The 57,671-nt window shown below is 57.9% G+C and carries 50 protein-coding genes (1 of these 50 running past the window's edge); 17 read left to right on the top strand and 33 right to left on the bottom strand.

Annotated features, from left to right (window positions below; all coding sequences use genetic code 11):
- On the top strand, nt 1-1,261 hold the 3' portion of the coding sequence (locus VN577_22325; GenBank protein HWR17582.1) for a potassium transporter Kup. 605 nt of this gene lie to the left of the window's left edge; 1,261 of the gene's 1,866 nt are visible here — the last part of the coding sequence; the start codon falls outside the window, past its left edge; its stop codon occupies nt 1,259-1,261.
- A 40-nt stretch (nt 1,262-1,301) separates the two neighbouring features.
- Here the strand turns inward: VN577_22325 and VN577_22320 are convergent, their stop codons facing one another.
- A complete protein-coding gene (locus tag VN577_22320; protein ID HWR17581.1) occupies nt 1,302-1,898 on the bottom strand; it encodes a hypothetical protein in 597 nt (198 codons plus the stop codon).
- Between the two features lie 681 nt (nt 1,899-2,579).
- Here VN577_22320 and VN577_22315 point away from each other — a divergent pair.
- The 6 genes from VN577_22315 to VN577_22290 all read left to right on the top strand — a co-directional run bounded on the left by VN577_22315 (nt 2,580) and on the right by VN577_22290 (nt 9,985).
- A complete protein-coding gene (locus VN577_22315) occupies nt 2,580-2,870 on the top strand; it encodes a GNAT family N-acetyltransferase (GenBank protein HWR17580.1) in 291 nt (96 codons plus the stop codon).
- A 183-nt stretch (nt 2,871-3,053) separates the two neighbouring features.
- A complete protein-coding gene (locus VN577_22310) occupies nt 3,054-5,054 on the top strand; it encodes a TonB family protein (GenBank protein HWR17579.1) in 2,001 nt (666 codons plus the stop codon).
- Between the two features lie 66 nt (nt 5,055-5,120).
- The gene (locus tag VN577_22305; protein ID HWR17578.1) at nt 5,121-5,486 is read left to right on the top strand and encodes a helix-hairpin-helix domain-containing protein; all 366 of its coding nucleotides are present in this window, start codon (nt 5,121-5,123) and stop codon (nt 5,484-5,486) included.
- A 158-nt stretch (nt 5,487-5,644) separates the two neighbouring features.
- Nucleotides 5,645-6,565, top strand: a complete 921-nt coding sequence (locus VN577_22300) for a serine protease (GenBank protein HWR17577.1) — start codon at nt 5,645-5,647, stop codon at nt 6,563-6,565.
- Between the two features lie 46 nt (nt 6,566-6,611).
- Nucleotides 6,612-7,784: a lipid-A-disaccharide synthase gene (gene lpxB / locus VN577_22295; GenBank protein HWR17576.1), complete on the top strand. Its 1,173-nt coding sequence runs from the start codon at nt 6,612-6,614 to the stop codon at nt 7,782-7,784.
- A 71-nt stretch (nt 7,785-7,855) separates the two neighbouring features.
- On the top strand, nt 7,856-9,985 hold the full coding sequence (locus VN577_22290) for a M1 family aminopeptidase (GenBank protein ID HWR17575.1): 2,130 nt from the start codon (nt 7,856-7,858) through the stop codon (nt 9,983-9,985).
- A gap of 1 nt (nt 9,986) precedes the next feature.
- On the opposite strand, the gene VN577_22285 is transcribed toward VN577_22290, so the two are convergent.
- From VN577_22285 to VN577_22270, 4 genes are all read right to left on the bottom strand, one after another.
- Nucleotides 9,987-11,132 carry an SAM-dependent methyltransferase gene (locus tag VN577_22285; protein ID HWR17574.1) on the bottom strand — a complete coding sequence of 382 codons (1,146 nt, stop codon included), beginning with the start codon at nt 11,130-11,132 and terminating at the stop codon, nt 9,987-9,989.
- Nucleotides 11,133-11,135: 3 nt separating this feature from the next.
- A complete protein-coding gene (locus tag VN577_22280) occupies nt 11,136-11,414 on the bottom strand; it encodes a hypothetical protein (GenBank protein HWR17573.1) in 279 nt (92 codons plus the stop codon).
- Nucleotides 11,415-11,489: 75 nt separating this feature from the next.
- The gene (locus VN577_22275; protein HWR17572.1) at nt 11,490-12,353 is read right to left on the bottom strand and encodes a 3-hydroxyacyl-CoA dehydrogenase NAD-binding domain-containing protein; all 864 of its coding nucleotides are present in this window, start codon (nt 12,351-12,353) and stop codon (nt 11,490-11,492) included.
- On the bottom strand, nt 12,353-12,538 hold the full coding sequence (locus tag VN577_22270) for a hypothetical protein (protein ID HWR17571.1): 186 nt from the start codon (nt 12,536-12,538) through the stop codon (nt 12,353-12,355). Before VN577_22270 ends, VN577_22275 begins: the two co-directional genes overlap by 1 nt.
- 130 nt (nt 12,539-12,668) lie before the next feature.
- Between VN577_22270 and VN577_22265 the strand changes: the two genes are divergently transcribed.
- Entirely contained in the window at nt 12,669-13,148 is a 480-nt protein-coding gene (locus VN577_22265; GenBank protein HWR17570.1) for a hemerythrin domain-containing protein, read from the top strand.
- Nucleotides 13,149-13,194: 46 nt separating this feature from the next.
- Nucleotides 13,195-16,233, top strand: a complete 3,039-nt coding sequence (treY, locus tag VN577_22260; protein HWR17569.1) for a malto-oligosyltrehalose synthase — start codon at nt 13,195-13,197, stop codon at nt 16,231-16,233.
- Here the strand turns inward: treY and malQ are convergent.
- The 5 genes from malQ to VN577_22235 all read right to left on the bottom strand — a co-directional run bounded on the left by malQ (nt 16,180) and on the right by VN577_22235 (nt 21,948).
- Nucleotides 16,180-17,718: a 4-alpha-glucanotransferase gene (malQ, locus tag VN577_22255; protein ID HWR17568.1), complete on the bottom strand. Its 1,539-nt coding sequence runs from the start codon at nt 17,716-17,718 to the stop codon at nt 16,180-16,182. The genes treY and malQ overlap by 54 nt on opposite strands.
- A gap of 63 nt (nt 17,719-17,781) precedes the next feature.
- The gene (locus VN577_22250; protein HWR17567.1) at nt 17,782-19,773 is read right to left on the bottom strand and encodes a peptidyl-prolyl cis-trans isomerase; all 1,992 of its coding nucleotides are present in this window, start codon (nt 19,771-19,773) and stop codon (nt 17,782-17,784) included.
- A 115-nt stretch (nt 19,774-19,888) separates the two neighbouring features.
- On the bottom strand, nt 19,889-20,455 hold the full coding sequence (locus tag VN577_22245) for a hypothetical protein (GenBank protein ID HWR17566.1): 567 nt from the start codon (nt 20,453-20,455) through the stop codon (nt 19,889-19,891).
- A 76-nt stretch (nt 20,456-20,531) separates the two neighbouring features.
- On the bottom strand, nt 20,532-21,374 hold the full coding sequence (locus VN577_22240; GenBank protein ID HWR17565.1) for an XdhC/CoxI family protein: 843 nt from the start codon (nt 21,372-21,374) through the stop codon (nt 20,532-20,534).
- Between the two features lie 28 nt (nt 21,375-21,402).
- A complete protein-coding gene (locus tag VN577_22235) occupies nt 21,403-21,948 on the bottom strand; it encodes an AAA family ATPase (protein HWR17564.1) in 546 nt (181 codons plus the stop codon).
- A gap of 48 nt (nt 21,949-21,996) precedes the next feature.
- Between VN577_22235 and cofG the strand changes: the two genes are divergently transcribed.
- From cofG to npdG, 6 genes are read left to right on the top strand one after another with little or no spacing between them, the layout of a single operon-like run.
- Nucleotides 21,997-23,172, top strand: a complete 1,176-nt coding sequence (cofG, locus tag VN577_22230) for a 7,8-didemethyl-8-hydroxy-5-deazariboflavin synthase CofG (protein ID HWR17563.1) — start codon at nt 21,997-21,999, stop codon at nt 23,170-23,172.
- A 25-nt stretch (nt 23,173-23,197) separates the two neighbouring features.
- Nucleotides 23,198-24,145 carry a 2-phospho-L-lactate transferase gene (cofD, locus tag VN577_22225; protein HWR17562.1) on the top strand — a complete coding sequence of 316 codons (948 nt, stop codon included), beginning with the start codon at nt 23,198-23,200 and terminating at the stop codon, nt 24,143-24,145.
- Nucleotides 24,142-24,786, top strand: coding sequence for a 2-phospho-L-lactate guanylyltransferase (gene cofC / locus VN577_22220; protein ID HWR17561.1), 645 nt, complete (start codon nt 24,142-24,144; stop codon nt 24,784-24,786). Before cofD ends, cofC begins: the two co-directional genes overlap by 4 nt.
- Nucleotides 24,779-25,531: a coenzyme F420-0:L-glutamate ligase gene (gene cofE / locus VN577_22215; protein HWR17560.1), complete on the top strand. Its 753-nt coding sequence runs from the start codon at nt 24,779-24,781 to the stop codon at nt 25,529-25,531. The genes cofC and cofE overlap by 8 nt, the downstream gene beginning before the upstream one ends.
- Nucleotides 25,532-25,538: 7 nt before the next feature.
- Nucleotides 25,539-26,735, top strand: a complete 1,197-nt coding sequence (cofH, locus tag VN577_22210) for a 5-amino-6-(D-ribitylamino)uracil--L-tyrosine 4-hydroxyphenyl transferase CofH (GenBank protein ID HWR17559.1) — start codon at nt 25,539-25,541, stop codon at nt 26,733-26,735.
- A complete protein-coding gene (npdG, locus tag VN577_22205) occupies nt 26,732-27,415 on the top strand; it encodes an NADPH-dependent F420 reductase (GenBank protein ID HWR17558.1) in 684 nt (227 codons plus the stop codon). Before cofH ends, npdG begins: the two co-directional genes overlap by 4 nt.
- Here npdG and VN577_22200 read toward each other — a convergent pair.
- The 10 genes from VN577_22200 to VN577_22155 form a co-directional block, all read right to left on the bottom strand.
- Nucleotides 27,412-27,642: a glutaredoxin domain-containing protein gene (locus tag VN577_22200; GenBank protein HWR17557.1), complete on the bottom strand. Its 231-nt coding sequence runs from the start codon at nt 27,640-27,642 to the stop codon at nt 27,412-27,414. The two genes, npdG and VN577_22200, sit on opposite strands and share 4 nt — an antisense overlap.
- Entirely contained in the window at nt 27,633-28,736 is a 1,104-nt protein-coding gene (gene ada, locus VN577_22195) for a bifunctional DNA-binding transcriptional regulator/O6-methylguanine-DNA methyltransferase Ada (protein HWR17556.1), read from the bottom strand. Before ada ends, VN577_22200 begins: the two co-directional genes overlap by 10 nt.
- Nucleotides 28,737-28,848: 112 nt before the next feature.
- Nucleotides 28,849-30,072, bottom strand: a complete 1,224-nt coding sequence (rocD, locus tag VN577_22190) for an ornithine--oxo-acid transaminase (protein HWR17555.1) — start codon at nt 30,070-30,072, stop codon at nt 28,849-28,851.
- Nucleotides 30,073-30,128: 56 nt separating this feature from the next.
- On the bottom strand, nt 30,129-31,079 hold the full coding sequence (gene pyrB / locus VN577_22185; GenBank protein HWR17554.1) for an aspartate carbamoyltransferase: 951 nt from the start codon (nt 31,077-31,079) through the stop codon (nt 30,129-30,131).
- On the bottom strand, nt 31,072-32,070 hold the full coding sequence (arcC, locus tag VN577_22180) for a carbamate kinase (GenBank protein ID HWR17553.1): 999 nt from the start codon (nt 32,068-32,070) through the stop codon (nt 31,072-31,074). Before arcC ends, pyrB begins: the two co-directional genes overlap by 8 nt.
- Nucleotides 32,071-32,104: 34 nt before the next feature.
- Nucleotides 32,105-32,479 carry a four helix bundle protein gene (locus VN577_22175; protein ID HWR17552.1) on the bottom strand — a complete coding sequence of 125 codons (375 nt, stop codon included), beginning with the start codon at nt 32,477-32,479 and terminating at the stop codon, nt 32,105-32,107.
- Nucleotides 32,480-32,520: 41 nt separating this feature from the next.
- Nucleotides 32,521-33,477 carry an ornithine carbamoyltransferase gene (gene argF / locus VN577_22170; GenBank protein HWR17551.1) on the bottom strand — a complete coding sequence of 319 codons (957 nt, stop codon included), beginning with the start codon at nt 33,475-33,477 and terminating at the stop codon, nt 32,521-32,523.
- Nucleotides 33,478-33,486: 9 nt separating this feature from the next.
- Nucleotides 33,487-34,824, bottom strand: coding sequence for a cyclic 2,3-diphosphoglycerate synthase (locus VN577_22165; protein HWR17550.1), 1,338 nt, complete (start codon nt 34,822-34,824; stop codon nt 33,487-33,489).
- A 266-nt stretch (nt 34,825-35,090) separates the two neighbouring features.
- The gene (locus VN577_22160; protein ID HWR17549.1) at nt 35,091-35,804 is read right to left on the bottom strand and encodes a hypothetical protein; all 714 of its coding nucleotides are present in this window, start codon (nt 35,802-35,804) and stop codon (nt 35,091-35,093) included.
- Nucleotides 35,805-35,886: 82 nt separating this feature from the next.
- On the bottom strand, nt 35,887-37,434 hold the full coding sequence (locus VN577_22155) for a YifB family Mg chelatase-like AAA ATPase (protein HWR17548.1): 1,548 nt from the start codon (nt 37,432-37,434) through the stop codon (nt 35,887-35,889).
- A 244-nt stretch (nt 37,435-37,678) separates the two neighbouring features.
- Between VN577_22155 and VN577_22150 the strand changes: the two genes are divergently transcribed.
- Entirely contained in the window at nt 37,679-39,820 is a 2,142-nt protein-coding gene (locus VN577_22150) for a PAS domain S-box protein (protein ID HWR17547.1), read from the top strand.
- On the opposite strand, the gene VN577_22145 is transcribed toward VN577_22150, so the two are convergent.
- Both VN577_22145 and VN577_22140 read right to left on the bottom strand, forming a co-directional pair.
- Nucleotides 39,817-39,981: a hypothetical protein gene (locus tag VN577_22145; GenBank protein HWR17546.1), complete on the bottom strand. Its 165-nt coding sequence runs from the start codon at nt 39,979-39,981 to the stop codon at nt 39,817-39,819. The genes VN577_22150 and VN577_22145 overlap by 4 nt on opposite strands.
- Nucleotides 39,982-40,050: 69 nt before the next feature.
- Nucleotides 40,051-41,241 carry an acetyl-CoA C-acetyltransferase gene (locus VN577_22140; protein ID HWR17545.1) on the bottom strand — a complete coding sequence of 397 codons (1,191 nt, stop codon included), beginning with the start codon at nt 41,239-41,241 and terminating at the stop codon, nt 40,051-40,053.
- Between the two features lie 71 nt (nt 41,242-41,312).
- Here VN577_22140 and VN577_22135 point away from each other — a divergent pair, with 71 nt between their 5' ends.
- Nucleotides 41,313-42,050: a CPBP family intramembrane glutamic endopeptidase gene (locus tag VN577_22135; GenBank protein HWR17544.1), complete on the top strand. Its 738-nt coding sequence runs from the start codon at nt 41,313-41,315 to the stop codon at nt 42,048-42,050.
- 336 nt (nt 42,051-42,386) lie between these two features.
- Here the strand turns inward: VN577_22135 and VN577_22130 are convergent, their stop codons facing one another.
- The 11 genes from VN577_22130 to VN577_22080 all read right to left on the bottom strand — a co-directional run bounded on the left by VN577_22130 (nt 42,387) and on the right by VN577_22080 (nt 57,074).
- Complete coding sequence (locus VN577_22130) at nt 42,387-45,362, bottom strand: ATP-dependent DNA helicase (GenBank protein ID HWR17543.1); 2,976 nt, start codon at nt 45,360-45,362, stop codon at nt 42,387-42,389.
- Between the two features lie 90 nt (nt 45,363-45,452).
- Nucleotides 45,453-46,196, bottom strand: a complete 744-nt coding sequence (locus VN577_22125) for an RsmE family RNA methyltransferase (GenBank protein ID HWR17542.1) — start codon at nt 46,194-46,196, stop codon at nt 45,453-45,455.
- 93 nt (nt 46,197-46,289) lie between these two features.
- Nucleotides 46,290-47,423, bottom strand: a complete 1,134-nt coding sequence (gene dnaJ / locus VN577_22120) for a molecular chaperone DnaJ (GenBank protein HWR17541.1) — start codon at nt 47,421-47,423, stop codon at nt 46,290-46,292.
- A 27-nt stretch (nt 47,424-47,450) separates the two neighbouring features.
- Nucleotides 47,451-48,011, bottom strand: a complete 561-nt coding sequence (grpE, locus tag VN577_22115; GenBank protein ID HWR17540.1) for a nucleotide exchange factor GrpE — start codon at nt 48,009-48,011, stop codon at nt 47,451-47,453.
- A 7-nt stretch (nt 48,012-48,018) separates the two neighbouring features.
- The gene (gene hrcA / locus VN577_22110; GenBank protein ID HWR17539.1) at nt 48,019-49,059 is read right to left on the bottom strand and encodes a heat-inducible transcriptional repressor HrcA; all 1,041 of its coding nucleotides are present in this window, start codon (nt 49,057-49,059) and stop codon (nt 48,019-48,021) included.
- A gap of 220 nt (nt 49,060-49,279) precedes the next feature.
- Entirely contained in the window at nt 49,280-50,116 is an 837-nt protein-coding gene (locus VN577_22105) for an Mrp/NBP35 family ATP-binding protein (GenBank protein ID HWR17538.1), read from the bottom strand.
- Between the two features lie 182 nt (nt 50,117-50,298).
- Nucleotides 50,299-51,345 carry a cytochrome d ubiquinol oxidase subunit II gene (gene cydB, locus VN577_22100; GenBank protein ID HWR17537.1) on the bottom strand — a complete coding sequence of 349 codons (1,047 nt, stop codon included), beginning with the start codon at nt 51,343-51,345 and terminating at the stop codon, nt 50,299-50,301.
- A gap of 7 nt (nt 51,346-51,352) precedes the next feature.
- Complete coding sequence (locus tag VN577_22095) at nt 51,353-52,708, bottom strand: cytochrome ubiquinol oxidase subunit I (protein HWR17536.1); 1,356 nt, start codon at nt 52,706-52,708, stop codon at nt 51,353-51,355.
- Nucleotides 52,709-52,893: 185 nt separating this feature from the next.
- Nucleotides 52,894-54,558: a tetratricopeptide repeat protein gene (locus VN577_22090; protein HWR17535.1), complete on the bottom strand. Its 1,665-nt coding sequence runs from the start codon at nt 54,556-54,558 to the stop codon at nt 52,894-52,896.
- A 353-nt stretch (nt 54,559-54,911) separates the two neighbouring features.
- Nucleotides 54,912-55,778 (bottom strand): DUF4350 domain-containing protein, encoded by an 867-nt coding sequence (locus VN577_22085; protein ID HWR17534.1) that lies wholly within the window; start codon nt 55,776-55,778, stop codon nt 54,912-54,914.
- Nucleotides 55,779-56,027: 249 nt separating this feature from the next.
- Nucleotides 56,028-57,074 carry an alpha/beta fold hydrolase gene (locus VN577_22080; protein ID HWR17533.1) on the bottom strand — a complete coding sequence of 349 codons (1,047 nt, stop codon included), beginning with the start codon at nt 57,072-57,074 and terminating at the stop codon, nt 56,028-56,030.
- Nucleotides 57,075-57,671: the final 597 nt, after the last annotated feature.

The raw sequence follows: 57,671 nt of genomic DNA, 5'->3' as shown, positions 1-57,671 counted from the left end.
CGTCCATTTCTTTCTTCACAACGGATGGACCGGCTACTTCGTCCTCGGCTCCGTCTTCCTCGTCATTACCGGAGGCGAAGCCCTCTACGCCGATCTCGGACACTTCGGACGCGCTCCCATCCGCGCCGCCTGGTTCTCCGTCGTCCTCCCCGCGCTGATTCTCAATTACTTCGGACAAGGTGCGCTTCTGCTGCGCGATCCCTCCGCTGTCACCAATCCCTTTTTCCGGCTGGCGCCCACCTGGGGACTCATGCCCCTCGTCGCCCTCGCAACGTGCGCCACCGTCATCGCCTCGCAGGCGCTCATCTCCGGCGCGTTCTCCATCACCATGCAGGCCGTGCAACTCGGATACGCGCCTCGCGTCTTCATCGAGCACACCTCGTCACAGGAGCGTGGACAAATCTACGTACCCCTCGTGAATTGGGGACTCATGCTCTCCTGCATCGGACTCGTCCTCGGATTTGGCTCAAGCAGCAGACTCGCCGCGGCCTATGGCGTGGGCGTAACCACCGATATGGTGATCACCACCATCCTCTTTTTCGTCGTGATCTACCGCCGCTGGAAGTGGAGCCTGCCCTTCGCAGTCCTCTTCGCCGGAATCTACCTCTTCATCGACTTGGCATTCTGGGGCGCCAACCTCGTCAAGGTTCCCCACGGGGGCTGGTTCCCGCTCGTCGTCGCCCTCATCCTCTTTACCCTCTTCAGCACCTGGCGTTCCGGACGCCTCATCCTCTCGCAGCGGCTTCAGCAGCAGTCGCGGCCCCTCGCGGAATTTATCGACGAGATCTCTGAAAAGAAGCCTCTCCGCATCCCGGGCACTGCCGTTTTCCTTTTCCGCAATCTCAACGCTGTGCCGCACGCGCTCTTGCAGAATCTGCGCCACAACAAGGTCTTGCACGAGCGCAACGTCATCCTCTGCGTTCAGACTTCCGAAGACGCTCACGTACCCAATTCCGAACGCCTGGAACTCCGCTCCTACGACCACAACTTCTACACCGTTCTGATCACCTATGGGTTCAACGACGAACCGAACATCCCCGAAGACCTGAAGCTCGCCGCCCGGAAGAACCTGGTCTTCAACCCGGAAGACACCACATACTTTTTCGGACGCGAGAATCTCATCGCCACCCACACGCCAGGCATGGCACTCTGGCGTGAAAAGCTTTTCGCCTGGATGGCTCGCAATGCCCGCAGCGCCCCCATGTATTTCCAGATCCCCTCCGGGCGCTCTGTGGAAGTGGGGACCCAGATCGAACTCTGAGTTGTGAGTTAATTGCAGAAAGTGCTCGTCACAATCCGCATCAAGGCGCCTTCACCGTCACAAGTCTCACTGATGCTAGCGCCGGATTGCCTCCCGGTGCCGACCGGATCAACTGTGCTTCGATGTAATACGCGCTGTCGCCTCCAAGGTCCTGTGTTCCTTCTGTTGGGCCCTCGGCAAAATTGAAGTTGAAGAAGCTGCCGTCGGAAATAGTCGGGACTGGTTCCTGAAATCCGCTTTGCTGAGGATGCTGGTTGCTGTCGAAAGTAAGCAGTGTCGTAACCTGCCCGGTGTGCACGTTATAACGCTTAAGGGTAACAATCACCCGCGCATTGGGTCCGTCGTCCTGGTAGCGCACCATTAAGGCGCGGCTTTCACAGCACGGGTCAGTGACCGGCTGCACCAATGTCCCAACCGGCAGCACGTTATAACGAATGATTGCGAAACCGCTCGCGACCGTCGGCCTCACTGTCGCGATTCCGCTGGTAAAGAAGAACGTACCGAGGCTGCCTTCATCCACCGTCCCTGTGGACGCAACCCATAACTGGGCCGACGCGGTTCCAGCCATCACGAGCATGACGACGAACAACAGCACAACACGCTGTCGCAGTGTGTCGGAAAAGATGGTGCGGATCATGGTTTTCACCCGCGGTTGAGATGCAAGCTGCTGCATGGCAGGGTGGCCGCTCAAACCCAGTACACTGCCCTCGTCCCATGTCTATTTTTGGAAAGCTTGTCTTGACGTCGGCCAACGTCGCAAGAGTTAGAGATGTCAAGGGGGTCACCGCGCCCTTTTCCCCGCATAGTCTTGAAAACATTCGCAAAATAAATTTCCGAACCTTGGCATGATGCCCCCACCCAAATTGCTATTCTGAAAATGTGGGTAGTGAAATTGTGTGTGGGGCGGACACTCCCGTCCGCTGCAGTTGCTTTGGACTGTGGCGAAGACGCCCGACCAGTCTTCGCTTTCGGGGACTAAGAGCTAAAAGCTAAGAGCTAAAAGCCGGTTGAGGAGAACACAACATCTTGTGCCCGCAAGCTAAGTTCTTTGTTATCAAATCTGTAGCCTAACTGGCTGTAGAATCATCAACTTATAAGTGATTTGTTTTCATAGTCCGTCTTGCAAGTCGTTTGTTTTCTAACTGGGGAGGGGGTGGGGGGTACCCCTGCAGTGCAATTCGGCCAGATACAACAGCTTGTGGTTTCGGGTGGGGTAGGCGGAGCACCAAACACACTCCACGACCAAACACTAACGACTAAGCACTAACAACTTGGTTCAAACTTGCGACCGAAGAGAGCCCGCCGAGTCTAAGGATCTATGTTGTTTGGAAGAAAGAAATCCGCCACGGAGCAAGTGACCGAAGGACGCTTCGAACTGGAGCAGGACGGTCACGTTGGCTGGTTAAAGTACAGCCTCCATGGCAACGTACTGGAACTCAACCACACCGAGATCCCGCCCGAACTTCGTGGGAAAGGACTGGCCGCAAAGCTCGCTCAGGGTGCCCTCGACTACGCCCGCGAAAACAGCCTTCGCGTCGATGTGGTCTGCGACTCCGTGGCCGCTTACATCAAGAAGCATCCGGAATATGCGGACCTCGTGATCAAGTAGCGGCAACACGAAAGGGCATACACTCGCCGTCATCCCGGTACGTGTGGTTACCTGTCCCAACGTGCACTCCACGGTCATAAATCGCTCCCGCCCAGACATGAATGTTCGCTACATTGTCCTTACCTCCCCAGGTGCTCGTGTAGGTAACGCAGCTCGAGTGAGCTTTCAAGAGCGAGGTTACCCGTGGCAACTGATGCAGTATCGCGGCCGAAGCAACAATGGCCTCGCTGGCCGATCACATCGTCGAAACCGGTTCGCGTCGACCTCGGCCCGGCAGGCGCAGGAAATCTTCTCGACATCAGCGCAGGTGGCATGCGCGTGCGGTCCCTCGCACCGCTCCGTCGCGGCGCTGAAATCCCCGTGCGCATCTATGTGCCGGAAAAGATGGAGCCACTGCGCTGCAACGGCATCGTGGTGTGGTCCAACGGTAGCGGCTCCACGGGAATGCGGTTCGTAAACCTGAACGAATCTGACCAGAAGATCCTCGCCGAATGGCTCATTGAACTCGAGAAGGCCGCCAAGACGGATTTGCTCACGCCGCCGGAAGGCGAATTCGCCCGCATCACCAACCAGATCAAGAATGAAAAATTGAATAACGCCGACGCGCTGAGCCTGGTCGCGCGCCGCACAAAGGAATTGACCGCCGCAAGCGGCGTCGCCATCGCGCTCGGAACGCCCCTGAACATGGCTTGCATGGCCAGCGCGGGCGCAGCACCCGCAATCGGAACTGTGATTCCGCCGAGCGCAGGTCTAACCGGCGAATGCATTCGCACACGTCGCATCGTTCACTGCCAGAACGCGGAAAACGATCCGCGCATTCACAAGGAAGTAAAGATTGGCTCGGCCGTAGTTCTGCCACTCATCGTCAACGGCGAAGTCCGCGGCGTGTTGGAAGCCTATTCCACCAAGCCCTATGCGTTCGGCGCAAAGTGCATGGAAGACCTCCAGTCGCTCGGCGACGCGGTAATCTTCGTGGCTCATGGCATGATTCCCGCCCGGAGAAAACCGAGCATCGCGCAGTTCCAGCAGGCTGAAAAGGCCGCGAGCGCAGCGCCGCCAGCGTCGCATACACCCGCCTCGTTGCCGAAGCTGCCGGACAACATTGCCGTTGTCACGGCATCTGCCGCTGCATCGCCGGCCGCAAGCACGAACAGTATCGTCGTCCCCATCGCGGAACCGATGAAGACCGCTCCGCAGCCGCTGCCCACGATGAAGCCACTCGCGCCAACGCCAAGACCCACAACGCCTGTGCCGGCAGTACATCAACGGACCGTGATCGCACCTCTCGCCGCGCCGGTTGCGCCAAAGCCGATGGTCAGAACTCCGGACATTCCGGCACCGCGGCCCAAGGCGAACTTCGTACTGGAACTCGGCCCCGACGAGGGTTTCGATCCTCCTGCCAAGCCCACAGCTCCAGTAGAGACCAGCTACACGCCGTCTTCGTCGTCCCGGACTTGGATTGTCGCCGTAACGTTTATGGTCGTGGTTGGTGCCGTCGGATCGTTCTGGTTCATGCGTCAGCAGAAGAACGCCGTGCCAGTTGCAGCGGCAAGCGTCGTCAGCCCAGCAGTTACGCCACACGAGGCTGCGCCGACGCCGTCGGTTCAAACCACCGAACACGTGGCTCCTGTGACGGCTCCAACACCCGCCGTCGTTCAGCCCGCCGCTTCTACACCCGCTATAACAAAGCATGTTGTCGAGACGCCAACTCCTGTCGTGCACGACGTGGTCAAGCCTGCTGCTCCGCAGCCTGCCGCGATCGTGCTGTCAGCCAGAAAGTCAGTCCCTAAGCAGACAATTGACGACAACATCGTCGTCCCGGGCGCAACGCAGTTGCGGATAGCTCCCAACGTTCCGGCAGTGCCGCTGCCCGCCGTTGCAGCCGTCCCGAAACTGCAGGCGCCTCCGCAGAAGGTTATGACTGGCGGAACGCTCGAGAAGTCCGCCCAGCCCTTTTATCCGCCGACGGCCAAAATGATGCGATTGCAAGGCGAAGTCGAACTGCAGTTCCGCGTCACGAAAGACGGAACCGTCGACAACGTCAAAGTGGTGAGCGGACACTCTCTACTCGCTTCAGCCGCCGTGGACGCCGTTAAGCGTTGGAAATACGTTCCGTTGAAGATCAATGGCGTACCGGCGGAAATGGAGCGTACGGTTAAGCTGAGCTTCGTGTTACCCCGCTAACCCTCTGGCGCAGACTTTCGCCGGCGAGTAGAATTTGGCGCACTTCGAATTGGTAAGGAGAGTCCAATGAAGAAGTTCGTCAAACTCACAATCCTGTTAGCCGTGGTGCTTGCGTTGGTTACGGGTGTTGTTGCGCAGGCATCGAAAGCCAGTCCCAAGGCACAAGAGAAGGCTGCCCCCGCTGCAACGGCCGCGAAAACGGCACCGGCGGGCGAAAAACTCGACATCAATACCGCAACCGAAGATCAACTGAAGGCCCTGCCCGCGATAGGCGATGCGTACGCCGCCAAGATCATCGCCGGTCGTCCTTACAAGGCAAAGAACGAACTGGTGCAAAAGAAGATCGTTCCGCAGGCGACCTACGACAAGATCAAGGATCACATCGTGGCTCACCAGATGACGACCGGCAAGAAAGCCGCAGCCAAAAAATAGAACTCACGTATTGCAAAGCGGAGCTGCGGCTCCGCTTTTTTGTTGCCCAGTGATGCAGAAATATTCAGCACTTCTGTTGCTGGCTTTCAGACATCTTTCAGAGCCCCTGACGAAACAAAACTACACAGGTGCTGTGTTCAACAGCACTGAGGTTTCCGGTGCGTACCCTTCGAATTGCATGGCAGGTTGTGCCATGGATCTTTGTCGCTCTCCTGATCGTGCAGATCTATCCGTCGCGCGTTACCACGATGGAATTGAATGGCGCCGTGTCGCAACTGAATGCGCAGCTGTCCCAACTCCGTAGCGAGCAGGAGATGCCAGCCACGGTGCTCAAGCGGCATCGGAACGCCATCTGCTACATCTACGCCGTTTACACCATGGAGTGGCCCTCAAGATCGATCGAGCGCCGGCTTGAGCGCCACACTCGCGTGTCCGGAACCGGCTTCCTCGTCGCCGATGATTTGATCGCCACCAATCGCCACGTAGTCGAACCGTGGTTCGAGGACGACGACGATCAGGACCAGATTAAGGCCGGAGCTAAACCGAAGCTGGAAAAGCTGGTGGCCTTCTTTCCCGGCATGATGGATCCGGTGAAGCTCGGAAACATCCGCGTTTCGATGGACCAGGATCTCGCCGTAGCGAAGCTGATCGAAGGTCCACTTCCCTCTTCGATCCAACCGCTACCGATCGCCGCAGAGTTGAGTCAACCCGGCGATCCGGTGATCGTGATTGGGTATCCACTGGGCGTCTCGGCCATGCTGGCCAAAACGCCGTCCAATCTGTACAAGCGTTTGGCCTCGACGAAAGACACCGGTGTGGTGGCAAACGAACTGGCGGCACATGCCCTGATTCGGCCGTCCGCCACCTGTGGTCATCTCGGCGACATCGTGGACGAAAAAATGATCTACGATGCGCCCACTGCGCAGGGCGGCAGCGGCGGCCCGGTCTTCAACTCCCGAGGCGAAGTAATCGCCGTAAACTCGGCCTATATTGACGGGTTCAACGGCGGCACCATTGGGATTTCCGCGACGGCATTGCACCCACTGATCGCGGCGGCATCGCATCGCAGTCCTCGCTAGTATCCTGTTTGCTGCTTGAGCGTGACGCACTGATGCGTCATGCTCTATGCAGCTCATGCGCTTCCTTATATCGGCAGGAGAAGCTTCCGGAGAACTTTATGGCGCGGGCATCATGCAGGCTTTGCGCCGGCGTGTGCCCCAAAGCCAGTTCTTTGGTGTCGGCGGACAGAAGATGCGCGATACGGGTTTTGAAACCGTCGTCGACGCGCACGACATCTCTGTGGTTGGTCTGGCCGAGGTGGTAAAGCACCTCCCCATGATCCGCCGGGAGTTCAAGAAACTAGTCTCAGAAGCTGAACGGCGTAAGCCTGACGCGGCCATCCTGATCGATTTCCCCGATTTCAACCTGCGGCTGGCGCGTGAACTACACCGGCTGAATATCCCCGTCATTTACTACGTTTCCCCACAACTTTGGGCGTGGAGAAAGGGGCGCATCCGCCAGGTCCAGAAGTATGTGAGCAAGATGCTGGTCATCTTCCCCTTCGAGGAAGAGTTTTATCGGGAGCATGGGGTGCAGGCAGAGTATGTGGGGCATCCGCTGGCCGACGAGCCGCCGCCCAACATCACGCGCGAAACTTTCGCCGCTGAGAACAATCTAAGCCTGGAGAAGATCTGGATCGCCGTGCTTCCGGGCAGCCGGAGGAAGGAAGTAAGCCTCAATCTGCCGGGACTCCTGGATACAGTCCGGCTGTTGGATAATGACGGCACCCAGTTCATCCTTCCGGTGGCGAGTTCGCTCGATCCCGAATGGCTGAGGAGCCTGATTCCGAGCAATGCTCCGGTCACCCTCGTACGGGACGCGCGGGCAGCCCTGTTGCACTCGAGGGTGGGAATTGTGGCCAGCGGGACGGCGACCGTTGAGGCAGCACTGATTGGCACTCCGCTCGTAATGATTTATCGTGTCACCCCGCTCACCTACCTGCTGGGACGGCGGTTGGTAAAACTCTCTCATTTTGCGATGGTGAACCTGATCGCGAGACGCGAGATCGTCCCCGAATTCGTCCAGCAGGGCTTTGTGCCGCAACGGGTTGCCGCGAAAGTACGGGAATTGATGACCAACGGACAGTTGCGCTCAGATATGATCTCCGCCCTCAAAAGTGTGCAAGCCCAGCTACACTCCCCGGGCGAAGGTACCGCCGCAGACCGCGCGGCCAACGCAGTTTTGCGAACCCTCGAGCATGAAGGGAAACCGCGACTTTCGGTCCAGCCGCGGGTGTAAGCTATTGAATGCACATCTTTTGTGCGCCAGTGGGAATCCAATTGAGCGGCTACTTAGCGGGAGAAACATCCATGCAATTCGCACGACGTCCCCTGCGGCGTGCTTTTTCCTTCTTCTTTTTGCTGTTACTCGCCACCGGCGTGTACGCGCAAAATCCGCGAATTCAGGTGAACGATTACGTCATCGACGCGGAGATCGCGCCACGCGCGCGCAAGTTAGTTGCGAAGGCCAAGGTGAACTTCACGGCCCTCGACGACATCAGCGTCGCAACCTTCGAGTTACACAACGGGTTGCGTCCGACTAAGATCGTCGACGCCGACGGCAAAACCCTGACGGCTGAACGGATCACCCAGGACTCGACCATTCGCATACCGCTGCCCGCTGGTTTAGCGAAAGGAGCCAGTACCACCCTCACGATCAGTTATGAAGGTCGCCTGGACTCGCCTGACGACAGTCCCGTGCCCGGGTTGAAACTGGCCTCCATTGGCGATGAGGAAGCTTACCTGCTTTACGCGGGACGCTGGTTCCCCGTCGTGGGATATGGAATCAACCGGTTCACCGCGACAATGAATATCACGGTGCCTTCCAACTGGACGGTGATTGGCAGCGGTTTGGCAACGGACAAGGTCGGCGGAGTTGTTGTGGATGAGGCGCCTGCCGAAGACCAAACCAAGGCTGCGCCTGTGCTGAAGCGCGGAAAGCGTGCTCCTGCTCCCAAAGCGAAGCCGGCAGCGCCTGCGCGCACCGTGAATCCAAACGCGAAAACCTACACGTTCACATGGAAAGATCGCCCGGCGTTCCCCGGAACCATCGTGGCTGGCATCTTCCAGGAGAGCAAAAGCAATACTGGCGGCGTCAATATTACCGCGTATTATCGTCCCGACAAGCGCGAGGTAATTGGCGAGTACGTGGACACCGCAGCGAAGGAATTTCTGTACTTCTCAGGTGAGTGGGGGCAGCCGCTTTCAACGAATCTGAAATTGGTCCAACTGCCGGACGATACGGTTCCCTCGATGTGGTCCACGGAGATGGTTGGTCTTTCATCCCGTGCCATGTCAGGCAAAACCAACTATCGCCTGCTGGCAAATGCGATTGCCCATCAGTGGTGGGGATCCTCCGTAAGTCCCGCAACGAGAGCCGACTGGTGGATGAGCGATGGCTTCGCGCGATTTGCTGAGGCCCGCTACGTGGAGAACGCGGCCGGACCCGCTGCGTATGAAGAAGTGACGAAGGACATGCAAGTGGGCGCGCTGGCTTATGACAACGTGCCGCTCTCCGGTATCGGACGGCTCGATCCCTTTTCTCCGGAGTTCCAGTCACTAGCAACTGACAAGGGCGCAATCATCCTGAACATGCTGCGCTGGGTGATGGGCGACGACGCATTTCACAAAACGATGTCTGCGTTCGCGCAGCAGTTCGCGGGAAAATCCGTGCGGGTTCAGGATTTCCAGAATCTGGCGGAGCAAAACTACGGCGACAAGCTAACGTGGTTCTTCACCCAATGGCTGGATTCGACCGGGGCTCCGGAATTCCAGAGCAAGTACACGATCTACCGTCTGGGCGGCCCCACATGCACCGATCCGACGAAATGCAAGGGTTTCCGCATCGTAGGCGAAATCAAGCAGGACCTCGATCTGTTCCGTATGCCCGTCGAGATCAAGGTGGATACCGATGGACAAAGCGAGGACAAACGGATTGAAGTAGCGGGAACAAACTCAGCGTTCACCGTCGAAACGTTTGGACGCCCACGGAAGATCGAAATCGATCCTGCCAACCGAGTGCTGAAGAACTCTCCGGAGCTGAAGTTGCGCGCGTCGATTCTGCGTGGACAAGGCCTTGTGCAGCAGGGCGATCTGGCACAGGCGCTGGAACAGTTCCAGAAGGCATTGGAAGTGAACCAGAACAGTTCCCTGGCTCACTATCGCATTGCGGAAGTGTTCTTCCTTCAGCGGAATTATCAGGCTTCGGCGAATGCGTATCGCGAATCCCTGAATGGCGATGGTGAACCGCGCTGGACCGAAGTGTGGAGCCACATTCAGCTCGGGAAGATTTTCGACCTGACTGGGCAGCGCGAGCGCGCCACCAATGAGTATCGCCAGGCGTTGCAGACGAACGACGATACGCAAGGAGCGCAGGCTGAGGCGCGAAAGTATCTGCAAGCGCCGTACGAGCCATCGCGGAGCAACAGCAGCGGCGATTGATTCAGATCTGGTTACTGGGCCGCACGAACTTGAGACCATCAAGCCGTGCGGCTTTTTCTTTGTCCAGATTCGCCGCAACAACCAGCACGTGGAATGATTCGCCCATGCCCTCCGGGGCAATCAGATGCTTCAACTGAAGCGCACGCTTTGTTTGCTCCTGCGGGAGTTTGCACTCCTCGAAAGCCTCGGCGAACTGACTTTCCTCCCCGACTCCCATAAGGAACTGCGCTTGCGTCACCCATGCGAGCGGTTCAACTTTGCGCGACCGAAAGGCGTCCGCTATGGCCGTGAAGTTAACATGAACGGTGATGTCCTGCTCGCCGGGTGCCTCGTATGGTGAGTCGCTGATCGTATGTTGGCGAAACGACGTGACCGTACCCAGATGGCGTCCCGCAAGCATTTCCGACTGCACGTATCCGTAGTCGACGAAGACGCCGAAGCCTCGCCTTGCTTGCATCATCGACGCGATGTCAGATGCATATCGTTGGGCCACCAGAGGTGCGTCAACACGCTCTCCCGGTTCGGGAGCAACCCCGTACTTCGTAACGAAGTTCTTGACGGGCTCCGTGGGACTGACAAACCGTTCCACGAACTTGCCGTTGTCCATCCCAATCCGCAGTTCGCCGCGATGATCGAGGACTTCCGTGGGCAGCGCGTCGAAAAACTCATTCGCGAAAACGATGACGTGTTCGGGCGAAGCGTCGAAAGCTTCTTCAATACCCGAGTGGATGGACACCTTTGGGTCTTCGCCGAATCGCTCCCCGAGCCGGAAGCGTAGCGCTCCCGAAGTTTCGACCATCCGATAGCTCAGGGCGGCGGCAAAGTCCGGATACTTTTTGCGTACCCACGCAAGGACATCTTGCGCAAAAAACCCACGCCCCGGTCCAAGCTCGATGACGGCAATCTCCGTTGGTTTCTCGAGTACGCGCCACATCTGCTCAAATTGGCGGGCGAGCAGGCGTCCGTAAACGGCGTGGACGTCGCTCGAAGTGTAGAAGTCGCCGGACTTTCCAAACTGTTCTCGCTGGCCGCTGTAATAGCCGGGTGGCGACGCGGTTTCGCCATAGAGGCATAACTGCATAAAACGGGAAAATGGGATTGGGCCCGACTGGCGGATTTCGTTTTCGATGTATTCGCGCAGCGTCATTGGTCAGTCCTTCGTGTGCGGCGCGTGCGTGAACATTTCGATCAGGTAATCGTGCAGCCCGTCGTAAATCTGGCGCTCAAAAGTCCAGGCGAATTGAGGATGCTCGAGGTCGCGAGGATGAATTTCAAGATAGTAGGTGTGAACAGGGACAGTGATGTTTTTGAAGTTCATGACGACCTGCACGGCGTCGCCATGCTGGTGCGCGCTGAAATCCACCAGAGGGTGTTCAAACCTGGCGAGAAGGTCGAGTACTCGTTTCAGTTGCGGGCTCGGCTCGGACACGGTCTATTCTAATTCGCTGCTAGACGGCTGCATTAATTACAGGGCTGCGATCATGTTATGGATCGGATTCGCTGGTTATTTCGTCGCTGGATACTCGAACACGCCACGCCCGGACTTGCGTCCCAGGCGTCCGGCCTTCACGTACTGCGCAAGCAGCGGACAAGGACGATATTTCTCACCGAGCGTTTTGTGCAGGTACTCCAGGATGCTGAGGCGGGTATCAAGGCCGACGAGATCAACGAGTTCAAACGGACCCATAGGGTGGTTGAGCCCGAGTTTCAGTGCCTTGTCGATGTCGGACGCCGAAGCGATCCCCTCTTGCAGCATGTAAAAGGCCTCGTTGCCGATCATCGCGTTGATGCGACTGGTGATGAAACCGGGCGACTCCTTAATCACCACGGTTTCCTTGTTCATGCGACCGCCGACTTCAACAACGGTGGCGATGGTTTCGCGGTCGGTTTCGAGCGCTTGGACGATCTCCACCAACTTCATTTTATGTACCGGATTGAAGAAATGCATGCCGACGCATTTCGGCGCTCGCTGCGTAACAGCCGCGATTTCCGTGATGCTGAGCGAAGACGTGTTCGACGCCAGGATGGTGTCGGGCCGGCAGAGCTTGTCGAGCTGCGTGAATAGCTCGATTTTCGCAGCCATTTGCTCGGGCACTGCTTCAATGACGAGGTCCGCCTCACGTGCAGCCGCGGGAACTTCACTGACGAACTCGAGACGGTTCATAGCCGCAGCGGCGTCGCCAGCAGCAACCTTGCCGAGTTCGACCGCTTTGTCGAGGTTGGCACGGATCTCCGCCTCTGCCTTCCGGAGCGCAGGCGGCATGAGGTCTTCAAGGATGGTCCGGAATCCGCCGAGCGCTGCAACGTGGGCAATACCGCGCCCCATGATTCCAGCGCCCATGACGGCGATGGTCCGTACTTCCCCCATTACTTCGGTTGTTCGACTTTCTGGATGATTTCCTGGTAACGGGAAACAGACTGCCGCATGTAATCGGCGAGGCGCTTGCGTTCATCGTCGGTGAGCAGCGCCGTGGTGCCGCTGATACGGCGAAGGGTGGTAGTAATGTCGTCAACGTAATTCATCATGCGGATCAGTTCGCCGCTTGCGGGCATCGGTCTCTCCAGAAAAGCAAAGGAATTTTGCACCGGCTCACAGAAAACCTGCACCCCGGTGGCGCAAACATTCTATTGTCAACGCCGCCTGCAATTTCGTAAAGAGCGGTCAGACAGGCATAATACTCCGATGCGTCGCGACAAGAACCTGGTTCCCCTTTCGCACCAGCATCAGCACGCCCTGGCGCTCTGCGTGCGCATCGGACGTGCCTTCGATCAAGCCGGTGATACTCCCGATGTACACCCGTGGGAGTTGGAGATCGTACAGGCGTTTGACCGGGAGATCGGGTTTCATTTCGTCGCGGAGGAGAAGTTCCTGTTCCCAATTGCAGACAAGTACGAGGACCTGCAGCAGCTTGTGGATGAACTTCGTATTGAGCACACGTTAATCCGGCGCAACGTCGAAAGGGCACGGGCACGGCAATTCACTGTGACAGATCTACAGGTGTTCAGTGCCAGTTTGAGTGAACACGTCCGAAAGGAGGAGCGCTCGCTGTTCGAAGCCATGCAGCAGCTGCTCTCACAGGACGAACTCCAGGAGATCGGCGAAGCCATGCGGCAGTATTTCCATGTCGCCGGTCTGGATACTGCAGAGAGCCCCGGCGCATAGAACGTAAGAGACCACACGCCAGAATCGCTGCGCATCTAATCGCTCGATGCGAGCTCCGATTGGTGCCCCAATCGTTGAAAATCAACAACTTGCGACCTGCCTTGATGGGCTTTGCTCCGGAAAAGACGTTAAGCGGCCGGTTAGCACCTACCGTCTGCAATTCAATGCTGGATTCACATTCGAAGATGCACGCAGACTCCTTCCCTATTTGCATGCGCTGGGAGTCTCGCACTGTTATGCATCGCCTATATTGAGGGCGCGAGCGGGAAGCCAACACGGCTACGACATTACCAACCACAATGAGATCAATCCGGAGATAGGGACACCGGCGGAGTTTGCTGCCTTCGTTCGCGATTTGAAGTCGCTCGGTATGGGTCTGATCCTCGACATCGTTCCCAACCACATGGGTGTAGGACACGGCACCAACCCATGGTGGCAGGACGTGCTCGAAAACGGCCAGGCGTCCGCGCACGCCGAGTTCTTCGATATCGACTGGACGCCGTTAAAACAGGACCTTCGCGGCAAGGTGCTGCTACCGGTACTCGGCGCCGCCTATGGGGACGAACTCGAAAGTGGCAACCTGCGCCTGAACTTCGAGGCTGGATCGTTCTTCATCGCGTACTACGACAAGCACTTCCCCATCGATCCGGCCACGTACCCCATGCTTTTCGACGCTGTCGGCGATCTGCAATCCTTCCGTGATGACACAACGTGGCGCGAAACCGAATACCCGGAACTGGTCGCGGTACTTCGCGGATTCCGGCTGTTGGCTGCCCATACAAGCACGGACGCTGCGGAAGTTACCGATCGGCAGCGACGCATTCCCGAACTGAAGCAGGAGTTGGCAAGCATCTATGCGCGCTCGGAGGGGTTCCGTGGCTTAATCCAAAAGGTGCTCCAAACTTTGAACGGTTCACCTGGCGATCCACGCAGTTTTGACGCACTGCATCGCATCCTGGAGGCGCAGGCATACCGACTCGCCCACTGGCGCGTATCAGCCGAAGAGATCAACTACCGGCGCTTCTTCGATGTGAACGACCTCGTCGGGTTGCGGATGGAAAACCCGACTGTCTTCGCCGAAACGCACAAGTTGATACGGCAGATGCTTGCCGACGGATCCATCGATGGGTTACGGCTTGATCACCCCGACGGTCTCTTCAATCCAGTGCAGTACTTCACGCAAATCCAGATGCTCTACGCGGCTAGCCATTGCTGCGGCCCACAGCCTTCCGGAGCCGTTTCGCCGAACGGAATTGAAGAGGACGTCGTCTCACTCTTCGGTTCGCGTTCGCTGGCCCAGCAAGCACCGCTTTTCGTATTGGTCGAAAAGATTCTGGAACATGGCGAACACCTTCCGCCGGACTGGCCGGTTGACGGGACGGTCGGATACGAATTCGGCAATTCGCTGAACCACGTCTTCATCAACTCCCGAACCCAGCGCTTCTTCACCCTGCTTTATCACCGGTTCATCGGCGGCCCGGTCAATATCGGCACCGTGATTTATGAAAGCAAAAAGATGATCATGCAGACTTCGCTTTCGAGTGAACTCACCGTGCTGACCCATCTGCTGCAGGACATCGCCAACACTGACCGCCGTGCACGCGACATAACCCGGGCCCTGCTCAAAGAAGCTATCCGGGAGACCATCGCCTGCTTCCCCATCTATCGCACATATATCGATGCGCGAGGAACGGTCAGCGACCGTGATCGCGGATACATTGCAGAAGCCATCACTCGTGCCAAGCGTCGCAACCAGAATGACAACCCCGTTCCGTTCGATTTTCTCCGAAGCGTATTGCTGCTCGAATCCGAGAATGGCAACTTCAATTCGGACCAATACCGCAAGCGGCTCCGCTTCGCCTTGAAGTTCCAGCAACTGTCTGGCCCGGTGATGGCAAAAGGACTGGAAGACACAGCGTGCTACGTCTATTCGCGCTTTATCTCGGCCAATGAAGTTGGCGGATCTCCCGCACAGTTTGGGATCTCACTCGAAGAGTTTCATAACAGCAACATCGAACGGCTGCACGACTGGCCGTACTCGATGCTCGGGACGTCCACGCACGACAGTAAGAGAAGCGAAGACATACGGGCACGCCTAAACGTGCTTTCCGAAATGCCGAAGGTGTGGTCTTCGCAGGTAACGCGCTGGCGTCGCGCGAACCGCGCCAAGAAACGCACGCTCTCCGACGGGCGCTCAGTGCCGGACGCAAACGAAGAATACTTTCTATACCAGACGCTCGTTGGCACGTGGCCGCTGGAAGGGCAGACAGAGTCTGCGCGGAAGGGGTTCATCGAACGCATCCAGGCGTACATGACCAAGGCCATACACGAGGCCAAGGTCAACCTGAGTTGGATCAGTCAAAACCCGGAATACGTGGACTCACTGACAACTTTCATCACCCATATTCTTGCACCCGGCACATCGAAGCGTCCCAACCCGTTTCTTCAACAGTTCGAGACTTTTATCAGGCCGGTGCAATATTTCGGATGCATCAACAGCCTGGCCCAGGTACTTCTGAAAATCGCCTCGCCGGGCGTTCCCGATATTTATCGTGGCACTGAGCTTTATGACTTCAGCCTCGTGGATCCCGATAATCGACGGCCCGTCGATTACGACACCCGCCAGCAGCTCCTCGGGGACTTAGTCCACACCCGCTCTGTGGATGAAAACGCGTCTCTTTGCCGGGAGATCGCAACAAACCTCACCAGCGACCGCGCAAAGTTGTGGTTGACCCTTCGGGCGCTGCGTTTCCGTCGGGAGAACCGGGACCTGTTCCGTCGCGGTGACTACGCCCCGCTTTTCGCGGCCGGAGGGGTGCGGGAACACGTGATCTCCTTTGCCCGTCGGCTTGAGTCGCAAATGGTGATTGCGGCCGTACCTCGGTTCGCTTACACGTTGATGAAAGGAAACGTCGCGCCACCGATCGGAAGCGACGTCTGGCGCGATTGTGTTATTGAGGTTCCCGGTGAGGCTGGCACACTCACAAACGTGCTGACCGGCAAACCTGTCGAAATCTCAGACGGTCACCTTCTATGCCGCGAAGTTTTCGCCGACTTCCCGGTTGCTCTTCTCGCCAAATCCTGACGGAACCCTATCCGTCACCTCGGTTATCTCCGCGAGTTTGTGTGCAAGATCCGTCGTAAGCACTTCCGGCTGATAGCGCCACGTCCAGTTCCCTTCGGGATGACTGGGAATGTTCATCCGCGAATTGCTGTCGAGCCCGAGTAGATCCTGCAAAGGGATGATGCACTGGCGCGCGACCGACGTTTCAGCGGCTCGAACCATTGCCCAATGCATACCATCCTGTGGACATCCGAAATACGCTTGTGCAGCCTTACGGGCGGTTTCGCTCGAACTCTCATACCAACCGACGCTCGTATCGTTGTCGTGGGTTCCCGTGTAAATCACGGTATTCTCCACAACCCGGTGCGGCAGATGGATATGCGCACCGGCATCGTTGAATCCGAATTGCAGGACCTTCATGCCGGGAATGCCGAGACGCTCACGTAACGCGACCACTTCGTCCGTAATCATGCCGAGGTCCTCGGCAATCAGCGGCAGTTCGCCCAGGTCTTCCCTTAGCACCTGGAAGAAGTGCTCGCCTGGCCCCTTCACCCACTGCCCTCGAATCGCGGTCTCTTCTTCGGCTGGGATCTCCCAATAGGACTCAAATCCGCGAAAGTGGTCGATCCGGACGATGTCGCAAGTTTGCAGCGCAAACTGCATTCTCCTGATCCACCACTCATACCGGCGAGCTGCGAGCTCATCCCACCGGTAGAGCGGGTTCCCCCACCGCTGGCCGGTTTTGCTGAAATAGTCCGGAGGTACACCCGCCACCACCTCAGGAGAGAGGTCTTCTTTTAGGCGAAACAGTTCCGGATGCGCCCAGACGTCGGAGCTGTCATAGCTGACAAAAATGGCAATATCGCCTACGACGCGAATGCCCCGGCTGCGGCATTCTTCATGCAGAGCGCGCCACTGTTCGAAGAAGAAGAACTGAATGACACGGCTGACGTCGACTTCGTCACCCAGCTCTTTGCGGACTTCATCAAGGGCATTGGGCTCGCGACTGGCTATACCTTTGGGCCACTCGTTCCACGAGACACCCTTGAAGCGTCTCCGAAGCACGGCGAACAACACGAAGTCTTCGAGCCACCAGCCATTCAGCCAACTGAACTTCTCGTACCGTTCCTTTGCCTCTGGATCGGCTTTCTTCAAGAATGTGCGCGCTGCTTCCTGCAGGAGGGGGAACTTCTTCGCCCGTACATCTTCGAAATCGACCGGGTTCACGCCATCGGGCAGTGAGGCGACTTTATCCGGACTAATCCACCCGCGCTCCGCCAGCCTGTCCAGGCTGATGAGGAAAGGATTGCCGGCGAACGCCGAAAGCCCCGAATAAGGAGAGTTGCCGTATCCCACGGGAGCAAGCGGCAGGATCTGCCACAGGCTTTGTTTGGCCTCAGTGAGGAAGTCTACAAAATCGTACGCGGCGGGCCCGAAGTCGCCGATGCCGCCGCGTGAAGGAAAACAACTCGGATGTAAAAGAATGCCGGAGGCACGTTCCTGCATGTTGGTTGGATGCTAGCACCGGCGGATTTTTCAATCATCCGCCGGCGTTTTTTATTGTCCCGTTTACTGACCCGGCAGTTCGGAACTCGCGCTCATGATGCGGTTCCATTCCTTCTGGTTCTTGCGGATTTTCTTGTCGCTCTCCAGACGCTGCCGCAGTCCGGCGGCAAAGACCTGGAAGACCTCCGCACGCTTGCGCTCGAGCAGCGCCTGACGGATCTGCTCGTTACCCTTGGCCAGTTCCTCGGCGGTAGGCTCTTGCTTGTCCACCACCATCAGCACTGCGCCACCACGGCCGGTGTTGATCGGGCCGCTGACTTCGCCATTCTTCAGCGAGAACGCCACGGACGCCGCATCGGCCATTCTGCCAAGATCCGGAACCTGACTGCTCGGGGAAACGAAGTCCGAGGTCTTGAAATTGGCACCGACCTGCTGGGCCGCCTTCTTCACGCTGTGCTCGGCCTTGGCCTTTTCGGACAGTTCCATCGTCCTCTGAGCCAGCAGTTGCTGTGCCTTGTCGCTCTTGTACTCAGATTCAACCCGCGCTCGGATTTCATCGAAACTCGGGGTCGCGGGCGGCTTCACCTCGGTCACCTGGAACACCACGCTGCCCTGTGGGGTCGCGATCATCTCAGGCGCACCCTTCGGAGCTGCGCTGAAGATGGCGTCCATCAACTGTGGTGCGGTACCGACGCCGGGCAGGGTATCCGTACGGGTGATCAGGTTGCTGGTGATAACCTCCAGCCCTTTCGCCTGTGCAGCCTTCTCCAGTCCCTGGGCCTTGGCTTGAGATAGCAACTGATTTGCGGAATTCTCGGCGGCATCGGCTGCCTTCTGCTGACGCAGGATCGGCTCGATTTGAGCCTTCACTTCGTCCAGCGATTTCACATGGGCATCGTGACGGTCGATCAATTGGATGATGTGAAACCCGTAGCTGCTTTGGACCAGCCCACTCGTCTCGCCTTTCTTCAGCGAGAACGCGACCTTCTCAAACTCGGGCACGGTTTGTCCGCGGTTGATCCATCCCAGGTCGCCACCGTTCTTCGCGCTGCCTTCATCTTCCGAATTCTTCTTCGCAAGGTCGGCGAAGTTACCCCCCGCCTTAATCTTGCTGAGAACATCTTCGGCCTTCTGTTTCGCGGCTTTGACCGCGTTATCGTCGGTCTTGCCATCGGGCCCCGGCAACGGAGTCTTGATCAGGATGTGGCGAACATTGACCTGCTCGGGGACGCGGTACAAGTCCTGGTTGTCCCGGTAATAGCGCTGCAAGTCGGCCTGGGTCACCTGAACCTGGTTGGCAATCTGCGCGGTGTCAACGACGGCATATTTCACCTGGCGCTTTTCCGGGATCGAATTCGCGTACGACTCTTTGTGCGACTCGTAGTAAGACTTCAGGTCCGCTTCCGTCGGCTTTACCTGCTTCATTACATCTTCGAGCGAAAGCGTCGCATACTCGAGCTTTACTTTCGTGTTTTGCCGCCGGTATTCCTCTTCGACATCTGACTTGGAAACCGCCACTGGACCTTCCACGGCCAGGCGAAGCTTGTTCAGGAGCAGGTCATTCTTCACCAGTTGCTCAAACTGAGGAATGGTCAACTGGAACTGCTGGTTCACGAACATCTCGTACTGCTGCTCGCCAACGAACTGACCATTGGGAAAGAGATACTGCCCAATCTGGCCGCGTGACAGTGCCTGCTGTAGTTCCTGGCTGGTGACCTTCAATCCCATGTGTTCGGCTTCCGCGAGAAGCGCTTTCTGGGTGACCAACTGCTCCGCCGCGCTCTGGCGCAACATCGGGAGCAGTGCCGAGGGCACGGAGCGTCCGCCAAACTGCTGGCGTCCCATGCGGCGAGCCGTTGCGTCTACTTCCGCAACCGTCACTTCCTGGGCGCCGATCTTGGCGAGAACGCCGCCTTCCACGCCGCCGAAACCAAACGCATCACCAAGCATGCCGCCGGGCACGAGGGTGATCACCATCGCACCGCAAATGATTAACAAGAGGCCGCCAAGGATAACTTTCTTGGCTTTGCCGGAACTCTGCAGGAACCTGATCATTTCTGGAAAACTCCAATGTTTATGGGCGAATTGCCTATTATAAACCAGAGCACTTGCGGCGTTCGGCTGTACCGGCGCTGGTGGAAGCGAACCGGGCGGGAGCACGGACATCAGTTCAATCGAGTTGAAGGACGAGCCAGTTTTTGTCCGAACGATTGTTTGCTTCCGGCGGAAATGGCGTGGTCTTCCAACCAGATTCCGCCGGGGTCATCCACTCGAAGAAGACTTTCCAACTCTTCCCCGGAAACCGGCTTCGGGATATCTGGAATTCGCGAACCTTTTCATCCTTGAAGGTGCGCTTGCCCCAATCGTCCGGACGGCTGACGTTGGCTACCCATTGCTCGTTGTTCCACCAATTCCATTCTTCTGGCCACACGCCGTTCACCAGCTTACGTTCACCTAATTTCGCCGACGCGTGCAGGTCGTAAAGACTCCCACTTGCCGAGAGGTACAGGTCTACCGTCCCGGTCGGCGAATTCACGAACTCAATTGCCATCAGGACATCATGGTTGTTTTGCTTGCACAAGAGCCGGACAGCGGTGCCCAGGCGAAGTTCTTTGGCGTCTGACCATTCCGACCGGCTAATCTTGCCGTCAAGCATGATCGGTTTGCCCTCAGGCACAGGAATCGTCTGGGCAAAAAGACTAGCTGAGAAGAACAGCAGTGCAACGAGCTTACGCACGAAGATCCTCCGGCCTTATGACTTCGTCTCGAGCAAAAGGTTAGCGGCGCTGGGGTGGGCGTACGGCGGCAATTTTCTAGTGAGTTTCCAGTCGTGCGGAGGGCATCTGCCGCTTTTGGAACTGCTTTACATCTGCATTGCGTTTGCAGGCAATCATCTCTGCCACAACAGAGACCGCGATCTCCTCCGGGGTAACCGCGCCAATTTCCAGCCCGATCGGGGCTGACACGCGCTCAAACACCCGGGCGGGAAGGCCTTCCTTTTCCAGTTCCTTGTAAATGGAAATCACCTTCCTCCTGGAACCGATCATTCCCACGTAGCGGGCCTGTGTCTGCACAGCCCAACGGAGGATGCGCATGTCGTCGCGATGGCCACGGGTGACGATCACCACGTACTCGCTGTCGTTCGGGTTGAGCTTGGAGGTCGCAAGGTCGAAGTCCTCGGCAATCACATCCCGCGCTTCAGGAAACCGCTCCCGATTGGCGTAGGCATCGCGGTCATCCGAAACTACGACGTCAAATCCGGCGACCCTGGCTACTTTGTATATGGCATGCGCAACATGACCTGCACCGAACAGGTACAGAACAGGGATCGGCAGGATGGGTTCCACATAAACCTCCAGCGTTCCTCCGCAAACCAGGCCGGTATCGTAGCTGGGATTCTGGTTGAGGTTGAACGTCAGCGTCCGGGGCTTTTCCTGTTCCATCACTTCGCGGGCGGCCTGCCAGACGTCGGCTTCCACGCAACCGCCGCCAATCGTACCTACGATTGAGCCGTCATCGCGCACCAGCATCTTCGCCGTGTTGAACGACGGAATGGACCCGCGCACATTGATGATCGTCGCCAGCGCGCCACGATGCCCTTCACGCCGAAGTTTTACGATCTCTTCGTACAGGTCCATGCGCAAGATTATGTTCATTGGCGGAGCACAAGTCAAAAGACGTCAGTTAGCCAGCCTCAAGCCGCCGTACGATAAATTCTGCCCGCACCTCGGGAATCGCCATGGGAAGATCAACGATCTCGTACCCGCATTCTCGGTAGACTTTGACCATCAATTCTGCCGTTCGGACCGCCACCTCGAAATCCTGCTTTCGCTCCGCATCCGTTGTGTAGATTTCCTGCCAGGGCGGCGCGAAGAAGACCTGATGGCGATAGCGATAATTTCTACAGGCGCTTCGAACCATCTCGTCATTCGGAAATCCAATCAACCGCGCGTAACACAGGGTGTCGGGTATGCCCCTGTCGAAGAATGTTATTTCGTTCGAATCCGCATGTTTCTGAAAGGCTAGAATTGATCCGTCTAGCATCAATTGCGTATATCGTTCACGATTTGCCCATGGCAAAGCGTCGCCTCCCTGTAACACCTGCTGTTGAATGATCCGTCTTGCCACCTCATCACTGCATATGTAACCGCGGTCCCGCAATGCTTCTAGAACACGCGTCTTGCCCGACCCTGGGCCGCCTGTAATCACAACAAGATTCGAATTCTGCATTAAGTACGCAATCCTTTCGGCTCGTGTAGGCTGTATCAGATGAGGCATGTGGCAACCAGTATTTCCGATCTGCTGGCCGACCTAGCTGCCATTCTGCCCCTCTCGCGGTCGAACGCACTTTCCTTATTTCAGTGTTCTGGCCAAGATCTCCCTTCGCTACTCAGCGCCGCCCAGCATCTCCGCCGGCAGCACAAGGGCAGCACTGTTACGTACTCGCGGAAAGTCTTCCTGCCGCTCACGAATCTCTGCCGCGATTACTGCGGTTACTGCGCCTTTCGTCGCGACCCTGGCGAACCCGGCGCCCACACCATGACGCCAGATGAAGTACTGGACGTCGCGCGGCGAGGCGAGGCCCTCGGTTGCACCGAGGCTCTGTTCAGCCTGGGAGACAAGCCGGAAGCGCTCTTCCCCGAAATGCAGGACACCCTGCAACACCTTGGGTATCGATCGACGCTCCATTACCTCGAAGCAATGTGCGAACTGGTGCTTCGGGAGACGCGGCTGATTCCACACGCGAATCCCGGCCTGATGAGCGCGGAATGGCTCAAGCGGCTGCGCGAAGTGTCCCCAAGCATCGGCTTGATGCTTGAGAGCACCAATGCCGCGCTGTCGGCGCATGTACACGCCATCGACAAAGTCCCCTCCAAGCGGCTTGCAGTGATCGAGGAGGCTGGCAAGCTGGGCATACCGTTTACGACCGGCATCCTCATTGGTATTGGCGAAACCCTCGAAGACCGTGTGGATTCCCTACTCGCCATCCGCGACCTTCACGAGCGATACGGTCATATTCAGGAAATCATTATCCAGAATTTTCGCAGGAAGCCTGCGATCCCGATGGCGGGCTGGCCTGAACCAACTATGGACGACATGCTGCGCACGCTGGCTGTAGCTCGGCTTCTGCTGCCGGATATGAACATTCAGGCGCCGCCGAACCTATCCTCGGCCGACTACCCGCGTCTGCTCGACGCCGGCATCAATGACTGGGGCGGTATCTCGCCTCTTACGCCGGATTTCATTAACCCAGAGGCTCCGTGGCCTCATCTGCTCGACTTACGGGAGAAAACGGAGGCAGCCGGATTGGAACTGAAGCAACGTCTGCCTGTGTATCCCGAGTTTCTCGCGGGCGCTATCCAGCGTTCGCCCAAAGCAGCCGCGCATTTGCGTAACCTCGGCGTGACGGATGGGCTTCGGGGAACTTTGCAGAATGCCGTCAGCACGTCATAATCAGAGGTTTATCGGATAACTTCGAATGATCACTGTACTTACAGGCGGCACCGGCGGGGCGAAATTTGTATGGGGACTCGCGCAGGTTGTTCCCGCCGAACGACTCACCGTCATCGTCAATACCGGCGACGATCTCACCTGGTGGGGCCTGCACGTCTCGCCCGATGTGGACTCCGTAATGTATGCGCTGGCTGGACAACTCAGTCCCGAGCGCGGCTGGGGCCTGGCTGATGAATCGTTCCGCTGCCTGGACCGCATGCGCAGCCTCGGGGCACCTTCCTGGTTTCAGCTCGGCGATTTGGATCTTGCCACTCACATCCGCCGCAGCGAACTCATGTCTCAAGGCAAGTCGCTCTCGGAAGTTACCGCGGAACTTTGTCGAGCCTTGAGCGTAAAAGTCAGCGTTCTGCCAATGACCAACGACCACGTGGAAACACGCGTCAGCACCCGGAATAGCAACCTCAATTTCCAGGAGTACTTCGTTCGTGACCGCCATCAGGCCGAAGCGACCGATGTAAAGTTCGAAGGTATCGACAAAGCCCAGACCGCTCCCGGAGTGCTCGAAGCGATCACCCGCGCGGAAGCCGTCTTCCTTGCACCCAGTAACCCGGTCACCAGCATCGGCCCAATTCTCGCTCTTCCGGGTGTTCGTGACGTACTGCGGAACTGTACGGCTCCCATCGCCGCGATCAGTCCGATTGTTGCCGGACAAGCAGTCAGCGGGCCGGCGGCCCAACTCATGAGCATGCGCAAATGGCCGGTCTCTCCCGACGGCATCGCGCAGGCATACCGCGATTTCGTCGACCTCGTGATTGCCGACGAAGCAGATCGCGAAGAACGCCATCACATCGAAGGACACGGTGTCCGGGCCGCGTTCACCAACACTGTCATGCGGACGGACCAGGACAAGACGGCGCTGGCACGCTTTGCTCTTGATGTAACCCTGGCGCGACACCATGAGGCGGTCCAGTGATCCTGGTGCCGGTGAAAGACCTGCAGAACGCTAAGCAGCGTCTGTCACCATGCCTGGCGCCGGAACAAAGAACTTCTCTCGCGCGTTCCATGGTGGAAGACGTTTTCGACGCTCTCGCTCCGTTTGCCGCTGATCCCGGTGTCGCGGTTGTAAGCGGAGACCCCTGGGCTTCTCAGCAGGCAAAAGCACGGAAGTTCACCATCATCATCGACGACTTGCAGGCGGGCGAAACCGAAGCCATTGCTATGGCTACGTCTTTCTGCCTCAATATGGGCTCGGACTTCACCCTTGTCTTCCCCGCCGACATCCCTCTCATCACCAGCGACGAAGTTAGCAATCTCCTCACACTTAAGCCGATGCGCGGCTGCGTAATCGCCCCGGCTCACGACCAGCGCGGCACGAACGGAATCCTGCGCCGTCCAGCCGACCTGATCCCGCTCAAGTTCGGCAACGACAGCTTCCTTCCCCATCTTGCTGCAGCCCGCGCAACCGGACATGAGGTAATCGTCCGCGACTTCCCGGGCATCGGACTCGATATCGACCGCCCTGAAGACGTGTCTCTCCTGATGACAAAGCCTGTCCGCTCACGCGCGCAACGACTTCTTCTGGAGTGGAACGTGAAAGGCGAGGCTTATGCCTGAGCTTCGTGCCATTCCGGTCGAGGGAATCGGCGAAGTTCGCCCGGGAGCCGACATTCCAGAACTTATCCTGAGTGCGCTTCAGGCGAGGCGACGCAAACTGCTTTCGGGCGACATTCTCGTCATCACGCACAAAATCATTTCGAAAGCGGAAGGCCAGATAATACCGCTCGCGTCTGTGAAGCCATCGCGCGAAGCCGTCCAATGGGCGACGAAATTCAATCTAGACCCACGCATCACCCAACTCGCCACCGACGACTCCCGCCGAATCGTGAAGCGCGGTCATGGCGTCACGATCACAGAAACACCACACGGCTTTGTTTGCGCGAACAGCGGCGTGGACGCCTCGAACGTGGACGGCGGTCATAGTGTGGTCCTGCTTCCTCGTGATCCCGACCAGTCGGCCCAGAAGCTTTACCGCGCTTTGAAACGCCATCTCGGGTTTCCTGTGCCCGTCATCATCTCCGATAGTTTCGGCCGCGCCTGGCGCGAAGGTCTTGCCGAAGTAGCCATCGGACTTGCCGGCATGCGAGCGTTCCGCGATTCCCGTGGCGCTCGCGACCCTTACGGTTACAAGCTGAAGGTTACCTTGGAAGCTGTGGCCGACGAGTTGGCCGGAATGGCCGGACTGGCTTGCGGAAAGCTCACCCGCATTCCAGCGTGTATCATTCGAGGTTACGCGTTTCGTCCGGGACGCGGCCGTGCACGCGACCTGATTCGCCCCGCTGAGCGTGACATGTTTCGTTGAGGCCCTAATGCAGATTCTTCCCCATCCCTGGAATTCGACCGCAGTTTGGAACCAGCTCTCTCCCCATATTTCGCCGCAGGTCCGCCAGCCTCTCGAGCGACTACTGGAGTGCTCAAACGGCTCAACTCTCAGCCGCGAAGACTGCCTGGCGCTGGCCCAGACCACCGGTGACGAACTGCTCGCCCTTGCCGCCGTGGCCGACATCCTTCGCGAGCGCCTCGTAGGAGACAAGATCACCTACGTCGTGAACCGCAACATCAACTTCACGAATGTGTGCTTTGTCGGCTGCAAGTTCTGCGCCTTCCACCACGGCCCAAATCATCCGGAAGCCAACTCCTTCACGCCCGAGCAGGTCGCCGAAAAGGCAATGGAGGCATGGGAACTCGGAGCAACCGAGGTCTGCATCCAGGGTGGGCTACCGCGCAATCTGCCGCCGTTCTACTATCGCGACGTCCTCCGGGCAATCAAGAGTGCGCTGCCGAAGATGCACATCCACGCGTTTTCGCCCATGGAGATCACTTACGGCGTGCAACTCACCGGCATGGACTTACGGGATTACCTCTCCATGCTCCGCGATAACGGACTAGACACGATGCCCGGCACCGCAGCCGAAATACTTCACGACGACGTCCGCTCACTCATTTCGAAGTACAAACTGAATGCCGAATCGTGGGAAGAGATCATCCGCACCGCGCACGAGTGCGGCATCCGCACCACCAGCACAATGATGTATGGCCATGTTGAAAAGCCCGAGCACTGGGTCGATCAATTGCTGATGTTCCGCAGCATTCAATCCGACACCGGAGGCTTTACCGAATTCGTGCCCCTCGGCTTCATTCACAACAATACCCGCCTCTTTCTGGAAGGCCATTCGCGGCCCGGTCCAACGCCGGAAGAACATATCCGCATTCATGCACTGGCGCGCGTTTTGCTGGCCGGGGCCATCAATAACATCCAAGTATCGTGGGTGAAGATGCCACGCGAGATGTCGCAGCAGTGCTTCCAGGCCGGAGCGAACGATCACGGTGGCACCCTGATGGAAGAAAATATTTCGCGCACAGCGGGCGCAAGCTTCGGCCAGTACCTGAGCCCCGAGCAGTTCGATGAGCGGATTCGCGAGTTAGGACGCACGCCCGCGCAGCGCAATACAACGTATTCCCAAATCACGCCGCGACCTGCTGTAATGGACGCCATCGCACAATGAAGATCGCAATTGTCGGCGGCACTGGATCGGAAGGATACGGCCTCGCGCTCCGCTGGGCACGTTCCGGAGAACACGTCGTAATCGGCTCGCGTGACGAGCAGCGCGCCCTTGCAGCCGCAGAGAAATTACAGAAGGAAGTCGGCGGATCGCAGATCAGCGGCGCCGAAAATCAGCAGGCGGTCGCCGGGGCCGACGTCGTCGTCCTCACCGTACCGTTCCAGGCTCACGCCGCGACGGTCCGTCACATCAAGCCCGCCCTCAAACCGGGTGCTATCGTCATCGATGCCACCGTACCGCTTGCAACAGCGGTTGGGGGCAAAGTCACCCAAACTATCGGCGTTTGGGATGGCTCCGCGGCGCAACAAGCTCAGAACCTGTTGCCGGCCGGAATCGCCGTCGTCGCAGCCTTCCAGAACGTTTCTGCCGACTTGCTGAACGATGATCGAACGCTCGAGTGCGATGTCATCATCTGCACCGACGATACCAATGCGCGGCAAGTCGTAACCGACCTTGTCCACAAGATTCCGGGATTGCGTGCTCTCGATGGTGGCGCGCTGGAGAATGCTCACATCGTGGAGCAGATCACTGCCCTGCTGATTACGCTCAATATCCGGCACAAGTCGCACAGCGCGGGATTGAGGATCACGGGACTCGACGAGCCCTCGCGGAGAACGAGTTAAAGTTCCACTCCCACAGCCGCCGCGATCTCCGGCAATCCGCCTTCGACCAGTTCTCCATCGACAACCACCGACGGCGCTGAGTACGCCCCGTACTTCTCGCCCAATTCCTCCAGGTGTTCAGGCTGCTGAAGACTGCGTTCTTCAAAATCCACGTGATGCATAGACAGAAACTCTTTAACGGTACGGCACGCCGAGCACGACGCCGAGGTATAGACGATTACTTCCACTGTTTTTCTTTCTCCAGCAGTTTCTTTTTCCGCTCCGCGCCCCAGCGATATCCGCCAAGATCGCCATTGGTCCGTACTACGCGATGGCACGGAATTACCAGCGCCACCGGATTCGATGCACACGCATTCGCCACCGCACGCACCGCCTTGGGCTCACCAATCGCCTTTGCGATCTCCTGGTAACTGCGTGTTTCGCCGAGCGCGATCTTCCTCAACGCCTGCCACACCTTCCACTGAAACGCTGTGTGCTGGATGTCGAGTGGAATCTCGCGCCGCAGTCCGTTCCCTTCCGCGGCGTTCACGATGTCGCGCACCACGGCGGCCAGTTCATCATCGTCGCGCATCAATTCCGCGCGGGAGAACTCATCGCGGAGAATCGCCTCCAACGCTTTGTCGGAATCGCCGATTCTTACAGCGCAAACACCTTTGTCGGTCGACGCCACCAGCACCCGTCCGAGCGATGAATCCGCCAGAGCGTAGCGGATTCTCTGCCCCGGAGCGCCGGCCTTATAGACCGATGGCTTCATCCCCAATGACGACGTGGACCGCTCATACAAACGGCTCGGCGAATTGAATCCCGCCTCGTACATCGCGGTCGTCACATCATCGCCTTCCTGCAGGCGCGACTTGAACTTCAGGAACCGTTTCAACTCCGCGTACTGTCGCGGCGATATCCCCAGCGTGCTCTTGAACGAACGTTGCAAGTGGAACGGGCTCACCCCTGCCACTTCCGCCAGCCGATCCAGTGTTGGCCCTTCCTCGACGATCTCATCAATAAACCGGCACACCCGCGTGATCACCTGCGGCATCTCGCGTTGGCCATTCAGGTTATTAGGACGGCAACGCAGGCACGACCGGAACCCGGCAGCCTCGGCGTCTTGAGTGCGCTCGAAGAACTCCACCATCTCGCGACGCGGACGCCGCGACGGGCACGATGGCCGGCAATACACGCCAGTTGACTTCACGGCGTACACGAACATGCCGTCGTAGCGACGGTCTCGCTCTAGCACCGCCCGCCAGGCCGCATCGTTGACCGAGTTTTCCGGCTTCTTCCCCACTTCGCCGCCAGCCTTGAGTTCCAGTACCACCATCATAGTTCCCTCCGATGTGGCGATACTAGGCCCCGGCTCGACTGCTCGATATCCGATCCTTGCGCCCAAAAGAAAAGGCCGACGCCGCAGCGCCGGCCCGACAAGTCAATGAAAGCTACTTCTCTATCACTTTCTTGACGCGCTCGAATGCCCAATCGATCTCTTCGCGGGTAATCACCAGCGGAGGAGCGATCCGGATCACGTGGTCGTGCGTCTCCTTGCACAACACGCCTTCCTGCTTGAGAGCCTCGCAGTAAGGCCGTGCCGCGCCCTTCATCTCGATACCGATCCACAGGCCAATCCCGCGGACTTCCTTCAACTCAGGGCTACGGAGCGTCTTCAGCTTAGCCAGGAAGTAGCCGCCCAACTCGGCCGAGCGATCGACCATCTTTTCGTCGATAAGAACTCTCAATGCGGTTCTTGCGACCGCACAGCCGAGCGGATTGCCTCCAAAGGTCGACCCGTGGTCGCCCGGTTGATACACGCCAAGGATCTCTTTCGACGACAGCACCGCCGACACCGGGTAGAAGCCTCCGGCGAGCGCCTTGCCAATGATCAGCACATCCGGCTTGATCCCCTCGTGCATGTAGGCAAACAGCTTCCCTGTCCGGCCAAGGCCCGACTGGATTTCGTCGGTCATCAGCAGCACCTTGTTCTCGCGGCAGATCTGGGCAGCTTCCTTCAGGAATCCCGCAGGAGGAATGATGATGCCGGCCTCGCCCTGTATAGGCTCCACCAGGAACGCACAAGTGTTGGGAGTAATGGCGTCGCGCAGGGCTTTCGCATCGCCAAACGGGATCACCTTGAAGCCCGGCGTGAACGGACCGAACCCGCGACGGTATTGCTCGTCGGTCGAGAAACTGACCACCGTCACGGTACGTCCGTGGAAGTTGTTCGCACAGACGATGATCTCCGCTTTGCCTTCGGGGATGCCCTTCACGAAGTATCCCCACTTGCGGGCAGTCTTCACCGCCGTCTCCACGGCTTCCGCTCCCGAGTTCATGGGCAATGCCATGTCGAACCCGGTCAGGTCGTGCAGTTCTTTGTAGAGCAGCCCGAGTTGATCGTTGCGGAACGCACGCGAAGTCAGCGTCACCTTATGCGATTGATCGATCAGCGTCTGCAGAATTTTGGGATGGCAATGTCCCTGGTTGACTGCCGAATAAGAGGCGAGGCAGTCGAGATATTTCTTCCCTTCGACGTCGTAAACCCACACGCCTTCGGCGCGTTCGATCACCACATCGAGAGGTTTGTAGTTGTGTGCTCCGTAGTTATCTTCCAACTCTACGAAGTCATTCGTCTGTCGAGCGACTTTCGTCATGTACTCCAGCGTAGGCATATTTTTCATTCCTTGCAAATCACAGCAAAAAACCCGGCCGCAGCCGGGTCTGGGGTTTATTGGTTATCAAGCAGTAACGTCAGTAAAGCCATGCGAACATAAAGTCCGTTTTTCGCCTGGCGGAAATAGAGCGCACGCGGATCGTCGTCCACGGTTTTGTCCAGCTCCACAGTCCTCGGCAGTGGGTGCAGGATCATCGCATCCGGCTTCATGCGCGCCAGCGCACTCGCGTCGATTGCGAACTTTTTCAATGCCAGCATCACTGGAACGCGATCGGGGCGAATGCGCGTCTGGTACACCACATCCACTTCGCCCACTACCCGGTCGATCTCCGACTCCAGCTCATACGGCACGCCGTGCCTGTCGAGGTAATCGAGAATATCCGGCTTGATCTGTACCTCGGGCGGCGCGACGAAGAAGATCTTCACCCGATCGAACTTCGCCAGCAGATACGCCAGCGACCGGGCCGTGCGTCCGCGGTCGAGTTCACCGATAAACGCTACGCTTAAACCGTTCAGAGGACGCTCCCGATAGATTGTGTAGAGGTCCAGCAGCGCCTGCGTCGGATGCTGCCCACCGTTGCCGTCGCCTGCATTGATCACCGGAACCGGCGACACCTGCGCCGCGCGCCGGGCGCCTCCCTCTTCGTTGTGCCGGATCACGATCACGTCGGAATAGCCGCCGATAATCCGGATCGAATCCTCCACCTGCTCGCAATCCATTTCCGACGAGAACGCCCGCGCATGTTCCGTCGAAAGCACCCGGCCGCCCAGCCGGTGCATGGCGGCTTCAAAGCAGAAGCGCGTGCGCGTGGAAGGCTCGTAGAAGAGCGTGGCGAGGATCTTGTTCTGATAATCGAGGGTGCCGCCGCGCGCGACAATCTTCTCCATCTGCCGCGTGCGATCGAACAGCTCCATCAGCAGCGGCACAGTGAACTGTTGCGACTCCACGACGTGCCGCAATTTCGAGCCTTGCGAAATCGGGGGAGCGAGGGTTGCGCTAGACATGAGCAGCCACCTCTTCCTGTTCTCTCAATGTTTGGACCCGTTTGGATTCGCTGTCAGGCAGAATGTGCGTCCCCTCTCTTCCACGGACGGCGTTGTAAAGGTGCTCGTACGAGGTAATGATTACCTCCTTGCCGCCTCCGTTTAGGAACCGCAACGCCGACTCGATCTTCGGCCCCATGTTCCCCGGCGGAAACTGTCCTGCCTCGTGCAGCTTTCGTATATCGGACGCCGTCATTGCGTAGATCGGACGTTGCGTGGCCTTCTTGTAATCGGTGAAGACGAAATCCGCGTCAGTTGAGATCGCGAAGATATCGACGTTTAGTTCCGCCGCCAGCAGGGCTGACGCACGGTCCTTGTCGATCACAGCTTCGACACCTTTCAGCTTTCCGTCTTCCTCGACAACCGGGATTCCGCCGCCACCGCACGCAACCACCAGCACACCGTCATTCACCAGATCGCGGATGACTTCCAGTTCCACGATGTCGATAGGATCAGGTGACGGCACCACGCGCCTGTATCCTCGGGCGGCATCTTCCACGATCTGCCAACCAAGCGTTCTCTGCCGTGCTTCTGCGTCGCGCTTGGAATAAAACGGTCCTATTGGCTTCGACGGCTTCTGCATGGCCGGATCATCCGCCCTCACCACGCACTGCGTAACTACCGACGCGACTGGCACACGTAGCCCCGCGTCCGCCAATTCAGCCCGTAACGCCTGGATCAGCAGATATCCGATCTCGCCCTGCGTGGCGGCGCCACACACATCGAGCGGTTGCGGAGGAACCTGGTCCGCCGCGCGTTCCGAGCGAAGCAGATCGGCCCCCACCTGAGGCCCGTTTCCGTGTGTGATCACCAAACGAAAACCGTCGCGAATCAAGCCGACAATCCCGGCCGCTGTCCGCCGGGCGTTCGCAGCCTGCTCCGCGACGGTCCCCTTCTCGCCAGCACGGATGAGAGAGTTACCACCGATAGCGATTAAGATCGATCTGCTCATGGATGATATTGCGCAAGCAGCTAGGGGGTAGGGGCTAGCGGCTAGTCTTCCCCGCTTTCTTTCCGGACCATTCACGCAATCCGGTAAGCATGCGCCCTATCTCAGCGGCGTCGTTTAACAGCAGTTTCGTCTCGGCGTCACTCAGATATCCGAGCATCTGGGCCAGTTCGAGTTGTGTCTCAACTTCAGCCAGTGATCCTCGCGCAATTCCGACAAACTGATGCAGCTCAGATCGCGAGTTCCTGCCATATCCCTCTGCGATGTTGCTGGGCACAGACACAGCCGCGCGCCTTAGTTGTTTAGCTAGACAATAGAGCTCTCGCTGAGGGAATTTCTCCGTTGCGCGATATACATCCCTAGCGAACTCCATTGCTTTCCGCCAAACACTTAAGTTTTGATGTCCGCCCATGCTCTTCCTATCCCCTAACTGCTATCCCCTATCCCCTTGCATCACACGTGCATGGCCTCATGCTCCACCGCATGACCCACCGGCACACTCTTCATGCACTCGAGCAGAATCGCTTTCTGTGCGTGCAGCCGGTTCTCAGCCTCCTGGAACACCACTGAATGCCGCGAATCAATCACCTCATCTGTGACCTCATCGCCCCGGTGTGCCGGCAGGCAATGCATGAAGATGGCGTTGTCTTTGGCATGAGCGAATAACTCCGCATTCACCTGGTACGGCATGAAGATCTTGCGGCGCTTTTCCGCCTCGGCTTCCTGACCCATGCTCGCCCACACGTCGGTGTAGATCACATCCGCATTTGCGACAGCCTTCACGGCATCGTTCGTGATCGTGCACGACCCATCTGTTTGTGCGCTACGTTCCCGAGCCCATTTCACCGCGTCGGAACTTGGCTCGTAGCCCTCTGGGGTAGCCACCCAGACGTGTACCCCCAGTTGCGCTCCGGCGAACATCAGCGAGTGCGCGACGTTGTTGCCATCACCGATAAAGGCCACCTTCAACCCGGCCAACTTCCCCTTCACCTCGAACATGGTCAGGTAATCGGCCATCGCCTGGCACGGATGGCTGTAGTCCGTAAGGCCGTTAACGATCGGGATACACGCGTACTCCGCCATCTTCTCCACGATCTCGTGCGCAAACGTACGGATCATGATCCCCTGCACCATACGCTCCAGGTTCTTCGCTACGTCGTACACCGACTCGCGCTTCCCCAGGTTGATCTCCGCCGGCGAGAGATACAGTGAGAATCCACCCAACTGATGGATTCCCACGTCAAACGTCACTCGCGTCCGCAGCGATGGCTTTTCGAAAATCAGCGCCAGCGTCTTTCCCTTCAACGTTTCGGTGAACTCACCCGGACGCAACTTGATGCGCATCGCCAGGTCGAGCAGGTGCTTGATCTGCTCGGGCGTGAAATCACGAATCGACAGAAAGTCCTGCATGTCGTCCTCCTAGACGGTTACCGGACGCTTCTCCTGCATCTTGTGCGAGAACTCCACCAGCACATCCAGCAACGACGGCTTGGTGATCTCCTCGATCTCATATCCGACCCGCACCGAAGGCTTGTTCAGCTTCAGCACCCGGCCCAGATCGATCGGCGTGGCCACCACGACCACATCGCACGGCGTGCGGTTGATCGTCTCCTCCAACTCCCTCCGTTGTGCCTCGTTGTAGCCCATCGCCGGAAGAATGCGGTCGATATGCGGATACTTCTGGAACGTCGTCCGAATCGAACCGACAGCGGTCGCACGCGGATCGACACGATCGTCCGCTCCACACTGCCGCGCCGCTACCACACCTGCGCCATACGGCATCTCTCCGTGCGTAAGTGTGGGACCATCCTCCACCACCAGCACCTTCTTGCCGCGGATCAGGTTCGGATCCGTTACGCTCACCCTGCACGCCGCTTCAATCACGGTCGCCGTCGGGTTGCAGGCGCTGATGTTCCTGCGCACGATATCCACGTGATCGGAGGACGCGGTATCCACCTTGTTGATCACGATCACCTGCGCACGACGGAAATTCACCTCGCCCGGGAAGTAGGTCACTTCGTGTCCGGGACGATGCGGGTCGGCCACCACAATCTCCAAATCGGGACTGTAAAACGGCGTGTCGTTGTTGCCGCCGTCCCACAGAATGATGTCGCCTTCCTTCTCTGCTTCACGCAGGATGGCCTCATAATCCACCCCGGCGAACACCACCGAACCCTTGGCAATGTGCGGCTCGTACTCCTCGCACTCTTCAATCGTGCAGCTATGCTTGTGCAGGTCTTTGATCGTCGCGAACCGTTGCACTGCCTGCTTGGCCAGATCGCCATACGGCATCGGATGACGCACCACCACGGGCTTCCATCCCATGGCACGCAGGTCTTCGGCCACTCGCCGGGATACCGGACTCTTCCCGCAACCCGTACGAACCGCACAGATCGAAATCACCGGAAGCGTGCTCTTTACTTCCGTTTCGCGTCCGGGCAGCCAGAAGTTCGCCCCAGCCGCCAGCGTCCGCGATGCCAAATGCAACAGGTTCACATGGGAAATATCGCTATACGAGAAGACGCAGAAATCCACCTTCTCTTTCCTGATCACGGCCTCTACCAGGTCTTCCTCGATGATCGGAATTCCCTCGGGATACCACGGCCCGGCGAGCGCGGCTGGATAGCGTCGCCCTGCAATATCAGGGATTTGCGTAGCGGTAAAAGCGACTACGCGATAGTCAGGGTTATTGCGGAATAAAACATTGAAATCATGAAAGTCCCGGCCTGCTGCACCCAGGATCACTACCTTCTTCATAGAGCCTCCCTGGAGAAGCCCCATGCTGACGCCCTATCGCATTACGAGCAGTGAGAAATGTCACCCGCGGGGGTGAGTGATTGGCCAGTCCGGGGTGATGGTGAGAGATAGACCTGCTAACCGTGACGGTTATCACCAGCAATAAGTACTTGTATCTTCCCCACCGCGGCCCAATTCGCTACACTCGCGCCCATGAAACGATGCCTCCTCGTTCCACTGATGATTTTCTTTACAGTTGCGAGGGCCTTGCCGTTTACAAATGCATTTCAACGAGATGACACTGCCGGCCTTATAGACTGGATCACACGGTTAATCTGCGCCTGTGTGAGAGATGCGCCCTTCTTTGCTGAAATCACTAATTGAAGCTCTTTGCCGTCCGAATCAAAAAGACGAATCCTAACTTGTCTGCCTCTGACACCCTCAACATCTGGACTCCCTTCCTGAAATCCTCGAAACAATGCGGTTTCGAGCAGAAACGTATCTGGATTTCTACTTGAGACCTGCGAACTCTTAATGTTCATGAGAATAATCGCCCGTGCGGCTCGCTGCCTCGACATCCAGAGTGAGATATCGTTCGCGGTTATGAAGTAAACAGCCTTGGAGAAATCGTACTCAGATCGCACGGTGTCCGAACCCAGAACGTCTCGAATCTTTGCGTTCTGCTTTTCGTCCATACCTTGAATGATGCTTAGGATTGATGGATCACCGTTTGGATCAAAGAGGAGGATGTTGGCACCCGACTTGAATCCAACACTCGACGCAATCCTCACATCTTTTGTGAATTCGATGTCGGCCCACGGCGCTTCGATTGTGTAACCATACAGCTCAACCGTAGTCCCCTTACCTGAATCAATCCTCAAGTCGGTGAGCGGCCTAGGTACGGCATTTAATCCGGGACTCTCCCTCGCCCATTGCCGAGCGAAGTAGCAGGTCACGATTTGAGGGGTCCATAGATAACCCAGACCTACTAAGGCGAGCATGCCAACACAAAACGCGACCCTTGACGTACTTGTTCGAGAACTGGTCATCGCGGGAATACTAACCTTTTTAACGACGGGACGCTCACGCCCAATACGTCCGATCCAGCGTTCTGTACTGTATCGCCTCAGCTATATGCTTCGTCTCGATATGTGCCGCGCCCTCCAGATCGGCCACTGTCCGCGCCACCTTCAGGATGCGATCATGCGCACGCGCGCTCAGTCCCTGCTGCATTACAGCCCTCTCCAGTAGCCGTTCGCAGTCGGTCGAGAGATCGCAATACGTTCGTATCTGGCGCGACGTCATCTGCGAATTGCTGAAAATCCGCTCCCCCGCCGCCGCGAAGCGGTTCAACTGAATCTCTCGCGCCCTGATGACACGATCTCGTATCTCCGCCGATCCCTCCGGGCTCGCCCCGCCGCGCAGTTCCTTGTAGTTCACCGCCGGCACATCAATGTGGATATCGATTCGGTCGAGCAACGGCCCCGAAATCTTCGATACATACCGCTGGATCATCGGCGGCGTGCACTGGCATTCGCGTGATTTGTCGTTGTGATACCCGCACGGGCATGGGTTCATCGCTGCCGCCAGCATGAACCGCGCCGGGAACGTCAGCGACATCGCCGCCCTCGCAATATTCACGCTCCCCTCTTCCAGCGGCTGTCTCATCACTTCCAGCACGTTCCGTGGAAACTCCGGCAATTCATCCAAAAAGAGCACTCCATGGTGCGCCAGAGACACCTCGCCCGGCCTGGGAATCGCCCCTCCGCCAATCAAGCCGGCATCAGAGATCGTATGGTGCGGTGCGCGATACGGACGCGTACCCACCAACCCAGCCCCGGAGTCCAGCACGCCCGCCACACTGTGGATCTTCGTCGTCTCCAGCGCCTCTTCGAACGTTAACGGCGGCAGGATAGTGGGGATTCGTTTCGCCAGCATCGTCTTGCCCGATCCCGGCGGCCCGATCATCAGGATGTTGTGTCCGCCCGCGCACGCCACTTCCAGCGCACGCTTGGCCGTCATCTGCCCGCGGACGTCCTTGAAGTCCACTAGGAAGTGCTGCACCCGCTTTAGGATTTCCTGCGGCTCCAGCCGTACCGGCGAGACCCCGTTCCCTTTGTTGAACAGGTTGATCACCTGCAACATCGATTTCACCGGAAATACATTCAGGCCGCTGACCACCGCCGCCTCGTTCGCATTTGCTTCCGGCACAATGATGTTCTTGACCTTGTTCTGCCGTGCCGCCACCGCGATCGGCAACGCACCGCGCACCGGGCGTACGCTGCCGTCGAGCGAAAGCTCTCCGACCAGCAGGAAGTCCGTCACATCAGACTTGGTCAGACCGCCATATGCACCTATGATCCCCATTGCCATCGGCAGGTCGAATGCCGAACCTTCTTTCTTCAGGTCCGCCGGCGCCAGATTGATGGTGATGCGTGTAGGGGGAATATCGTATCCGCAGTTCTTCAGGGCCGACTGCACCCGCTGCCGGCTTTCCCTAACGGCAGCGTCCGGGAGCCCCACCGTGCAGAACTGTTCCTGGCCCGTTTTGATCGGAGAAATATCGACTTCCACCTCGATCAGGTTGGCGTCGATGCCATATACTGCCGCGCTCAGTGTCTTGTAAAGCATCTCTGGTAGCCGATTTTGACGGCACGGCAGTTTAACAAGAGCGTTTCACGTGGTTATGTGCGCAAAACCACATCAATCTGTGACGAACCCATTGGCCGAATGGACATCGACCTGCCCCGTTCCCAAACTGGCCATCTGGACACTTGCTAATCGGGTACTCTCAGGCATACTACCTGTTGCTTCACCGTACGAACCGACCTACCATCCGCGTAGGCAGGTTATCCCCACTCCAGCCTGAGGTCGTATGGATCCCCAGCGGCTCAAAGGTGACGCCGAAAGTCACCTGTCCCGGCTCGATCGCGAAGAAACAAAGTTGTGGCGATTTGCCCTGTTCTTCATTGGGCTGCTCGGGATAGGTCTGGCCGCTGCCGTTTGGGACAATATCAGCCAGATCTCCGCTCGTTTCGGCATCATCCCCATCGGTGCTGCCCTGTTCGCCGTCATTCTTGCCTATTCCGCTGGGCGCAAGCGCCGCGAGATCGCAGGCCTGCGCCAGGAAATCCAGGCCAACCATAAGCCGCCCGCTAAGACTGAAAACGACGACATCGAGAAGCTGGTCGATATCATCCGCCGGTCACAGCGCGGCTTTCGCGAACTGGTCGATAGCTTCGACGACGTCGTGCTCGCCATCTCCTGCGACGGCACCATTCAGGCCGCGAACCGCACCTTCGCTGACATTCTCGGCCTGGGCTTTGCCGATTTCGTTTACCATCCGATCGGCGATTTTGTTCAGTCGCCCAACGCCGCTGATGTCGAGCGCATGCTGCCCCGCATTCTGAGCCGCAATCAATGGACTGGCACCGTCGAGGTGCGTTTCCGGCACGACCCGCAGCAGAGATATTTCGATTGCTCTATTCGTACCATCCATAAAGACGGCGAAGTCACCGGATACAGCATCTGGGGTCGCGATGTTACCCATCAGCGCGAACGCGAAGCCCGCTTCACCGATCTCTTCGAAACTCTTCACGAGGGGGTTTACTTCACCACCCCTGACGGACGCCTCCTCGACGCCAACCAGGCACTCGTACACATGCTCGGGTTCGAAACCAAGTCCGAACTGCAGGCGATCCATATACAAGACCTGTACGTTGACCCATCCGAGCGCTCCAAGGCTCTCTCTGAATTGAACGGTTCTGCCAATATGCAGGACCGCGAGATAAAGCTACGCCGCCGTGATGGATCCGAAATCACTTGTCTCGACTCGTCGCGCGCCATCTACGACGCCGAAGGCCATGTCATGCGGTATCAGGGAACGCTGGTGAATATCACCCTCCGCCGCCAGATGGAAGCGCAGTTGCTCGAGCAGCAGCAGTTCAATCACCGCCTTATCGAATCATTCCCTGACGTAATCGTCGTACTCGACAAGGACCTGAGTTTCTCCTTCGTCAGCACGCGTATGCGCGAAATCCTTGGCCTCGAACCGGAAGAACTCGTCGGCAAGCCAGTTTCATTCCGCACCGAGATGGCCGAACCCTTCAGGCTGTATCGCGACATTCTCTCCGGTGCGGAGAGAATCGGTGCCGTGGAGTTCTCCGCCCAGCACCGCAATGGCGAGTGGCGCACCATTCGTTGCACCGCGAGCGCTCTGCGTGGCGCTGATGGATCTACTGTCGGCGTGGTCGCTTCCATGCGGGACGTCACCATGAGCAAGCAGATGGAGCAGCAATTGGTTCAGGCCGAACGCCTCGCCGCTATGGGACAAATGATTGACGGGTTCGCGCACGAGCTGAACAATCCGCTCACCGCCATCATGGGCGCCGTGGATCTGCTCGATGGTATCGAGCACGAAGGTTCCAAAAAGCACGTTCGCCTTTTGAAGGAACAGGTACGTCGCGCCGTCGAAATCGTGCAGAACCTGCTGTTCTTCTCGCGGCCACCCGCTCGCGGCACCTCGCGGCTGAACCTCAACGATCTCATCCAGCGCACGCTCCTGCTTCACCAGTACTCGCTCCGCGTGAACGGCATCACCGTCGACTTCCTTCCCGAACCCTCGATCCCCCTCTTTGAAGGCGACGCCAACCAGCTCATGCAGGTCTTCCTGAATCTGGTCATCAACGCCGAGCAGGCCATTCGCTCCGTGCGTGAGCGAGGCAGCGTCCGCGTCCGGCTTGGCCGCAGCGAAGGCAAAATTTGGGTGAGTTTCCAGGATGATGGCCCTGGAGTTCCCGAAGGCACTCTCCGCAACATCTTTGACCCGTTCTATTCCACCAAGCGTCCCGGCGGAGGCACTGGCATGGGCCTCAGCGTCGCTCTCGGTATCGTCAAGAGTTACGGCGGCGATATCGACTTCCAGGCAGCTCCGGGCGGCGGCGCAGTCTTCACCGTCTCGCTGCCGATGCGGGCTCCCACACCCGCTGAACTGGCCTCCGTCGCCACCATGAACTAGGCGGCGTTTCCTTCCGGATCCACATTCGTCTTCTGCGCTGAAGGTTCCAGATTCACGGGTATGCAGGGCTGATCATCCGACGGATTCACCAGCCCGCACCGGCTGCATACGAACTGCCCGTCTGCTTCCCGCAATGTCGCCTGGTGATGTAAGAGTTCCATTCCTACTTGGATGCAAACGAAAAAGCCGCCAGTCACTCGACAGGCGGCTTCTACGAACGATTCTCTAACTTACCGCTCTATCGCCATCGCCACTGCGTTCCCGCCTCCCAGGCATAATGCGGCAATGCCTTTGTGCACATCGCGACGAATCATCTCGTACAGCAGAGTCACCAGCACACGCGCTCCGCTTGCTCCGATGGGATGCCCCAGCGCCACCGCTCCCCCGTTTACGTTCACTTTACTGGTGTCGAGACCGAGCTCCTGCGTTACGCCCAGGGCCTGCACCGAGAACGCCTCGTTCAACTCGTAGAGATCCACTTCCTCGTTCTTCCAGCCTGTCTTCTTCCATATCTGGCGGACGGCATCCACGGGCGCCATCATCACCCATTCCGGAGCCACGCCACTCGTCGCCTGCGCCACGATCTTTGCCATCGGCTCTGCGCCGAGTTCCTGCGCCTTTCGATAGCTGGTCACGACCAGTGCGGCGGCGCCGTCGTTCACGCCCGGAGCGTTGCCTGCCGTCACGGTTCCATCTTTCTTAAACGCCGGCTTCAACGCCCGCAGCACTTCAACGCTCGTGTCCTCGCGCGGAGACTCATCTTTGTCGAAGATGATCGTCTCCTTCTTGCCTTTGATCTCCACCGGAACAATCTGGCTCTTGAATCGGCATTCCTTAATCGCTGCGATTGCCTTGCGGTGTGAGTTCACGGCGTACTCGTCCTGTGCTTCACGGGTGATCTTGTACTTCTGCGCGACATTCTCGCCCGTGTTGCCCATGTGGTAGTTGTTGTAAACGTCCCACAGCCCATCGTTGACCATCGAGTCGACGATCTGGGCATTGCCCAGGCGATACCCCTTGCGCGCTTGCGGCAACAGATATGGTGCGTTCGTCATCGACTCCATGCCACCCGCTACCACCACCTCGGCATTGCCAGTCTGCACCGCCTGCGCGGCCAGCCCGACTGCCTTCAGCCCCGAGCCGCACACCTTGTTGATCGTCATCGCGCCAACCTGCGGGGGAAGCCCTCCATAGATTGCCGCCTGTCGCGCCGGGTTCTGACCCAATCCCGCCGACACCACGTTCCCCATGATGCATTCATTCACGTTGTTCAGGTCGGTGATGCCCGCACGCTTTACCGCTTCACGCACCACGATCGCGCCCAACTCGGTCGCCTTCAAATCGGAGAGTGAACCCTGGAACTTCCCGATCGCGGTCCGACAGGCGGAAATAATCACCACATCATTTGGCTGGTACTTCATCGCTCACCCCACAGAAATCTGGAACACTGCTATGACAACCCTTCATTATAAGATGGTGTCAGGGAGACCTGATGGCCACCTCCGCCTCAATCAATGGTCCAATAGAGCCTGTCCAATCCAGTAGCCGCCTTATAGCACCTGCCTGGCATACGCTTCTCCTCCTTGTCGTAATGCTTGGGCTTTCCTTCGCCGGAGCCAATCGCGAGCATCATGCCCTCACGCATTCACAGCGCGTGATCATGTATATCGTCACCATGGCCTCGGAGTGGATCGTTGTCGCCTTCGTCTTCTGGGGCATCCACCGGCACAAGAAGATCACCCTCCGCGACCTCATCGGAGGCAAGTGGTCGAAGCCCGAAGACTTCCTTCTCGACCTCGCCATTGCCGCTGGTTTTCTTTTCGTGTCGATGATCGTGCTGGGTGGTCTCGGCTATGCATTCGGCCTTACCAAGAACCATGCCGATGCGCAGAAGCTTGCTTTCCTTGCTCCGCGCAGCACTCTCGAAGTTCTTCTTTGGTTCGGCGTAAGCGCGACTGCGGGCTTCTGCGAAGAGGTGATTTACCGCGGTTATTTCCAGCGTCAGATCACTGCCTGGACAAACCTCGCTTGGGTCGGACTCGTCATGCAGGGCGTGCTCTTCGGCTTCTCGCACGGTTACGAAGGGGCAATTCGCATGTTCCTCATCGCCATCTTCGGCACGATGTTCGGCCTCGTCGCACACTGGAGAAAATCATTGCGTCCCGGAATGCTCACGCACGCGGGCTACGACATCATCGCTGGATTAGCGCTTCGCGTGATCGCAAAATGAAGTGCGCGGGTATCTTCGCCCGCGCATTTTTCTCTTCTTCACTCCTCTCACACTCGGAATTTTGTCTTCTCACTCCTCTCGAGGAGGTATGAACCTCTTGGTGACATACAACTTTTCTCTTGACTTCGTTTTTGAATAACTCTATACATTCAAACAATTGCGATGTAGTTAGTCGCGACTTCAAGAAAGGGAGAATAGACACAATGGCAACCAAGAAGAAGGCAGCGAAGAAAGCCGCGAAGAAGACCAGCAAGAAAAAGTAAGTTAACGAATTACCAAACGGGGGACGCGATGAGCGTCCCCCAAAGTTTTTTGTACTCGTTCTTCTGACTATCTCTACTTCGAACTCTTCGCCGGCAACGCTTCCTCAATCACCCACAGCGGTTCTTCTTTCACCGGACACAATTCACGATATCCGCACCACTTGCAGTGGAAGCCCGGTTTGGCCGCAAATTTAGCGGCTTTGATCGCATCTGCGACGTCCGTGATCTTCGCTCGCGTGGCGCTGAGTTCTTGCTCGCTTCTCTCGGTTTCCGCCGTGTCGTTGCTTTCCAGGTTGTAGAAAGCAATCCTTGCTGGCAGGCTCTTCCAAAGTTCTTCCGCCGCGAGTGCGTAGATGGAAAGCTGCAAACTCTTCTTTGCGTCCTCTTCATCCTTCGGCGATCCCGTCTTGTAATCGACGATCGCGATGCTCCCATCCTCCAGTCGGTCCGCCCGATCGATGCGCCCCACCACCTTCACACCCCCCGCATTCAGCTCGAACGTAGTCTCCACCGCAAGAATTTCTGTCGGCTTTTCGGAATTACGAAGGTCGTAGAACTTACCAAGCTGATCCAGCCCCTGCTCGACATAGAGCTGCTTCTGGTGAGCATCGTCGAAGTGAGATATCTCCATCTGCTCTTCGAAGATCCGCAGGAACTGCTGCTTCGTCAACGGGCGTCCCGCCTTCAGCGCATCGTTGAACCCTTTCAACGCCGTGTGGACGGCGTTCCCGAATTGCAAGGCCGGCATCGGCTCCGAAGGTATATTCCAGTCTGCACTGATTTTGAATTGCAGCGGGCACTTCTCATATGTCTCGATTCGCGTCGCGCTTAGTGGAATCTTCTCCATCGGCCGCGACGGTGGCAACAGCATCCACTCCGCCGTCGTCGAGAATGCCTGCACCTCCGAAGCCGTCGCCGCGATCTCCGGACGGAACTCCGCCATCCTCGGAACGCAGCAATCACACAGCGCTTTGTCAGTTGCGAAATCGCGCAGCAATCCCGGAGGGGTCGCATCATCGAACCTCGGCGGCAATGCCGGCTTTCTGATGCGGCTGCGCTTGCCATAGATCGACAGCGTGTCACGCGCCCGCGTCATCGCCACGTAAAACAGCCTGCGCTCTTCCTGGTAGTGCAGCTCTTTCGGATCCTCTGCGCCCGCCCCACCGCCCTCTCGGAGCGCCTGCGGAAACTCGAACAGTTCCTCCCGATACGTTCCCGGGAACGACGACGTCGTCGAACGGACCACAAACACATGCGGGAACTCCAATCCCTTCGCGCCATGCGCCGTCATAAACTGCACGGCATTGCGTTTCTCATCTTCGGGACCTTCCGGCAATGTAACCTTGCCTCCTACTTCGCCGAAGAACTCCAGGTACTCCAGGAACTCCGCGACCGTCCCTTCTGCCGTGATCGCTTTCTTCTGCCACTCCTCGATGAAGTTCCGCAGTGCCTGTGTCGCGGCGTTCCGCATAATGTCGAACGACTTCATTCCCGCATCGAACACCGAAATCGCCAGCGGACCAGCAACCTTCCTTGCCTTCGCAACCGCGTCGATCACTGCGGCTCCGCCCTTAACTCCCGCCAGAACCGGCGCCAGCCCCGTAGCATCTTTCGCCGCTCGCAAGGCAGCGCGCAGTTCAACTGCATCGATCCCGAACTGCGACAACGACGCCAGTCGGAACAACGCTGCGCTGTCGCCTGTGTCGTAGATCGCCCGGAGCGCCGCCATCGCGTCGCGTACTTCGGGCGTCTCCAGAACATTCACGCCGCGAACATCGATAGGGATCTTCCGTTTGCTCAACTCCGCTGCCAGCTCCTCACGGTGCTGGTGCGACCGGTACAGCACCGCAAAATGCCTCCACGAGCACTTCTCGTGCCCTCTGCGCGTCTCGTGCCCCGGACACTTCGCAATAGCCCGCTCCAGCGCTTCGCCGATCTCCGCCGCCTCTGTTTCGCACGAAAATTCCAACGGCGTGTATACGAGTTCTACTGGCCCATAGTTCAGCTTCGGATTCGCCGCCTCGCGCGCGGACACCAGCGGCTTCCTCTGCGACAGCCCTTCTCTCACGATCGGCGGATTCTGGTCAATCACCTTGAATGCGCACCGCAGTATCGGCGACAACGATCGCCTGTTCTGCTCCAGCGACACGTGCTTCACGTTATGGAAGTGCTTCAGGAACTGATCGAACGCGCCTGTCGTCGCGCCGCGGAAACGGTAGATGGCCTGGTCAGGATCGCCCACCGCAAACACATTCTGCGCGTCGCCTGCCAGCAGCTTCGCCAGCCTGATCTGCGCCACGTTCGAATCCTGGAACTCATCGATCAGGATGAACCTCGCCCGTTCCTGCTCTTCCTTGAGCACTTGCGGATTCCCTTCGAGCAGCGTCACGGCCCGGCTGATCATGTTCCCGTACGTTCCCAGGTTCTTCTCCGCAAGCATCTGCCATACCCGCGCGAATACCGCTGAAATCTCTTCGCACCGCGCGATCACTTCCTCGGGCTTCAGCAACTCCGCGTCAGAACTCTTCAGCACCCTCGGCAGCGGATGTCTTCCCTCTTTCAACTCTGTAACGTATTTCGCGTATGACTCAGGAGTAATCAGCTCATCATCACAACGTTCGAAGAACGCCAATAGTGCCGGAAGAAATTGCCCGAGGTTCTGAGCCTTGATGTAGTGCTTTAAAGGAAGCTCCTTTATGCGTCTGCGCAAAAGCACAAACAGGTCTTCCTTCGTAATCGGCGTGAAGTCCATTCCCGCGCGCTTCAACAGCTCGCCGCAGAATGCGTGGAAGGTTGAAGCCCGCAACGCTCCGGCCAATAATCCACCCAATTCTGCCGCCACTCGCTGGCGCAGCTCTTGCGCGGCGTTGCGCGTATACGTAATCGCCAGCACCTCGTCTGCCCGCGCGTGATCCTTCGCAATCAGGTTGACGATTCGCTGCACCAGCACGGTCGTCTTCCCCGTACCAGCGCCCGCCACCACCAGCATGGGCCCATGGACATGTTCAATTGCTTTTTTCTGCTGTGGATCTGGCGTGATTTCGGCCACGTTTTCTCCCGGGATAGAAAGCCGATTATCTTTCTGCGCCCGTGCGGGCACAAGGACGAAACGAACCTAACCTTGGTGATTAGAGTTACTTCAAGAAGAATGCGCTGGCTCGGAATCTCCTCGTTCTCCGCGCATCATCTCAGCGCTACAAACCGCCACTGCCGCGATCACCGCTGTCTCAGCCCTCAGGATCGTCTCTCCCAGCGACACGGCCTGCCATCGGGCGTCAGCGAACCACTTCAACTCTTCATCGGCCCACCCACCCTCAGGACCAATCGCAAGCGTCACCGGCCCCTGAGCGCCTTCCACGGCATCCCTCAACATTCGCTGGTCTTCCGACTCCGCACAAACGATCTTCAACCCGCTCTCGCCGCCAATCGCCTTCTTCAACTCAATCGGGTCAGCAATCTCCGGAGCCGCTGTCCGCCTTGATTGCTGTGCCGCCTCATGTGCGATCCGTCGCCAGCGTTCCACCCTTTTCAACGCCGACTGCGCCAGGTGACGCTCCGTCCTCCTTGCGACGACCGGCACGATTCTTGTGACGCCCAACTCTGTCGCCTTCTCTACCGCCCACTCGAAACGGTCGAATTTGAAGATCGCCAGCAGCAGCGTGATGGGCGCAACCTCTGTCGCCGCAACCTCTTCGCCCAGGTGAAACTCGACTCTGTCTTCCCCGACCGTAACCACCTTACCCAACCGCACGCGCCCGTCTGCGGCAATGTCAAACTCCTGCCCCACCCTCGCGCGCAACACCTGTGCAAGATGACGCGCATTCTGCCCTGTCAACGCTGCTGTATCGCCGTTTATCTCGTCTGCAAGGAATCGCCGTCGCATAACCCTCAAATCGTAATTGTCAGTCCGGAATCGTCAATAAAAACTAAAGGCGCAGCCTAAGCCGCGCCCATCGGAAATCGTAACGTCGCAAACCTAGTTAAAGAATTCCTTCACCTTGCTCATGATGCTTGGGTCCTTCGATGGCTTGTTGTCCACCGTCGTCAGTCCCGCCAGTTCGTTCAACAATTCCTTCTGCCGCTTATTCAGCTTCGTCGGAACTTGAACCCTTACTTCAACCATCAGGTCGCCCTTGCCATGACCATTCACAACCGGCACGCCCTTGCCCTTAATGCGAAACACCGTTCCGCTCTGCGTGCCCTCAGGTACCTTCAGCTTGTGCATCCCGTCCAGCGTCGGGATTTCGATCTCCGCCCCAAGTGCTGCCTGCGGAAATGAAATCGGAATTGAGCAGTGCAGATCACGTCCGTCGCGCTGGAAGAAATCATGTTCCTTCACGTGCAACACGATGTACAAGTCACCCGCCGGGCCGCCGAAGTATCCCGGTTCGCCCTGTCCGGCATACCGCATCCTCATACCATCTTCCACGCCTGCCGGAACCTTCACCTCAAGCTCTCTCTTCTTCAGCACGCGGCCTTCTCCGCGGCACGCAGAGCAAGGATCCGAAATCACCTGCCCCACGCCACCACAACTCGTGCATGTGCGCGCAATCGAGAAGAAGCCCTGCTGGTATCGCACCTGACCGCGTCCCTGGCACGTCTTGCAGGTTGTCGCCGACTTCCCTGGCGCAACGCCTGTTCCTGAGCACGTGTCACAGCTCTCGTGCTTCGTCACGTCGATGCTCGTGGTGACTCCAAATGCCGCTTCTTCGAACTCGATCGTGATGTCTTCCCGCAGGTCCTGCCCCCGCTGCGCACGCGTGCGCCGGCGCCCGCCACCACCGAATAGGTCGCCGAAGCCGAACATGTCTCCGAACAGGTCGGAGAGGTCCGTAAACACCGCCGAGTTGAAGTCCACTCCCGGTCCCGCCCCGCCGCCAACCGCTGCATGGCCGAACTGGTCGTACCGGGAACGCTGCTGTGCGTCCGCCAGAACGCTGTAGGCCTCCGAGCACTCCTTGAACTTTTCTTCTGCCGATGGATCATCCGGGTTCTTGTCCGGGTGATATCTCATCGCCAGTTTCCGGTAAGCGCTCTTGATCTCCTGGTCGGTCGCCGTTCTGGTTACGCCCAGTACTTCGTAATAATCGCGTTTTGTATTGGTCGCCAATTCGTCCTGCTTTACCTGCTCAACAGCTTACTTCGAAACTGTAACCATGGCCGGGCGCAGCAAGCGCTCTCGGATTTTGTATCCGCGCTGCAACTCATCCACTACGTGATTTGCCGGCACCGTGCCGCCATCTACCATCTGTACTGCCTGGTGCAGCGTCGGATCAAACGGTTGACCCTTCGCCTCGATCGGTTCCACGCCAAGCTTGCTTAACGCGTCGTGGAATTGCCGGTCGATCAGTTCCACGCCCTTGCGAAACTCCGGGCCTTCCTGCTGCGTTTGCAGCGCGCGGTCCAGGCTGTCCAGGATCGGCAGCAATGTTTGGATGGCGTTGGTCAAAGCGTAGTCGCGGAAATCTTGCTGCTCTTTCTGCTGGCGCTTCCGCGCGTTATCAAACTCCGCCTGCAACCGTGCCAGGCGGTCGAACAGCGTGTCCCGTTCCGCTTTCACCTTCGCGTACTCTGTATCCACGGTCCCTTGCGCCTGGTTCTCCGGCGCGCCGGCTTCGGCGACCTCCGTCTCCTCCGACGCAGGCAGTTCGTGTTCCAGGTCCAGCCTGGATTCTTCGTTCCTATCTGTCATTGTCATGATTGCCCTACGGCTCTTGCGTGAACTTCTCGAATAACTGTGAGATGTAACCTACCGCCGTCATGGCGTGCTGGTAATCGATCCGCGTCGGCCCGATAATCGCCAGCGATCCTACTACTTCGCCTCCCGCTCTCGCGGGAGCGCCAATCAGCACAAAATCCTTTAATTGCGGTTCGAACTCTTCCAGCCCGAAAACCACTCGAACTGTTTCCTGGTTCGCGTCCAGATACGCGCCCAGTAACTCTGCCACTCGTTGCTTTTCTTCCAGCGTCCGCAGAATGTCTCTGAGCTTCTGCTGGTCGGCGTTGCCGATCAGGTTTGCAGCACCTTCCAGGTACACATCCTGCACGTGCCGGTCGTCCGACAAGGCACCCTGTTTGTACAGCGTCTCGATCGACTTCATCAGACGGTCGTACTCGCTGCGTTCCTGCTCGATGCGGCGCTGTATCTCCGCGCGCAGCGCATCCAGGGCCCATCCGCGAAAGTTCTCGTTCAGGTACTTCGCCGCCACTTCCAGGTCTGCCGAACTTAGTTCGTGCTCCAGCCTCAACATCTTGTCGCGAACCACGCCCGATTTCGTGATCACCACGGCGAGCACGCGGTTCTCCGCCAGGCGAGTGAAGTGGACGTGCTCCAGCACTTCCTTCGGCGCACCCGCGACTGCCACTCCAACCTTTTGCGAAATCAGCGACAACACGTGCGACGTCCGCTCCATGAACTCCTGCACGTCGGTCGCACCCTTCAGGCCGGTCTCAATCATGCCCTGCGTGGTGTCGGAAATGCTCCGGGTCCGGTTCGCAATCTGCGTCACGTAGTACCGGTATGCCTCGGCCGTGGGAACCCTGCCCGCAGACGTATGCGGTTGGTCCAGGTAGCCGGCCTCGGTCAGGTCCGCCATCACGTTTCTTATGCTGGCCGGACTCAACCCCTCGCTATTCGCGCGCGAAAGGCTCCGCGATCCAATCGGTTCCCCACTAATAATGTAGGCCTCGATGATCGCCTGAAGTACCTCGCGCTCGCGCGGACCGAATTGTGGGCTGCTCGACACCCTGCGAAATACCTCTAAATACCCTAATTACTTGAACTTACAAGAATATATAGGCGACAGTTCGCCTCCTAAATTTTAGGAATAACCGGGAGAGAAGTCAATAGCACTCTCAGCCCCAGAGTGCCAAAACGTCAGCTATTCCGCGCATCACTCTGACTGCCAAATGGAAACCGCCGGCACTCTTATAACCGGCGGTCATTCGTAAATCCTGTTCGTAACTCTACTGGATTGAGATCACGCTCTCACTCGACGCCTGTATCTCTTTCACGCGGTCAATCACCTTTCGCGCAAATTCATAGAGCGACTTCGCATGCTCCGACTCCTCGCCTGCCAGCGTCACCGGATTCCCCGTGTCTCCGCCCTTGCGGATCTCCGGATCCAGTTCAATCGACCCCAGGAACGGTACCCCAAACTGCTCGGCCGTCTTTTGCCCGCCGCCCTTCGAGAAGATATCAATCTCATGATGGCAATGCGGACAATGAAACGCGCCCATATTTTCGGCGATCCCGATCACGTCCACCTTCACCTGCTTGAACATCTCGATAGCCTTGCGACCGTCCTGCAGCGACACATCGCTCGGCGTCGTCACCACAACTGCGCCTGTCAGCGGTACCGTCTGGATCAGCGAAATCGCCACGTCGCCCGTTCCCGGCGGCAGGTCCACGATCAGGAAGTCCAACTGCCCCCATTCGACACGCTGAATGAATTCCCGGATCATCTGGTGCAGCATGGGTCCCCGCCAGACCAGCGGCTTATCGCCGGGGTTCAGCAACCCCACCGAAATCACCTTCACGCCGTAGCGCGTCGGCGGCTCAATCATGTTCTCGCCAACGATCTTCGGCGTCGCACTCGACCCCAGCATCAGTGGCACATTCGGACCATACACATCTGCATCCAGCAATCCGACCTTGTAGCCCAGCTTCGCCAGGCTCAGCGCCAGATTCACCGCCAGCGTGGTCTTCCCAACGCCTCCCTTGCCGCTGCCCACGGCTACGACTGCATCAACTCCCGGAATCGGTTGCGGCCCTTGCGGTGCGTGTCCATGCGTATGTCCCACAGATACTCTCCTTCAGTAGTGCTGAATCTTTGATTATAGCGGAGGAACCGAGCGATTTTGCAGCGTGCACGGCGTAGTTCTACGATTCCGATCAACCCTACTTATCAACAAAAAGGGCCGCCAACCCTCGTCAGCGGCCTTTCCATTACCAAATTACAAAATTACCCAATCACCAAATTGTTTTAATGTCCATATCCTCCCTCGGCCATATCCACCTTCCCCTTGAACATCTTGAACAGGAAGACGAAATACCCGATGGCAATCACGATCCCGATCGACCACCACACGAATCCGACCTTCATTCCGTACGCACCGGTAGCCGTGTTGTAGATCGTCAGGTTGTTCGCCGGATCTCCGCTCGCCAGCAGCACATTCGGATACGCCGCAAACGCCGCGCCGCCCAGCATCAGCGCCAGGTACGCGCACGAGCTAAGGAACGCATACTTCTCGTTCCCCTTCGCGTGCAGGCGCCACATCGCGAACAGCGACGCGAACACCAGCACCGGAATCGCAACGCCGATTGGCCAGCGCTTGAAGTTCGTCGCCAAGGCCGGATTCGCCCACACCGAAGCAAACAGGCTCAGCAACGTCAGACCCAACTGCACCGGCCACAACGCCGACGCGATCTTCCGCGCGCGCGTGTTGACGTCGCCTTCGGTCTTCAGACCGATGTACAGCGCCCCATGCACCGTCAGCGCTACCAGCGCCAGCACACCCGAGAGCACCGTGTACCAGTCGAGAATCCCCGGCTCCGGCCCCACTCTCCAGTTCGTCCACAGCGGCAGGAAGAACAGCCCGTCTTTCCCGAGTGGCACTCCGCGCACCACGTTCCCCAGCGCCGCGCCAAAGAAGACTGCCAGCAGCGCGCTTGCGCCGCAGAACACGACGTCGAAGAACCCGCGCCACACTTCACTGGTGCTGTGCGCGCGGAACTCAATCCCGATCGCCCGCAGCATCAACAACCAAAGCACGATCATCAACGGCAGATAGAAGCCCTGGAAACTCGACGCATACAGCAACGGAAATGCGAAGTACAACGTCCCGCCCGTGGCCAGCAGCCACACTTCGTTTCCATCCCATACCGGACCAATCGCCCGAATAATCGCCGTCCTTCCCGCGTCAGTCTTTCCGGCGATCAGGTGGATCGCTCCTGCGCCCAGGTCGAATCCATCGAGCACAACGTAGGCGACAAGCATTAACGCAACAATTAAGAACCATAAGGTTTCCATAGTCGTCCTATACGGCTACTGCCGCCTCCTTCGTATGTGTCTCCGCCGCTTCCGGACCCGACGCAATCTGCCTGTACACCAGGAACAGGAACAGGATCGACAGGATCGTGTACATGCCCATGAAGCCCAGTAGCGTGAACCACCCGTTACCGGCCGATACCAGCGTCGAGTATCCGTCCTTTGTCCGCAGCAGCCCATACACCAGCCACGGCTGCCGGCCGATCTCCGCCGTCATCCATCCCGCCGTATTCGCGATGTACGGGAACGGTGCGCTCAGCATCAGGATCCACATCATCCACTTCGCGTCGTACAGCTTCTTCTTCGACAGCAGGAACGCGCTCAGCAGCATTACCGCGATGAAGATCGTCCCCAGCCCCACCATGATGTGGTAGCTGTAATACAGCAGTGGGATGTTGTCCGGCAGGTCTTCTTTCGGGAAGGCATCCATACCTTTAACTTCAGCGTTCCACCGCTTGTACGTCAGGAAGCTCAACATCTTCGGCACGCTCAGCGGATTGTCGATCTTCTGATTCGCCACATCCGGCTGCCCCATGATGTGGATCGGCGCGCCCTCTGTTGTCGTATACAGGCCTTCCATCGCCGCTAGCGTCGCCGGCTGCTTCTTCGCGAGCATCTGTCCCTGCCCATCGCCAGTCGGGAAGAGCTGGATCACTGCGAAGATCAACCCCGCCACCACGCCCGTGCGGATGTAAAGTCTCGCCTGCTCCATATGCTTTTTGCTGAGAAGGTAGTACGCGCCGATCGCCGTCATCACGAACGTTCCCGTAATCACCGCTCCGCTCATGTTGTGCGCATACTGCCAGAGTGCCCACGGGTTCAACAGCAGCGCCCAGAAGCTCGTCAGTTGGAACGATCCGTTTGCCAATCTCTCATAGCCCACCGGATGCTGCATCCAGGCGTCCGTAGCCACAATGAAGTACCCCGACAGCCACGATCCCGCGAACACCATGAACGCCGAGAACCAATGCATCTTCGGGCTCAATCGCTTCTCGCCAAACAGAAATAATCCCAGGAAGGCCGACTCCAGGAAGAACGCGAACACGCCTTCCATCGCCAGCGTCTGTCCGATCACGCCTCCCGCGAATTGCGAGAAATGCGACCAGTTGGTGCCGAACTGGAATTCCATCGGAATTCCCGTCACCACGCCCAGCACGAAGTTGATCCCGAAGATCTTCGCCCAGAACCGCGCGGCCTTGTTATACCGATCCTCGCCCGTCCTCAGCGCCTTCGTCTTGAAGTACACGATGAGTGGCGCCAGCCCCATCGTCAGTTGTGGGAAAAGGTAGTGATAAGTAATAGTGAAAGCGAAGTGCAGTCGATGAACTAAAAGAGCACTTTCCATAATCTCTCGTCTTCAATCGTGGGAATGAAATCCGCAATCCTGCTGCGAGGATTATCTTTGCCGCCCTTACCACGCGGATGTGACGCGGATCACATCACTGTCAACAAATCCTGTGCTGAAAATCGCATCCGCAAAAGAAAAACCCGAGCCTCAAACTAGGCTCGGGTGGCTGAAAATGCCGCTATCTAGAACTTCGATGCCGTCAGTCTCACATCCGCATACTTCCATGCCACTGTGAACTGTTCCTCTGTCTTCGACGCCTCATTGCTTTTGCCCTGCGCCTTCAGCGCCTGCGCAAGCCCGTAGAGCGCCCATCCATTCTTCCGATGATGCTTTAGGTCCTCCACGTAAACCTTCTCCGCATCTGCCGGACGACCCGCCTCCAGCAGCACCGCACCCAGCACGTGACGCACCGGGAAGTACCAGTCTTCCGGCTCGTTGTAGTGCAAGGCATCCTGCGCCGCGACCGCCTTCTCCAGCGACGCAACCGCCGACGCATAATCCTTCCGCGCCGCTGCCAGTTCACCGGCCAGAATATTCTCGGCGATCGTCAGCAGTTTCTGCCCGTCGTTGTTGCCCATTTTCTGGTCTTTCAACGCCGGATTCTTTGCGATCTCTCCGATCTCCTTCAACTGCTTCTCCGCATCGTCAAGCTTGCCCGCCCGAATCAGAGCCACGCCTTGCCCATACCGCCAGATCGCATTCGAAGCCAGCAGTTTCTCCGAAGGCTGCGGATACGCCAGCAACTCATCCCACTTGCCGAACCTCACCATCGACAAGATCGGCACTGAGGTAAACACGTTCCCCCAGTACGGCATTTCATCGCCGACGTCCGCGGGAATCTTTTCCTTCATCTTCTTCGCCAGCCCGATCGCTTCCTCGCTGCCGCCCTGCATCGCTGCTGCAAACGACCCCATGTGCAGGTTATGCGGATAGTACGCAATCGGATAAATCCCCTGCGCCCTGCATTGCGTAATGTAATCCTCGTCCGCCTTCGACGCCTTGCGGTTCGCCTCGGCCGCATCCTCCCACCGTCCCACTCTCAGGTAGATGTGACTGGGCATATGCACCAGGTGGCCCGCCGTCGGAGCCAGTCCTCCCAGCACGTCCGCACTAGGCTCACCGCGGTCCGGTGTCGACGACGCCTCCACCGCATGAATGTACAAGTGATGCGCGCCCGTGTGATTCGGCCACCGCTTCATCGCCGACTCAAGCGTCTTCTGTACCGTCACAATCGCCGGCTTCGGATCGCCATTCGCCTGGTAGTAATCCCACGGCATGGTCTCCATCAGCGCCGACGCATACAACACCTGCGCGTCCGGATCGTTCGGATGTTTCTTCGCCAGCTTGCCCATCGCCTGCGCATAACCCACGTCCAGTTTCGCGCGATCCGCATCCTTGTTTGCCGAATACCGCTTCGCCAGCGTCTTTATGTAATCGCGCTCTGCCGCCGGCTTGCCCTTCGACTTCTGGATTGCCGTCTGGATCGCCGCGTAAGCCTTTCCCGCGCGGTCTGGCGTAATCGGGTCGTTGATATTCGGAGCTAGTGCCAGCGCCTGTCCCCACCACGCCATCGCCATGTCCGGATCAAGTTGCTGCGCCTGCGCAAATGCGCGCTCCGCTTCCAGGTGATTGAACGCGTAGATCAGCGCAATTCCCTGGTCGAAGTACTTCTGCGCCATCTCGTTCTTCGTCGATGTCGGATGGTTTAACGTACCCACGCCCGTCAGCAGCGGCGCACGGGTCATGTCAACTTTGTTGTCTAGCTCGTGCTTGTGTTGGGCGGTTACGCTGAATGCAGCCAGAACTGCACACAACAACACAGATAGCCTCAATGCGGCTTTCAACATCTTTCTCTTCTCCTCACCCAGTTCCCCGATGCATGGAATATACAGGAACTCACAAGTTGAGTCCTCAACTCCGTGTTAGCCAAGCGAGTGCTATCGGGCTTGTGGGTGTGCAGAAACTCCAGTCCGCCACTCCTATCTCCTGTGTGCCTCGGACACCCTGTCCTCAGTCTTAGAGTTGTGAATCGGCGAGGTGATCGCGACCAGTCCGCGTAGCGGACGACATCCATTAGCCCCGGGTGGAGCGCGTGCTTTTGCGCGCGCAACCCGGGGTTACCTTGGCTGGGGATTGTCCGGTGGCGGTGCGCAGCACCGCGGGTCCAACGATATATCTACAACCGCACAGCGCCATTACTTCACTTGGCGTTCGTGAGCCAGTGCACGATATTGAGCAAGAACTGATAGTTCTGCTTTGCGCTATCCGAGTTCATGCCCATCGGACGCTTCTGCGGCCCGGCGACTTGCGCGCTGAACATGGCTGCCTCGCCAAACACGGCCACTCGTCCCTTTCCCACTTTCACCACGGCCCCCTGGCACCATCGTGTGATCGGCACCCTCGGTGTCTCCGGCGTAAATTGCCATGCCATTTCCGGTGTGACCGAGACGTATCCCTGCGGAAGCTCCAGAACCGGTTCTACGTTCGGGCCCGGATAGAACGCAGACCCCGTGAATGTAACCACCGAATCGACTCTCTCCTCAACCCCACGCCCCTCCGTCCACGGGCCCGGCTTCAGGCCCTTCTCTGGCGTAAAGGTAATTGGGCCTGGATTCTGTGCATCGCGTGGCATCGCAAACCCATTGCTGAACTCCAGTCCGAACGCACGCGCAAGATCGCCTGCGGCACCCGGAAACGGCATGTGATCTGCGATCAGGAACAATGCTCCGCCGTTCTCCACATACTTCTTCAACTCAGCGATCTCCGCGGGCGTAAAAGCAGACGGCGTTGGCAGCCCCCAGTTCCCATCGGCGTTGACCGCGTTCAATGCGTTCGAGATGATCAGCAAGTCGGCGGCCTTCAGAGAACTTGCAGTAAACGGCGTGTTGCTCCCCGCCACGCGGTATCCATCGCGCCGCAGTAACTCTGCCAGGGGCCTATATCTTCCATCGACGGTATGAAAGTTATGGTGCCCGCCATCGATGACTACGCGAGGCCCCTCGCCTTGCGCATAAGCAGGTTTAGGAATGGGAGGTTTGTAATCCAGATCCGGAACTTGTTGTGCCACTGCACATCCAGCGATATTTAGGACGAACAAAAGCAGTAGCGAGCTTCCCTTCATAAGAGAACCACCTTTTCCCCAAACACCGTCCGACCCAATCTTCACCCCTTTGACAAGCGGTCTCAAGGTACCAACGAAAAGTGACAAACCTTGTTTGTCGAAGGGTAGGTGGAGTCGCACGTAATGTACTAGCTACGCCAAGCGAAGGTTCACTCATCCGCAGCTACGGCTTGTGTTCTTGAATATCCCCGCTCCTCACCGGTCTAGCCCCTTCTTCTTCAGGTACGCCGAGAGAATGTCCGCAATTTCCACGTTGTTGGTGTCTGAGAATGGGAAATGCGTGTTCCCGCGTACCCCGATTGCCGGCAGATCCACAATCGTAACGTCGCCTCCATGCTTGTTCACAGTGGCTGCCCATAACCGCGCCATCGCCCGGCGGATACGCCACGCGTCTTGCCCCGGGTTCGGCGATGGCTCCTCGGGAATATAGTCGCCGTAGTAAATCACGATTGGAATCTTTGTGAGTTTCAGGAACTCCGGCATCGGTGCACTGGCTGCCTCAATCGTTCCGCCGAAACTGTGCATCGGCTCCGGGATCTCGCCTTCGGGAAACAGAAAACTGGTGCCCGGCTCGTAGGAAACAATCGCTTTGATCTTGTTGCTCTTGATAGCCGACAGCCAGCCAATGCCCCCACCATGGGAATGGCTCACCAGGATACCCGGACCGATTTTGTCGAAGAGCGACGCAATCGAGTCGGATATTACTCCGATATCAAACGGACCTGTGTTGGGCGTAATCTGCCGGAAATATTGATTCAAGGCCTCCGGATCATGCGAAAACTGAACACCCGGAAAATAGTTCGGCCATAAGCCGAGTCGGAAGAAGTTAAACCATTTCTGCTCATCCGCGGTCGGCGTAATCAGTTCGGATACGGTTGAGCGGCCGGCGTTGCCACGTCGCGGCTGGTCCATCAGGTACACGGCAAAGCGACGCCGCAGGAAGATATTCTGAAATCCTTCGCGGCCATCGGGCGTCGTCTCCCACGTCTTCGAAAACTGGTAGATGCCGTGCAGGAACACCAGTGGCAGCCGGCGAGCATGCGCTGGGACTTGGTAGAACACATAGGCATGATCGCCATGTAGAGTCTGCCCTTCCGGTCCCAGGCTGATCGGGTCAAAGCTACCCGGATTTGTGATCACTTTGCCGCCAACGGCGAAACTGCCCTGTCGCTCGATGACAATGGCATGGGACTTCACGGTCCCACTTGGAACCGAACGGCTCTGCGCTAATCCGGTTTGCATTGCCAACAGCCCGCTAAAGCATCCAAGAAGAAGGCTCCAAAACCACACTCTGGAAGAGCACATTTCTTTTCTGGGCTTGTCCCCCCTTCCTTGATCTCGAACGAGACCTTGCTCATATCTGGAATATGTTGAGGGGGCCCGGGGCCGTTAGGAATCGAAGAGTATCGGTCGCGTCCGGATACCGGCGAGGTTAGGTAGTGCGGCAGTCAACGTCAATAGCGGTAACCACCTTTATCTGTGACACCAGGAGAGTCCGTTCCCGTTTCGGGAAAAACGGTGTCAAGGGGGTCTGCGCCTCCATTTTCACGTAAGTCACTGATTTAACGGAAAATATAAATCTGCAAAACGTGGCATGATACCCACGCCCCAATTGCTATTCTGAAAATGTAGATGGTTTTCGGACTTTGTCATTCTGAGTTCTGAGGCAAAGCCGAAACCCCTGTACTTGTTTTTTGGGGTTGTCATTCTGAGGCGTAGCCGAAGAACCTCTGTACTTGGTTTTCTTCAGGAGCAGAGCTTTTGCCAACGACTGATGACTAAGGACTAACGACTTGCTTCTTCTAACTCCTTTGTTTTCATATATGCGCTGTCTAACTC

The organism is Terriglobales bacterium, assembly GCA_035561515.1.
Classification (GTDB): Bacteria; Acidobacteriota; Terriglobia; order Terriglobales; family Acidobacteriaceae; genus DATMXP01.
The sequence above is the reverse complement of the archived record's forward strand: the minus strand, read 5'-3'. Positions and strand labels throughout refer to the sequence as shown.

Bases quoted from the DNA above. Each gene is read 5' to 3' on its own strand.
- VN577_22320 (HWR17581.1), bottom strand. From the start codon at position 1,898: ATGATCCGCACCATCTTTTCCGACACACTGCGACAGCGTGTTGTGCTG.
- VN577_22315 (HWR17580.1), top strand. From the start codon at position 2,580: ATGTTGTTTGGAAGAAAGAAATCCGCCACGGAGCAAGTGACCGAAGGA.
- VN577_22305 (HWR17578.1), top strand. From the start codon at position 5,121: ATGAAGAAGTTCGTCAAACTCACAATCCTGTTAGCCGTGGTGCTTGCG.
- lpxB (HWR17576.1), top strand. From the start codon at position 6,612: ATGCAGCTCATGCGCTTCCTTATATCGGCAGGAGAAGCTTCCGGAGAA.
- VN577_22290 (HWR17575.1), top strand. From the start codon at position 7,856: ATGCAATTCGCACGACGTCCCCTGCGGCGTGCTTTTTCCTTCTTCTTT.
- VN577_22285 (HWR17574.1), bottom strand. From the start codon at position 11,132: ATGACGCTGCGCGAATACATCGAAAACGAAATCCGCCAGTCGGGCCCA.
- VN577_22275 (HWR17572.1), bottom strand. From the start codon at position 12,353: ATGGGGGAAGTACGGACCATCGCCGTCATGGGCGCTGGAATCATGGGG.
- VN577_22270 (HWR17571.1), bottom strand. From the start codon at position 12,538: ATGCCCGCAAGCGGCGAACTGATCCGCATGATGAATTACGTTGACGAC.
- VN577_22265 (HWR17570.1), top strand. From the start codon at position 12,669: ATGCGTCGCGACAAGAACCTGGTTCCCCTTTCGCACCAGCATCAGCAC.
- treY (HWR17569.1), top strand. From the start codon at position 13,195: ATGCGAGCTCCGATTGGTGCCCCAATCGTTGAAAATCAACAACTTGCG.
- malQ (HWR17568.1), bottom strand. From the start codon at position 17,718: ATGCAGGAACGTGCCTCCGGCATTCTTTTACATCCGAGTTGTTTTCCT.
- VN577_22250 (HWR17567.1), bottom strand. From the start codon at position 19,773: ATGATCAGGTTCCTGCAGAGTTCCGGCAAAGCCAAGAAAGTTATCCTT.
- VN577_22240 (HWR17565.1), bottom strand. From the start codon at position 21,374: ATGAACATAATCTTGCGCATGGACCTGTACGAAGAGATCGTAAAACTT.
- VN577_22235 (HWR17564.1), bottom strand. From the start codon at position 21,948: ATGCAGAATTCGAATCTTGTTGTGATTACAGGCGGCCCAGGGTCGGGC.
- cofD (HWR17562.1), top strand. From the start codon at position 23,198: ATGATCACTGTACTTACAGGCGGCACCGGCGGGGCGAAATTTGTATGG.
- cofE (HWR17560.1), top strand. From the start codon at position 24,779: ATGCCTGAGCTTCGTGCCATTCCGGTCGAGGGAATCGGCGAAGTTCGC.
- cofH (HWR17559.1), top strand. From the start codon at position 25,539: ATGCAGATTCTTCCCCATCCCTGGAATTCGACCGCAGTTTGGAACCAG.
- npdG (HWR17558.1), top strand. From the start codon at position 26,732: ATGAAGATCGCAATTGTCGGCGGCACTGGATCGGAAGGATACGGCCTC.
- ada (HWR17556.1), bottom strand. From the start codon at position 28,736: ATGATGGTGGTACTGGAACTCAAGGCTGGCGGCGAAGTGGGGAAGAAG.
- rocD (HWR17555.1), bottom strand. From the start codon at position 30,072: ATGCCTACGCTGGAGTACATGACGAAAGTCGCTCGACAGACGAATGAC.
- pyrB (HWR17554.1), bottom strand. From the start codon at position 31,079: ATGTCTAGCGCAACCCTCGCTCCCCCGATTTCGCAAGGCTCGAAATTG.
- arcC (HWR17553.1), bottom strand. From the start codon at position 32,070: ATGAGCAGATCGATCTTAATCGCTATCGGTGGTAACTCTCTCATCCGT.
- VN577_22175 (HWR17552.1), bottom strand. From the start codon at position 32,479: ATGGGCGGACATCAAAACTTAAGTGTTTGGCGGAAAGCAATGGAGTTC.
- argF (HWR17551.1), bottom strand. From the start codon at position 33,477: ATGCAGGACTTTCTGTCGATTCGTGATTTCACGCCCGAGCAGATCAAG.
- VN577_22165 (HWR17550.1), bottom strand. From the start codon at position 34,824: ATGAAGAAGGTAGTGATCCTGGGTGCAGCAGGCCGGGACTTTCATGAT.
- VN577_22160 (HWR17549.1), bottom strand. From the start codon at position 35,804: ATGCTCGCCTTAGTAGGTCTGGGTTATCTATGGACCCCTCAAATCGTG.
- VN577_22155 (HWR17548.1), bottom strand. From the start codon at position 37,434: ATGCTTTACAAGACACTGAGCGCGGCAGTATATGGCATCGACGCCAAC.
- VN577_22150 (HWR17547.1), top strand. From the start codon at position 37,679: ATGGATCCCCAGCGGCTCAAAGGTGACGCCGAAAGTCACCTGTCCCGG.
- VN577_22145 (HWR17546.1), bottom strand. From the start codon at position 39,981: ATGGAACTCTTACATCACCAGGCGACATTGCGGGAAGCAGACGGGCAG.
- VN577_22140 (HWR17545.1), bottom strand. From the start codon at position 41,241: ATGAAGTACCAGCCAAATGATGTGGTGATTATTTCCGCCTGTCGGACC.
- VN577_22135 (HWR17544.1), top strand. From the start codon at position 41,313: ATGGCCACCTCCGCCTCAATCAATGGTCCAATAGAGCCTGTCCAATCC.
- VN577_22125 (HWR17542.1), bottom strand. From the start codon at position 46,196: ATGCGACGGCGATTCCTTGCAGACGAGATAAACGGCGATACAGCAGCG.
- grpE (HWR17540.1), bottom strand. From the start codon at position 48,011: ATGACAATGACAGATAGGAACGAAGAATCCAGGCTGGACCTGGAACAC.
- cydB (HWR17537.1), bottom strand. From the start codon at position 51,345: ATGGAAACCTTATGGTTCTTAATTGTTGCGTTAATGCTTGTCGCCTAC.
- VN577_22095 (HWR17536.1), bottom strand. From the start codon at position 52,708: ATGGAAAGTGCTCTTTTAGTTCATCGACTGCACTTCGCTTTCACTATT.
- VN577_22090 (HWR17535.1), bottom strand. From the start codon at position 54,558: ATGTTGAAAGCCGCATTGAGGCTATCTGTGTTGTTGTGTGCAGTTCTG.
- VN577_22080 (HWR17533.1), bottom strand. From the start codon at position 57,074: ATGCAAACCGGATTAGCGCAGAGCCGTTCGGTTCCAAGTGGGACCGTG.